This window comes from Microbispora catharanthi (genome assembly GCF_006334915.2).
Taxonomy (GTDB): domain Bacteria; phylum Actinomycetota; class Actinomycetes; order Streptosporangiales; family Streptosporangiaceae; genus Microbispora; species Microbispora catharanthi.
The window spans coordinates 1-55527 of the sequence record NZ_VDMA02000034.1; the positions used below are offsets into that span (position 1 = coordinate 1).

The following is a 55527-nucleotide window of genomic DNA, read 5'->3' on the forward strand; positions in this document are numbered from 1 at the left end:
CGCCATAGCCCTGCTGCTGGCCGTAGTCCTGGGGGCCGGTCTGCTGGCCGTAGCCGCCCTGGGACGTCTGGCCATACTGCTGCTGGCCCTGCTGGGCGCCGTAGCCCTGCTGCGGGCCGGTCTGGCCGTAACCCTGCTGGCCCTGCTGAGCGCCATAGCCCTGCTGCTGGCCGTAGTCCTGGGGGCCGGTCTGCTGGCCGTAGCCGCCCTGGGACGTCTGGCCATACTGCTGCTGGCCCTGCTGGGCGCCGTAGCCCTGCTGCGGGCCGGTCTGGCCATAACCCTGCTGGCCATAACCCTGCTGGGCGTAACCCTGCTGCGGGCCGGTCTGGCCGTAACCCTGCTGACCCTGCTGGGCGCCATAGCCCTGCTGGCCGTACTGCTGCTGCCCGTAGCCCTGCTGCTGGGCGGCCTCCTGGCCATAGCCCTGCTGCGGGCCGGTCTGGCCATAACCCTGCTGGCCGTACTGCTGCTGGCCCTGCTGGGCGCCATAGCCCTGCTGCTGGCCGTAGCCGCCCTGCGCGGGGTCGTGGCCGGGCGGCTGCTGCGGGCCCGTGTGCTGTCCCGAGTGGCGGTAGCTGACGACCGTGACGTCGGGGTCGTAGTCCTGGGGCTGTCTGTCCGTGTTGTACCCGGGGTTCGATGGCGGCGGTGGCGTTCCGTCCGACTCGTCCTGGGGGTACGGCGGCTGTCCGGTGCTCACCGTGTCACCTCGTTTCGAAGACGCATGCGCCGAACGTCTGTAGCACACGCTGATATTGCCAAAAGTAGCGACAGGTGTATCAACAGTCACCTTTGCAGTAGTCGACAACCACCGTCAAGATCATCGATCAATGCTCATCAATCGTGATCAATGACGGTCGAGGTGCAGCAACATCCGGGTGTTCCCCAGCGTGTTCGGCTTGACGTGCTCCAGGTCGAGGAACTCGGCGACACCCTCGTCGTACGACGCGAGGAGTTCCGCGTACACCTCCTGGGAGACCGGGGTGCCCTGGATGGGCCTGAAGCCGTGCCTGGCGAAGAACTCCACCGCGAACGTGAGGCAGAAGACCCTCCGCACGCCGAGGTCCCTGGCGGTCTCGATGAGCGCGCCGACGATCCGATGGCCGATGCCTCCGCGGCGCGCCGCGGGGTCCACCGCGACGGTTCTGATCTCGGCCAGGTCCTCCCACAGCACGTGCAGCGCGCCGCAGCCGACGACCTGCCCGTCCGTCTCGGCCACCCAGAACTCCTGGACGTCCTCGTACAGCGTGACCGTGCTCTTCTTGAGCAGGCGGGGACCGACACCCGAGTACGCGTCGACGAGGCGCCGGATCGCCCGGACGTCCGGCGTCCTGGCCCGGCGCACCGTCACGGCCGTGGCACCCGACTCACTGGATGTCTGCGCGGCGACCTGCTCCATGACCGGCCAGCCTAGCCGGAGCGCGGCCGATCCCACGCGGCCGATCCCACGCGGTCGGCACGGAGTGCCCCCCACGGATAACGGTCATTCCCAAACGCCACACCCGACATGAGGTTTGACCGTCCGTAGCCGTCAGGATACGGACGGATGCCCGCCCGGCCCCTGAGGCGTCCATCCAGGTTCGTCCCACTTTTTCCAGCTGTCCGTGCCGCACATCGAAACTCTCGGATCGCTCCAAACACAGGTGAACGCGGATGTATCACTACCGAGCTCGTGACCCGACCGTGATCATTTGGTTGTCAAACGTAGACGGGTTTCGGAGTTCTGGTTGAGCAAGAACTCGCCGTGCACTATCGTCCAGCGACGATGCCGGTCATCGTGAGCGCTCACGGCGACCGGGCGCCGAATCTTCGAAGCACCGAGTGCGAAGGGGAGCCGGGGACCCAACTGCAGGATCAGGATCGGTTCGATCTCAGATCGTCAAGGGGTGAATCCACCAAGGTAGGGCTACTCCGGCCCGAACCCGTCAGCTAACCCGGTAGGCGCTCAGAAGTGCCCCTCCGTACGGCCCGTCCCGACAACGGGCCCGCCGAGGGGCACACGTGGGAGAGGAGCTCGGTTGCGCACGCGTGGAGGACGGCCGGCGGGCAGGCACGCCCGCGGCCGACGATCCGGATCCGGCACGGCCGGTCCGGGTGCCATCCGCCGTCTGGCGTTCGTCGGCGTCGCGATCAGCGCGATCACGTTCGGCGCCCCGGTGATCCGCGCCACCGCCGACCCCAAGCCGAGCCTCAAGGAACTCACGGCGCAGGTCGAGAACCTCTACACCGAGATCGAAACCCTCAGCGAGCAGTACAACGGCGAGCGCGTACGCCTGAAGGCGGCCGAGCGGTCCGCCGACCTCGCCAAGAAGAACCTCGCCAAGAGCGAGGCCGAGCTCGAGGTCCGCCGGCAGAAGGCGAGCGCTCTCGCGCAGCACTCCTACATGACCAACGGGCTCGGCAACGCGCTCGTGCTCATCGACAGCGACGCCGACCCCCGGCGCTACCTGGACCAGGCCTCCACGACGTACGCGCTGGAGCTGCAGCAGAGCCAGGAGGTCGCCGAGGTCACCAAGGCCATGGACGCCGCCGCACGGGCCAGGGAGAGCGCCTCCGCCCGGCAGGCCGAGGTCAAGAAGCTCCTCAGCGGCCTCGACTCGCGGCGCGACAAGATCACAAAACTGATCAAGAAGACCGAGAGCAGCCTCTACCGGCAGGTCTCCCAGACAATCGGCCGCGAGACGCGGACGAGGACGTCGTTCCCCGTCATCGGTGACGGCAAGGCCGCCCAGGCGGCGCGCTGGGCCCTCAGGCAGCAGCTCAAGCCGTACGTGTGGGGCGCCGAGGGGCCCGGCTCCTTCGACTGCTCCGGCCTGGTCATGGCGGCCTACCAGTCCGTCGGCATCAGCCTGCCCCACTACACGGGCGACCAGTGGACGGCCGGCACGCACATCCCCCGTGACCAGCTCCGCCCCGGCGACCTGGTGTTCTTCTACTCCGACCTACATCACGTGGGCATCTACATCGGCAATGGCTACATGATCCACGCGCCGCAGACGGGAGACGTCGTCCACATCGCGAAGATCGCCGGACGGCCGTTCGCGGGAGCGGTGCGCGTCGCCGACTGAGCCCCTCCTCTACAGAGGGGCGCCCGGCCCTTCCCCCGCAGGGCGAAGGCGGTCAGATGAGGCGGCGGCGTGCCGCCCAGGCGACGGCCTCGATCGCGGTCGCGACGCCGATCCGGTCGCAGATGCACCGCAGCCGACGCCGCACGGTGCGCCCGCTGACGTCGAGACTGCGGCCCACCCGGTCGGCGGTCACGCCCTTGGCCAGCTCCGCGAGAAGAAGTAGATCCTCTTCGGTGAGACCGGCACGATCAAGGTCCGAGGCGAGACTGTCACCTCGGTAGACGACCTCGGGAATACCCATCGTCCGCCTTCCCCACGACGATGCTTCGTCGGCCCACCCTTCAGGGAAGGTAAACGCCTCCCCTGAAGGTCGTCAAGGTTCGGAGTCGGAGCATCGGTCGTACGCCTCCCGGGCCGCCTCGACATCCTCCATGTGGATCTCGGCCCAGCGCTTGATCGCTTCCAGCAGCGGCATGAGGTCCTCGCCCAGGGGCGTGAGCCGGTAATCGACCCGGACCGGCACCGAGGGGGTGACCGCGCGGGAGACCAGGCCGTCGCGTTCCATCGTCCGCAGCGTCTGCGTGAGCATCTTCTGGCTGACGCCGGCGATCGTCCTCGCCAGCTCGCTGTAGCGGAGCGGGCCGCCGGCGAGCGCGGTGAGCGCCAGGCTCACCCACTTGTCGCTGAGCGTGTCGAGCAGCTTCCGCGACGGGCAGGTCGCGACGTAGGCGTTGTAGCGCTGACGCGCGTCCTCACGCCGCTCGGCCGCCGTCTGAGTGGCCATCGTCTTCCCTTCTCCTCCCTTACGCACTTCCAGGTGCCTTCTTACCGGCAGAGAGTAGCTCTTCGTACGCTCCTTGCCATACCCCCAAGGAGGAACTCATGAGAGCACTGGTGGCGCGAGACGGAGCCGTACGGGTCGTCGACGTGGCAGAGCCGGAGCCGGGGCCGGGGCAGGTGCGGATCAGGGTCGAGGCGGCGGCGGTGAACCCCGTCGACCTGGTCACGGCCGCGGGCGCCCTCGCCGACTACAAACTCATGCCGCACCAGGAGACGTACGCACTCGGCTGGGACGTGGCGGGTGTGGTCGATCGGACCGGCCCGGGAGTGACGGGCGTACGTCCGGGGGATCAGGTCATCGGGCTGTCGGACCGGCTGACGGACCCGCTCAAGGCCCAGGCGGACCTGGTGGTGCTGGACGAGACGGCGGTCGCGCCCGCGCCCGCCGGGGTGGCCGCGCCCGAGGCGTCGACGCTGCCGCTGAACGCGCTCACCGCCGTCCAGGCGCTCGACCTCGCCGGGCTCGCCGAGGGCGAGACCCTGCTCGTCACGGGAGCCGCCGGCGGCCTCGGCGGCTATCTCGTGGAGCTGGCCGTGGCGCGGGGGCTCAGGGTCGCGGCGGTCGCGGCGTCCGGCGACGAGCCGCTGGTGCGGGGCTTCGGGGCGGAGTGGTTCGTGCCGAGGGGCGCCGACCTGGCCGCCGCCGTCAGAGCCGTCGTTCCCGGCGGCGTGCACGGCCTGGTGGACGCGGCGGTCGTCGGCCTGCCCGCGCTGGACGCCGTACGCAACGGGGGCGCGTTCGTCGCCGTCGGCGCCGGGCTGGACCCCATCCCGCTGCGCGGCATCCGGGTCTCGACGGTGTTCGTCCGCGCCGACGCGGCCCAACTCCGGGACGTCGCGAAGCTGGCCGAGGCGGGGCGGCTGAGCATGCGGGTGGCCGGCACCTACTCACTGGAGCGGGCGGCCGAGGCACACGAACGCCTGCGGAAGGGCGGCCTGCGCGGCCGGCTGGTCCTGCTGCCCTGAACTCCTCCCTACCCGGAGTTGCCCGCCCTGGCTTGCCCTGGCACACGGCCGCGGGCCGGACGGCCATGCCGTCCGGCCCGCTCGCAGGAGATCGGACGCAGAGATCAGGAACGACCGATCAGGCGCGGCCGAGCAGCTCGCGCACCCGGTCGCGGCCCACGGCCAGCAGCAGCGTGGGCAGCCGCGGGCCGGTGTCGTGGCCGACGAGCAGCCGGTAGAGCAGGGCGAAGAACGCGCGCTGGGCGGCCTTCAGCTCCGGCGTGGCCGCCTTGGCGTCCATGTCGAGCCCGGCCTGCACCTTCGGCACGCCGTAGACGAGCGTGGTCAGCCCGTCGAGCGACCAGTGCTCGTCGAGGCCCTCCGCCAGCAGGCGCAGCGACTCGCGGTCCTGCTCGCCGAGCGTGTCGAGCAGTTCCTTGTCGGGCGTCTCGCGCACCTGCGTGCGCTCCTCCGCGGGCACGTACGTGTTCACCCAGTGCTGGGCACGGTCGAGCCGCGGCCGCAGCTCGTCCAGCCCGCCGATCTCCGGGTCGAACGCGCGCAGGATGCGCAGCGTCTGCTCCTCGTGCCCGGTGGCGATGTCCACGACCGAGGCGAGCGTCCGGTAGGGCAACCGCCGCGGCGTCTCCGGCAGGGCCCGGGAGGCCGTGCTCGACGCGCGGCGGTAGGCCGACTGGTCGGCCGGCAGCGCCGTGCCGTCCTGCACCTTCCTGGTCAGCGTGTCCCACTCGTCGTACATCCGCTGGATCTCCTGGTCGAAGGAGACCTTGAACGACTGGTTGGGACGGCGGCGGGCGTACAGCCAGCGCAGCAGCGCGGGCTCCATGATCGACAAAGCGTCGGCCGGGGTCGGCACGCCGCCCTTCGAGCTGCTCATCTTGGCCATGCCGCTGATGCCGACGAAGGCGTACATCGGCCCGATCGGCTGCGGAGCGCCGAACACCTCACGGACGATCTGGCCGCCGACGACGAACGACGAGCCCGGCGAGCTGTGGTCCACACCCGACGGCTCGAAGACCACGCCCTCGTAGGCCCAGCGCATCGGCCAGTCGACCTTCCACACCAGCTTGCCGCGGGTGTGCTCGGACAGCAGGACGGTCTCACTGTGGCCGCACACGCAGGTGTACGACATCGCGGTGGTCTCGTCGTCGTACGACGTGACCGTGGTCAGGTCGCGGTCGCATACCGAGCAGTAGGGCTTGTAGGGGTAGTAGCCCCCGGCACCGGAGCCGTCGTCCTCGCTCGCGGCCCCCGATCCCTCCAGGGCGGCGGCCTCGTCGGCGTCCACGACCTCCTTGGCCTTGGCCTTCTTGGTGCGGTACTGGTCGAGGATCGCGTCGATCCGCCGCCGCTCGCGCATGGCGAGCAGCACCTGCTCCCGGTAGGCCCCGGAGGTGTACATCTGGGTCTGGCTGATGCCGTGGAACTCCACGCCCAGCTCCGCCAGCGCGGCGATCATCGGCGCCTTGAAGTGCTCGGCCCAGTTCGGGTGATCGCTGCCGGGCGGGGCCGGGACGGAGGTCAGCGGCTTGCCGATGTGCTCGTTCCAGGCGGGGTCGATGCCGACCGGAACCTTGCGGAAGCGGTCGAAGTCGTCCCACGAGATGATGTGCACGCACTCGTAGCCGCGCCGCCTGATCTCGTCGGCCACCAGGTGCGGGGTCATCACCTCGCGCAGGTTGCCCAGGTGGATCGGGCCGGACGGGCTGAGGCCGGACGCGCAGACGACGGGTTTGCCCGGTGCGCGCCGTTCGGCCTCGGCGATGACCTCATCGGCGAAACGCGCCACCCAGTCGGCGTCCATCACGTCAGTCCTCTCTGAACGGGATCCTGCCTTCTATGGTCCCGTACGCGAGGGAGTCGTCAGGACGCGTTCCGGGCGTAGACCAGCCGCAGGCCGATCAGCGTGAGCCAGGGCTCGTGCACGTCGATCGTACGGGCCTCGCCGATGACGAGCGGCGCACCGGTGCCCGTGGCGACCACGGTGACGTCGTCGGGGTCGGAGGCCAGCTCGGCCGTCATGCGGTCCACGATGCCGTCGACCAGGCCCGCGAAGCCGTAGATGATGCCCGACTGGAGCGCCTCCACGGTGTTCTTGGCGATCACCGACCGGGGCCGGACCAGCTCGACCTTGTGAAGCTGGGCCCCGGCCGTGGCCAGCGCGTCCACCGAGATCTCCAGGCCGGGCGCGGTCACCGCCCCGACGTACTCGCCCCGGGCCGAGACGGCGTCGAACGAGGTGGCCGTGCCGAAGTCCACGATCACGCACGGCCCGCCGTACAGGGTGGTGGCGGCGAGCGCGTTCACGATGCGGTCGCTGCCGACCTCCTTCGGGTTGTCCATCCGGACCGGGACGCCGGTGCGGACGCCCGGCTCGACGACCACCGCCGTGACGTCGCCGTAGTAGCGCCTGGACATCTCCCGCATCTCGTTGAGCACCGACGGGACCGTGGAGCAGATCGCGATGCCGCTGATGTCGGCGTCCTTGAGCAGCGGCGACTGCCCGAGCAGACCCTGGAGCACCACCGCGATCTCGTCCGCCGTACGGCGGGGGTCGGTGGCGATCCGCCAGTGCTCGATCACCTCTTCACCCTCGAACAGGCCCAGCACCGTGTGGGTATTGCTGACGTCGATGGTGAGCAGCATTCCCTGATTATGCATCACGAAGATCTAGACCAAGGTCGAGTGCCGGGGCCGAGTGCGTGAGCGCGCCGATGGCCAGGTAGTCGACCCCGGTCTCGGCGACGGCGCGGGCGGCGTCCAGGGTCAGCCCGCCGCTCGACTCCAGCCGCGCCCGGCCGGCCACCAGCCGTACGGCCTCGGTGAGCTGGTCCACGGTGAAGTTGTCGAGCAGGATCTCGTCGGCGCCCTCGGCCAGGACCGGCTCGATCTGGTCGATCCTGTCCACCTCCACCTCGATCGGCAGGCCGGGGAAGGCCTGCCGTACGGCGCGGAACGCCTCGGCAACGCCTCCGGCGGCGACGACGTGGTTGTCCTTGATCAGGGCGGCGTCGTGCAGGCCCATCCGGTGGTTGACCCCGCCGCCGGCCCGGACGGCGTACTTCTCCATGGCGCGCAGCCCCGGCAGCGTCTTGCGGCTGTCGCGGATGCGGGCGCCGGTGCCCTCGACGGCGTCGACCCAGCGGCGGGTCTGGGTGGCGATGCCGGACAGGTGGGTGAGGAAGTTGAGCGCGGTGCGCTCCATCGTGAGCAGGTCCCTGGTCGCGCACCGCACGGTCATCACCACGTCGCCCGGGCGCACGCGGTCGCCGTCGGCGGCGTGCCGCTCGACCTCGACCGGCCCGGAGGCCTGGCGGAAGACGGTCTCGGCCACGGCCAGGCCGGCGACCACGCCCTCCTTGCGGGCCACCACGTCGGCGACGGCCCGCTGATCGGCGGGGATGGTGGCGACCGAGGTCACGTCCTGCCCCCCGGCCAGGTCCTCCTCCAGCGCGGCGCGGACGAGACCGAGCACGGCGTCCGGGTCGAGGCCGGTCTTGTCCAGCTCGGTCCGCAGTTCCTCGTGAGGCGTGTACGTCAAGGTCAGTCCCTCCGCCGTCAGGGCGATGTCGATGTGCGCCCGCCAGTGGGCGTCGTCGCGGTCGGGGTGGTCCTCCCGCCAGTGCGAGCCGCGGGTCTCCTCGCGCACGGCGGCCGCGGCGACCAGAGCGGAGGCCACCGTGAGGAGGTTGGTCGCCTCCCACGACTCGGTGCAGGGCTCGACCGCGACCGGCGTCCAGCGGGCGTCGGAGAGCGCGCGGGTGACCTGCGCGAGGCTCCGGTCGCTGCGCAGCACCCCGGCGCCCCGGCTCATGTGGCTCTGGACCCTCGGCCGCGTACGCGGGTCCACCAGGCCCTCGGGCCGATCGTCGGCCGGGACGGGCTCGCGCGGCGTGAGGTCCCGAGTCAGGTTCCCGGCCGCCAGATCGGCGGCGATGCGCTCGCCGTAGACGAGCCCTTCCAGCAGGGAGTTGGAGGCCAGCCGGTTGGCGCCGTGCACGCCCGTGCAGGCCACCTCTCCGCAGGCGTACAGGCCGGGCACGCTGGTCCTGCCGTGCAGGTCGGTGCGCACGCCGCCGCTCGCGTAGTGGGCGGCGGGGGCGACGGGGATGGGCTCGGTGACGGGGTCGATGCCGTGCTCGCGGCAGACGGCGAGGATCGTGGGGAACCTGGAGCGCCACTTCTCCTCGCCGAAGTGGGTGGCGTCGAGGTAGACGTGGTCGGCGCCGGTCCGCGCCATCTGTCGCATGATCGCCTTGGCGACCACGTCGCGGGGCGCGAGGTCGGCCAGCTCGTGCACACCCTGCATGAAGCGCTCGCCGTTCGAGTCGATCAGCACCGCGCCCTCGCCGCGCACGGCCTCGGAGACGAGGGGCTGCTGGCCGGTCGAGCCCTCCCCCAGCCACAGGACCGTGGGGTGGAACTGCACGAACTCGATGTCCCTGACCACCGCGCCGGCCCGCAGAGCCAGCGCCACGCCGTCTCCGGTGGACACCACGGGGTTGGTGGTGGCCGCGTAGACCTGGCCCATGCCGCCGCTGGCCAGCACCACGGCCCCGGCCCGTACGGCGCCGACGCCGTCGCGGGCGCCCTCCCCCATCACGTGGAGCGTGACCCCGCAGGCGTGGCCCTCGGCGTCGAGGAGGAGGTCGAGGGCGAGGGCGTGCTCGATGACCTCGATGCGGGGCTCGGCCAGCACCGCCTCGGCCAGGGCCCGCTGCACCTCGGCGCCGGTCGCGTCGCCGCCCGCGTGGACGATCCGGTTGCGGTGGTGGCCGCCCTCGCGGGTGAGCTGGAGCTCGCCGTCGGTGTCGCGGTCGAACTCGGCGCCGTGGCTCATCAGCCGCTTCAGCGCGTCGGGGCCCTCGGTGACCAGGACGCGTACGGCCTCCTCGTCGCACAGGCCGACTCCGGCGACGAGCGTGTCCCTCAGGTGCTCGTCGGGGGTGTCCTCGGGGTCGAGCACGGCGGCGATGCCGCCCTGGGCCCATCGGGTGGACCCGGCCGACAACACGTCCTTGGTGACCACGAGCACCCGCGCCCGGGGGTCGAGTTCGACGTGGCGCAGCGCCACGGTGAGGCCGGCGATGCCGGACCCGATAACGACCGCGTCGGCCTCGACGGTCCAGCCGGGTGCGGGGGCGGTGAGTCTGCGTGCGAGCGCCACCATGAGGGGATCCCCTTTCGTCATAATGACGATAACGCCCCCCCGGCGATGGTGCCGCCCCGGCCCCTCCTACGAGGGGCACGCCCCAGGGTCGGTGCAGAGCTGGACGGTCAGAGCGGCGCAGGCCCATTCCTCCCACCTGTCCGGCGACCAGCCGCGGTCCTGGACGAAGAGCAGGTACAGCTGCGGGCTGAGCAGGCAGAACAGCAGGTCCGCCGCCATCGCGACGGAGACGTCCGGCCGGGCGTCGGGTTTGCCTGCCAGCGCCTGGGCCGCGGCCTGCTGCACGATGTAGCGCGGATCGGGGCCGTCGGGCCATTGCGCGGCGATCTGCGGGTCGGCGGCCCCGGCGGACTCGATCATCGGCATGAGCGGGGCGACCCGGCCGAGGATCTCACTTGTGCCGCGGACGTGCGCCCGCAGCTGGCCGGCCGCGGTGGGCTCGGCGCACGCGGCGCGGAACCACTCACGGTCCATGACGGCCACCGGCTCGGCGTCGCCGGCGATGGACGTGTCGACGACGTCCTTGAACAGCGTGCGCTTGTTGCCGAAGACGAAGTAGACCGTCTGAACGGCCACGCCCGCTCGGTCGGCGACCTCCTGCAGGCTCGTCGCCCCGTAGCCCTGCGCGACGAACAGCTCCCGCGCCGCCTGGATGACCTTCTCCCGGGTGCGGCGTGAGCGCTCCGCCCGCTTGTCCGGCCGCTTGACGATGTCCATGGCGCGAGTATATCTCTAGAGTTCGTCACTAGAGTTCAACTCTAAGAACCTGGAGGGGCTATGGACAGGCCGAACACGGGCGCGGACGTTGATCAGGAGGAGGCCGTGCGCCGAGCGCTGGAGAAGTACTACCGGGACGGCAAGCCGCCGTGGGACACCGGCGTGACGCCGCCCGAGCTGGTCGCCCTGGTAGAGGGGCGCGGGGAAGGGCAGGGGGAAGGGCACGGTGCGCTGCCGCCCGGCCGCGCCCTGGAGCTCGGCTGCGGCACCGGAACCAACGCGATATACCTGGCCCGGCACGGCTGGGAGGTCGTGGCCGTCGATCTGGTCGACCGCGCGATCGAGCAGGCCCGGGAGAAGGCCGACGCGGCGGGAGTGGCCGTACGGCTGCTGCACGGAGACGCCACCCGGCTCGACGAGCTGGACGCGCCCGGCCCCTACGACCTGTTCTTCGACCTGAGCTGCTATTGCGGCATCCCGCCGCACCGCCGCGACGCCTACGCCGCCGGGCTCACCCGCCGCGCCGCTCCCGGCGCACTGCTGCTGATGTTCGTGTACGGCCCCGGAACGCTCGGCGACACGTTCGCCGGCGTCACCGCCGACGAGATGCGTGCCAGGTTCGCCGGTTGGGAGCTGATCGACGTCACGCCCGGCACGAACCCGTTCCCCACCTTCTGGTTCACACTGCGGGCCGGGGAAGCCTGAGGCGCCGCGCCCCTACAGGGTCAGGACCACGTTGTCGATGAGGCGGGTGGTGCCCACCTTGGCGGCCACGGCCAGGATCGCCTCGCCGCGGTGGTCGTCGCCGACCGGCGCGAACGTCGCGGGGTCGGCCAGGATCAGGTAGTCGAGCAGCAGCGGCGGGTCGAAGCGGGCGGCCTCCTCCAGCACGGCCCGGGCGGCGTCGAGGATCCCGGCCGGCCCGGCCGTCTGGGCCCGCGCCGCGCCGGCCCGCAGCGCCCGCGACAGCGCGAGCGCGGTGCGGCGGTCGGCCTCGGACAGGTACCTGTTGCGGCTCGACAGCGCGAGGCCGTCCTGCTCCCGCACGGTCGGGGCGCCGACGATCGACACCGGGACGTCGAGGTCGGCCACCATCCGCCGGATCAGCGCGAGCTGCTGGGCGTCCTTCTGCCCGAAGACCGCGACGTCCGGCCGCACCAGGTTGAACAGCTTGAGCACCACGGTCAGCACGCCGTCGAAGTGGCCGGGCCGGAAGGCGCCCTCGACCACCCCGCCCATGCCGCCGGCCGAGACCTCCACCTGGCGGTCCGGCAGGTACATGTCATCGGCCGAGGGCGCGAAGACCACGCCCACGCCCTCCTCCTCGCACACCTGGAGGTCGGCGTCGAACGTACGGGGATAGCGGGAGAAGTCCTCGTTGGGGCCGAACTGCAGGGGATTGACGAACACGCTCACCACGACGTGGTCGGCGTGCTCGCGCGCCAGCCGCATCAGCGACCGATGGCCCTCGTGGAGCGCCCCCATCGTGGGGACCAGGGCGATCCTCCCGGGGCCGAGCACGTCCCTCGCCTTGTCGAGGGCGGCGCGGTCGGCGGCGACGGTCAGGTCCATATGTTCCCTCCCAGGGCGTCCAGAAGGCGTTCGGCCGCCTCCGGCTTGAGCAGGCCCGCCGCGAGCGCCCGGTCGGCGGTGAGCCTCGCGAGGGCGACGTACGCATCCGCGGCCTCGGGGGCGGCCAGGATGAGCGCGTCGACGTGCTTGCGCACGGTGCCCGCGTCGCCGCGCACCACCGGCCCGGTGAGCCCGCTGATGCCGAGACGCAGCACGTTGTCGAGCGCCGCGCTCAGCAGGGGACCGAGCATCCGGCCCGGATGCTCCACGCCGATCTTCGCGAGCAGTTCCTGCGACTCGGCGACGAGCGTCACCATGTGGTTCGCGGCGCCGGCCAGGGCGGCGTGGTAGAGCGGCCGGTCCCGGTCGGCGATCCACACCGGCTCGCCGCCCATCTCGATCACCAGCGCCTCGGCCACCGGCCGCAGCAGGTCGGGCGCCGTGACGCCGAACGAGCAGCCGTTGAGCCGGGTCAGGTCGTCGCTCCTGCCGGTGAACGTCATCACGGGGTGCAGCGCGAGCGGCAGCGCCCCCGCCTCGGCCGCCGGGTCGAGCACGCCCAGGCCGTACGCGCCGCTGGCGTGCACGAGCAGCTTGCCGCGCAGGTCGGCGCCGGTGGCGGCGAGGCCGGAGACGAGACCGGGCAGCACGTCGTCCGGCACGGTCAGCAGCACGAGCTCGGACCGGGCGATCACCTCGTCCGGCCTGCTGAGCGTCAGGCCGAGGCGGTCTGCGGCCCGCCGCGCCGACGCGTCGGACACGCCGCTGGCCGCCACCACCCGATGACCCGCGAGCATGAGCGCGGCTCCGAGCACGGAACCGACCCGTCCCGCGCCGAGCACTCCCACGGCGAGCCGCGCCGGGCGGTCACTTGTCTCCATGACGCCTCCCCTCGGTTCAGCGTAGCGGCGGCGCTCCCGCCGGCCCGGGCGTGGCCCAACGGTCGGATTTTGTCCCGTTTCTCACGGGCCTATGTTGAGCCATAAGTACGAAAGTGACTACTTTTCGTCACGGCATCGGCGTGTCGGTAACCTAAAGCATCGTGGAGGTCACCTGGCGGGAGGCCATGCGACGGGCGCTCTACGGCGCGGAGGGCTTCTACCTGCGGGAGCGCCCCGACCGGCATTTCCGCACGTCGGTGCATGCCTCGCCGGCCTTCGCCGAGGCCGTGCTGCGCCTGCTCCTGCGGGTCGACGCCGCCCTCGGGCGGCCCGACCCGGTCGATCTCGTGGACATGGGCAGCGGCAACGGCCTGCTGGCCGCCCGAGTGCTGGCCGCGGCGCCGCCGGACCTCTCGAAGCGGCTGCGGGTCACCGCCGTCGACCTGTCCCCCCGGCCCGGCGATCTCGACCCGCGCGTCGCCTGGGAGCCGGAGGCGCCGTACGGGGCCGGCGGCCTGGTGATCGCCAACGAGTGGCTGGACAACGTGCCGCTCGACATCGCCGAGATGACGCCGGACGGCCCTCGCCTGGTGCTCGTGGACACCTCGACCGGCGAAGAACGGCTCGGGCCCGCTCCCGGCCCGGAGGACCTCGCCTGGCTGGAGCGCTGGTGGCCGCTGCGCTCACCGGGGGAACGCGCCGAGATCGGCCGCCCCCGCGACGAGGCGTGGGCCTCGGTGATCAGGCGGCTGGCACGCGGCACGGCGGTCGCCGTCGACTACGCCCATCTGGCCGGGCGGCGGCCCCCGCTCGGCACGGTCGCCGGATATCGCGACGGCTCGGCGGTGCCGCCGACACCGGACGGGTCGTGCGACATCACCGCCCACGTCGCGCTGGACGCCTGCGCGGCGGCCGGCGAGCGGGCGGGGGCGGAGGCGACCACACTCACCACGCAGCGGGAGGCGCTGCGGGACCTGGGAGTCACCGGCGCCCGCCCGCCGCTCGCGCTGGCGTCCACCGATCCCGCCGGGTACGTACGCGCGCTCGGCCGGGCCTCCCAGGAGGCGGAGCTGATCGACCCGGCCGGTCTCGGCGGCTTCGGCTGGCTCAGGCAGTCACGACATCGAGAGGAGAGATCTTGATCGCGAGAATCTGGCGCGCGAGCGCGACCCCGGAGGGCGCGGACGGCTACGAGCGGCATTTCACCGCGTCGGTCCTGCCCTCCCTGCGCGACGTGGACGGGCACCGTGGCGCGTACCTGCTGCGGCGGGGCGCCGCCGACGGGCGGGTGGAGATCCAGGTCATGACGCTGCGGGACTCGATGGACGCGATCCGCCGCTTCGCCGGGGACGACCCCGGCACGGCCGTCGTCGAGCCCGCGGCCCGGGCCGTCCTGCTCGGCTATGACACCACGGTCACCCACCACACGGTCGCTCACCACACGGGTGTCGTTTCAGACGGTGACCTTCAGTGACTCCAGGCCGCGCATGATGTAGCTGGGCTTCCAGGCGGGCTCCTCGGCGAGCTCCAGCTTGGGCGCCAACCGCAGCAGGGCGCCGAACGACTCCGCCATCTCGACCCGCGCGAGCGGCGCGCCGAGGCAGAAGTGGATGCCGGCGCCGAACGAGATGTGCGGGTTGTCCGCCCGGCCGATGTCGAGACGGTCCGGATCGGCGAAGACCTCGGGGTCGCGGTTGGCCGAGCCGAACAGCAGCGCGATCTCCACACCCTGGGGGATCGTCAGCCCGCCGATCTCGATGTCCTCCAGCACCCACCGCTCGAACATCTGTGCCGGGGTGTCGTAGCGCAGCAGTTCCTCGACCGCCGTCGGCATCAGGCCGGGGTCGGCGCGCAGCCGCTCCAGCTCGGCCGGGTTGCGGAACAGCGCCCACCACCCGCTGCCGGTGGCGTTGACCGTGGCCTCGTGCCCGGCGTTGAGCAGCAGCACGCAGGTGCCGATCAGCTCGTCCTCGGTCAGCCGGTCGCCGTCGTCGACCACCTGGGCCAGCGCCGAGATCATGTCGTCGCCCGGCCGCTCCCTGCGCGCCCTGGCCAGCTCGCGCAGGTAGGCGGCGAACTCCGACGCCGCGCGTACGGCCGTGTGCTGGACCTCAAGTGAGGGGTTCAGCTCGTACATCCCGCAGATGTCGGCCGACCAGGGGCGCAGCAGGTGGCGGTCGGCCTCGGGCACGCCGAGCATCTCGGCGATCACGGTGACCGGCAGCGGCTCGGCCACCTCCGCGAGCAGGTCGCCGCCGCCGCGCTCGACCAGTCCCTCGGTCAGCTCGGTCGCGATCTTCCGTACGCGGGGACGCAGCGACTCGACCATGCGGGGCGTGAACGCCTTGGACACCAGGCGGCGCAGCCGCGTGTGGACCGGCGGCTCGACGTCGAGCATCCCGGCCCGGATCACCCGCCAGAACGGTTCCTGGAACTCCGGCTCGGGCTCGCGGCCGAACGCCTCGTGCGTCGCCACGTGCAGGTAGGACCGGCCGAGACGCCGGTCGCGCAGCAGCGCGTTCACATCCGCATGGCGGGCGATCAGCCACTGCCCTGTCGGCTCGAAGAAGCTGACCGGATCGTTGTCGCGCAGGTCGCGGTAGGCGTCATAGGGGTACGCGATGAACTCGGAATTCCAGGGATCAAACTTCACAATGGACAACAATACGGATGAAAGGCCTCGCTTGGGAGTACGGGCGTACGGGTCCGTCGTGGCGTAGGTTGGGGCGATGCCGAAGCGCCGCGAACAGCATCGCAGGGAACCCCGCGAACTCGGCGAGTTGCCCTATGCCGACCACCTCGAGCCGTTCGAGGGCCGGCTCACTCAGGGCGGCGACTACGACACGGTCCTGTTCGACGGGCGGGAGTTCGAGGACGCCGACGCGTCCAACGCCCGGTTCATCGAGTCGGCGTTCGCCTCGGTGACGTTCGCCGGCGGCCGATACCGGCGCGCCCGGTTCTCGGACGTGTGGCTGAACGGCGTGCGCTGGGTGGGCGGCGACCTCACCGAGTCCGTCTGGGCGGACGCGGAGATCATCATGAGCGCCCCGGCCGGCACGGCGCTGCCCGGCGCCGAGATGAACCACGTGCTCTTCCACCGGTGCAAGCTCGACTCGGTCAACCTCCGCGCGGCCGACCTGCGGGAGGTCTCGTTCGTCGAGTGCACGCTGCGGGACGTGGATTTCGCGGGCGCCACGCTGACCGGCGTCGACTTCCCCGGCTCCACGCTGGAACGGGTGCGGTTCGACAAGGCGCGCATGTCCCGGGTCGACCTGCGCGGCGCCGTGTCCCTGGGCATCTCCGACGGCTACGACGCGCTGCGCGGCGCGACCATCAGCGGCGTCCAGCTGATGGAACTCGCGCCGATGTTCGCCCACATCCTGGGTGTCGCTGTCGACAACGACTGACTTCGCTCGGGTCGTCCGCACTTGCGGCCGGAGGGCGGTGTCGGGTTATAGTGCCGTCCAGGTCATGAGTGCCAGCGTCAAGCCCCGGCTTGCTGGCCGGCAACCCTCGCGCTCGCGGCGGGGTGCCCCGGGTGAGGACCGGGTCCGGCACGAGGTGTGCCGGGCAAGCGCGGGCTCCGCCTTTCCGATGCCATGGCCGGGGTCCCAACCCCGAGGAGGCATGGCGTTGTCCGCACTCACCTTCGTCCAGCAGGCCGTCAACCGCATCTCCGAGCCCGTACGCCTACCGGCTGTCGTGGGCGCCGACCTGGAGGTGCCGGTCAGGGGCGGCAGGCTCGTGGCGTACGCGAACCTCGATTACGCGGCGAGCGCGCCCTGTCTCGAGCCGGTGAACGCCGCCGTCGCGGCGGCGCTGCCGGCCTACTCCAGCGTCCACCGGGGTGCGGGCTACGCCTCGCAGCTCACGACGGCCAGGTATGAGCAGGCCAGGCACACTGTGCGGGCCTTCGTCGGCGCCCGCCCCGGCGACGCGCTGGTCTTCGTGCGCAACACGACCGACGCCATGAACCTGCTGGCCCGCAGCCTCCCCGAGGGCACCACCGTCGTCGTGTTCGAGACCGAGCACCACGCCTCTCTGCTGCCCTGGCCGAACGCCGTACGGCTCGCGCCGCCCGCCTTCCCCGGCGAGGCGATCCGGGCGGCCGACGAGGCGCTGGCCGCGATCGACGGCCCGGCCCTGCTCGTCGTGACCGCCGCCTCCAACGTGACGGGCGAGCTGTGGCCGATCGCCGGGCTGGCCCACATCGCGCACCGGCACGGCGCGCGGATCGCCGTGGACGCCGCCCAGCTCGTCCCCCACCGCGAGCTCAACCTGGCCGCGCTCGACCTCGACTACGTGGCCTTCTCCGGGCACAAGCTCTACGCCCCCTTCGGCGCCGGGGTGCTCGTGGGCCGCCCCGACTGGCTCGCCGACGCCGATCCGTACCTGCGCGGCGGCGGAGCCGTACGGGCGGTGGGCGAGACCACCGAGTGGAGCGACGACCCCGAGACGCGGCACGAGGCGGGCACCCCCAACGTGCTCGGCGCGATCGCGCTCGCCGCCGCCTGCGACGCGCTGACCGCGACCGGCTGGACCGCGCTGGTGCGGGAGGAGGAGCGGCTGCTCGCCCGCCTGCGCGCCGGGCTCGCCGCGATCCCCGGCGTGCGCGAGCTGTCGCTGTGGGGCCAGGACCACCCGCGTGTCGGCATCGTGTCGTTCACCGTCGAGGGTCGTACGGCCCGCGAGGTGGCCGAGGCGCTGTCGGCCGAGTGGGGCATCGGCGTCAGGGACGGCAAGTTCTGCGCCCACCCGTTCGTCCGCCACCTCCTCGGCGGCGGTGAGGACGGCGGCTGCGCGGACGGCACGTTCAGCGCCGTACGCGCCTCGATCGGCATCGGCACGACCACCGAACACGTCGACCGCCTCGTCGAGGCCCTACGCGAAATCGCCACCGCCTGAAGACGGAAAGTCAGGTTGGGGATCTCGCAAGAGGTCCCCGATCAAGCGGCATCCGTCGACTTCTCGCTGACAGGCAGGCGCAACGTCCGATCGCCGAAGTCGACGACCAGGTCCAAGCGGGCCCCGAGCGCCTCCACATAGCGAGCGATGACCTCGAGGGATGTGACCTCTCCATGCTCGATCTGTGAGATCCGGGCAACGCTCAGACCCATGACAGCCGCGACATCCCTCTGGCCGAGCCCAAGTTGCTTCCGCGCCTCGGCGAGCTGATGACCGCGCGCCTCGGCGAGAAGCTTTCTGGCGCCCTGCTCGATTACGGAAGGGGAGACGCCGGCCTCGTGCAGTTCCCGCTCAAGGTCGGCCCAGTCCCCCGGCACCCTCTTCGACATGTTCACTCCTCTTCGTCGCTGGTGTAGTCGAGGTACAGCTCCATTGCCTTCAGCATGAGACGGTGGTCGAGCTCGCGGGAGGCTTTCGCTCCCACGTGATGAGCGTGAAAGCATGGATGGCATGACGACCGAGCAGGAGGGCGGGCGCCGGGAACGCATCGTGGGGATCGGCGCGGGAGCCGACGCCGTGCAGACGAGGGAGCTGGCCACCGAGGACATGATCCTCAACATCGGCCCGCAGCACCCCTCCACCCACGGCGTGCTGCGGCTGCGGCTCGTCCTCGACGGCGAGCGCATCACGGCCGCCGAGCCGATCGTCGGCTACATGCACCGCGGCGCGGAGAAGCTGTTCGAGGTGCGCGACTACCGGCAGATCATCGTGCTCGCCAACCGGCACGACTGGCTGTCGGCGTTCGCCAACGAGCTGGGCGTCGTGCTCGCGGTCGAGCGCATGCTGGGCATGCAGCCCCCGCCCAGAGCGGTGTGGGCCAGGACGCTGCTGGCCGAGCTCAACCGCGTGCTCAGCCATCTCATGTTCCTCGGCAGCTATCCCCTGGAGCTCGGCGCGATCACGCCGGTCTTCTACGCCTTCCGCGAGCGGGAGACCCTGCAGCACGTCATGGAGGAGATCTCCGGCGGCCGCATGCACTACATGTTCAACCGGGTGGGCGGGCTGAAGGAGGAGCTGCCCCTGGGCTGGCTCGACCGCGTCACGGCCGCCGTCGCGGACGTGCGGCGGCGGCTGCCCGACATCGAGGAACTGATCGCCGGCAACGAGATCTTCCTGGCCCGCACCCGCGGCGTCGGCGTGCTCGACCGCGAGACGATCATGCAGTACGGCGTGAGCGGCCCCATCGCGCGGGCCTCGGGCGTCGACTTCGACCTGCGGCGCGACGAGCCCTACCTGGCGTACGGCGAGCTGCCGGTGAAGGTCGTGACCCGGTCGGCCGGGGACTGCCAGGCCCGGTTCCAGGTGCTGCTCGAACAGGTCAAGGTCTCCCTCGACCTGGCCGACGCCTGCGTCGAGCGCCTGCGGCACCTGCCGCCGGGGCCGATCAACCAGCGGCTGCCGAAGGTGCTGAAGGCGCCCGAGGGCCACACGTACGCCTGGACGGAGAATCCGCTCGGCCTGAACGGCTACTACCTCGTGTCGCGGGGCGAGAAGACGCCGTGGCGGCTCAAGCTGCGCAGCGCCTCCTACAACAACATCCAGGTGCTGCGGGAGATGCTGCCGGGCAACCTGGTCGCCGACATGATCGCGATCCTCGGCTCGATGTTCTTCGTGGTGGGCGACATCGACAAGTAGGGGTCACGCCTCCCCGGAAGGCTTGCCGGGCACCCGGCAGCAGTGCTCGAGGAACAGCGCCGCGCAGATCAGGATCACACAGGCCACGAACGATCCGCCGCCGATCAACGCGTCCTGGCGGGGCTTGTCCAGGTCGAGCAGTTCGAGCACGTGCACCACGAACCCGGCGAAGATGCCGCCGAACGCCGCCCCGACGTACGCCGTGGCCTTGGCCAGCGCCGCCAGGCGGGCGACGGCCAGCGGCTCGACGGGCTTGGTGTGCGGGCGGCGCAGGATCCTCGCCCGGGTCAGCCAGCCCGTGTACGCCTCGCCGACGGCCAGCAGCAGCGTGGTGGGGATCGCGGTCCACGGCAGGGTCGGCACCACGGAGTAGAACTGCCGCAGCAGCCCCCAGGTGAGCAAGGCGAACACGACCACGAGACCGACGAGCACGCCGGGATTGCTGGGCTTCACGCGGGGACTCCTCGTCGATCAGGCCGGGGGTTCGAGCACGAGGTCGGTCCGCAGCCGCACCCCGCTCTGGTCCGTGTCGGCCAGCAGGGCCGCCACCGACCCGCGCCCGGGCAGCACCGCCGCCGGATCGGCCTGCGCCCACGGGACCAGCACGAAAGCCCGCTCGTGCGCCCGGGGATGCGGGAGCGTGAGCTCGGGGTCGTCCGACATGAGATTCCCGACCGTGATGAGGTCGACGTCGAGCGTGCGCGGGCCCCACCGCTCCCTGCGCTCGCGGCCGAACGCGTTCTCGACGCTCTGCGCGCGGTCGAGCAGCGTGCGGGGGTCGAGCATGCTCTCGGCGATCACGACCGCGTTGAGGTAGGGGCCCTGCTCGGGGCCGCCGACCGGATCGGTCTCGTAGACCGGCGACACCGCCACGAACGTGAGCCCGGGGGCGTCGAACAGCGAGTCGACGGCTCCCTGGAGGTTCTCGATGCGGCGGCCGAGGTTGCTGCCGAGCGCGATCACGACCCTCATGCGCGGCCCCTTCTGATTGTCACCACCACGTCGCCGAACGGCAGCGGGATGGGCGCCGCCGGTTTGTGCACGCTGACCTCCGCCTCCTCGACCAGCTCGTGAGCCAGGCAGGCCGCCGCCAGCCGCTCGGCGAGGGTCTCGATGAGGTTGACCGGCTCGCCCTCCACGATGCGGACGAGCTCCGCCGCCAGTGCCCCGTAGTCCACGGTGAGCGTCAGGTCGTCGGCCGCCGCCGCGGGGGCGGTGTCGAACCACAGGGCCACGTCGATCACGAACTCCTGGCCCAGCTCACGCTCGGCGGGCAGGCAGCCGTGCCTGCCGCGGGCCCGCAGACCCGTCAATCGAACGGTGTCACGACCGGTCGCCGCCCGCGCCGTCACTGCTCCTGATCCTCCTCGTCGTCGTCGCTCTGCAGGACCGGTGAGCCGTGGTAGAGCCACAGCCGCCAGTCGGTCCCGGTCCGCACGTAGGTGCTGGAGGCGACGACCCGGCCGGCCGCGAAGCCCGGCTCGTCGGTGTCGGCGGCCGTGAGGATGTTCTCCGCGCAGGTGACCACGGCGACGTCCCCGATCACGTTCGTCTGCACGTCGGTCAGCACGAACTGGATGTACGGCGTGTTGGCCATGATGAGCGCCCAGGAGCGCAGCACCTCCGACCGGCCGGTCAGCATGGGCCAGCCGGGGTGGACGCACATTGCAGGACGTCCCGGGACGTCCTCTATCCAGATCTCCGACATCTTGTCGAGGTCGCCGCTCTCGATGGCGTTGTAGAACGCCTGGTTGAGCTCCTCGATGTCCTTCATCGGCGTCCCTGTCGGCATGTCGTCACCGGCCCTCGTCAGCGTGTCGTACGGCTGCTGCCCTCCACGCGGCGGCCACACGCACCGCGTCGGCGTTCGCCCGCACCCGGTGCACCCGCACGCACCACGCGCCGGCCCGCGCGGCGAGCGCGGTGACGGCGAGTGTGGCGTCGTCGCTGCCGTCGAACGGCCGGGGCTCGCCGTCCGGCCCCGCCAGCAGGCGGCCGAGGAAGCGTTTCCTCGACGCTCCGATCAGCAACGGGCGGCCGAGGCGGTTGAGTTCACCGATGCCGGCCAGCAGGGCCCAGTTGTGCTCGGCGTTCTTGGAGAATCCGAGGCCGGGGTCGAGCACGATCTGCTCCTCCCGCACGCCCTCGGCCAGCACGGAGTCGACCCGCTTGCGCAGCTCCTCCGCCACCTCGGTCACGACGTCGCCGTAGATGGCCCGGCTGTCCATGTCGCGACTGTGCCCGCGCCAGTGCATCACGACGTACGGCACGCCGGTCGCGGCCACCACCCGCGGCATCGCCGGGTCGGCCAGCCCGCCGCTCACGTCGTTGACGAGCTTCGCCCCTGCCGCGACGGCCGCCTCGGCCACCTCCGCGCGCATGGTGTCGACGCTGACCGTCACGCCCTCCTCGGTGAGCGTGCGGATCACCGGCTCGACGCGGCGCAGCTCCTCCTCCAGGGACACCCGCGCCGCACCGGGGCGGGTGGACTCGCCGCCCACGTCGACGATGTCGGCGCCCTCGGCCACCAGGTCGAGGCCGTGCCTGATCGCGACGTCGGCGTCGAACCACTGCCCGCCGTCGGAGAAGGAGTCGGGGGTCACGTTGACCACGCCCATGACCAAGCAGCGCCCAGACTCGGGCATACCGGGCACACTCGCTGCGGTCATGGGGTCAAGACTAGTGCCCCGAGACTCGGTGCCTGTCGGGCAGGAGCGGAGTCCCAATCGGCCGTCGCCCGCGCTCAGCCGCGCAGGATCAGCGACATGGCCTCGGCCCTGGTCGCCTCGCTGGAACGGAAGTCACCCCGGACGGCCGATGTGATCGTCTTGGCACCGGGCTTGCGGACACCGCGCATGGTCATGCACATGTGCTCGGCCTCGATCACCACGATCACGCCGCGCGGCTCCAGCACCTGCATCAGGCCGTCGGCGATCTGGGAGGTCATCCGCTCCTGGACCTGCGGCCTTCGGGCGTAGACGTCCACCAGCCTGGCCAGCTTGGACAGGCCGGTGATGCGTCCCTTGTCGTTCGGGGTGTAGCCGATGTGGGCCACGCCGTGGAACGGGAGCAGATGGTGCTCACAGGTGGACATCACCTCGATGTCCTTGACGAGCACCATCTCGTCGTGGTCCGCGTCGAACATGGTGGTCAGCGCGTCCTCGGGTCGCTGGCCCAGGCCGGCGAACTGCTCCGCGAACGCGCGGGCCACCCGGGCCGGAGTGTCCCGGAGCCCGTCGCGATCGGGGTCCTCCCCGATCGCGAACAGGATCTCCCGGACGGCCTTCTCGATCCGGTCGTGGTCGAAGCCGGGGGGCGGCCCCACCATCGGTTCGGCCATGGTCAGGCCTCGTCCCGCTGCGCCGACTGGTCGTTGACCCACGGGGTGGAGCCGGTGCCGCCGGCGGGCAGCGCCGAGCCGTTGCCGTTGGCGCGCTCCTTGGGCGTGATGACCGGAGGACGGTCGGACGGCAGACGCTTGCCGTAGCCGGCGTAGGAGGGACGCTTCTCCTTGGGCACGACGGGCGAGAAGATCTCGAGGACCTGCTCCCGGGAGAGCGTCTCCTTCTCCATCAGTTCGAGCACGAGGTTGTCGAGCACGTCGCGGTACTGGACGAGGATCTCCCACGCCTGGTCGTGCGCGCTCTCGATGTAGCGGCGGACCTCCTCGTCGATCGCCGAGGCGATCTGCTCGGAGTAGTCGCGCTCGTGGCCCATCTCACGGCCGAGGAAGACCTCGCCGTTGCCGCTGCCGAACTTGCGGGCGCCGAGCCGCTCGCTCATGCCGTACTCGGTGACCATGCGGCGGGCGATCGAGGTCGCCTTCTCGATGTCGTTGGACGCGCCGGTGGTGGGCTCGTGGAAGACGAGCTCCTCCGCGGTGCGGCCGCCGAGCAGCATGGCGAGCTGGTCCAGCATCTCGGACCGGGTCGCGAGGAACTTGTCCTCCATCGGCAGCGTCATCGTGTAACCGAGGGCGCGGCCGCGGGACAGAATCGTGATCTTGTGGACCGGGTCGGAGTTGGGCAGCGCGTGGGCCACCAGGGCGTGACCGCCCTCGTGGTAGGCGATGATCTTCTTCTCCTGGTCCGACATGACCCGGGACTTGCGCTCGGGACCGGCCATCACGCGGTCGATCGACTCCTCGAGCGTGTTCATCGTGATGAGCTTCTGGTCCTGCCGGGCGGTCAGCAGGGCCGCCTCGTTGATCACGTTCGCGAGGTCGGCACCGGTGAATCCGGGGGTCCTGCGGGCGATCACGTCGAGGTCGACGTCCTGCGCGAACGGCTTGCCGCGACCGTGGACGCGCAGGATGCCCTTGCGGCCCTCCAGGTCGGGCCGGTCGATGACGACCTGCCGGTCGAAGCGGCCGGGGCGCAGCAGCGCGGGGTCGAGGATGTCGGGGCGGTTGGTCGCGGCGATGAGGATCACGCCGCCCTTGACGTCGAAGCCGTCCATCTCGACGAGGAGCTGGTTCAGGGTCTGCTCACGCTCGTCGTGGCCGCCGCCGAGGCCCGCGCCGCGGTGCCGGCCGACGGCGTCGATCTCGTCGATGAAGATGATCGCCGGGGCGTTCGCCTTGGCCTGCTCGAACAGGTCGCGGACGCGGGAGGCGCCGACGCCGACGAACATCTCGACGAAGTCGGAACCGGAGATCGAGTAGAACGGCACGCCCGCCTCACCCGCGACGGCGCGGGCGAGCAGGGTCTTGCCGGTGCCGGGCGGGCCATACAGCAGCACGCCCTTGGGGATCTTGGCGCCGATGGCCTGGAACTTGGCCGGGGCCTGCAGGAACTCCTTGATCTCCTGGAGCTCCTCGATGGCCTCGTCGGCCCCCGCGACGTCGGCGAAGGTCGTCTTCGGGGTGTCCTTGGTGATCAGTTTCGCCCGCGACTTGCCGAAGTTCATGACCCGGGAGCCGCCGCCCTGCATCTGGTTCATGATGAACAAGAAGATCAGGACGATGATGATGATCGGCAGGAAGCTGACCAGCAGGCTGACGAGGAAGTTCTCCTTCGCCACATCGACCGTCCAGCCCTGAGTGGGCTTGGCCTGCTCGAGCGCCTGCGTGAGCTGCACGCCCTGACCCTCGACCCACAGGGCCTGGATGCGGTCGGTCGTCTTGCCCCCGACCTCGACGGGCCGGTTCAGCGTCAGCTCGACACGCTGGTCCTTGTCGACCACGGTCGCGCTCTTGACATTGCCCTGCTGGATCTGCTGGACGACCATCGAGGTGTCGGCGGTGGTGTAGTTGCCGCCGCCGCCGAACATCGTGGTGACGAGCAGGAGAAGCAATACGATGCCCAGGATCCACAGCAGTGGGCCACGTGTAAATCGCTTGAGATCCATCCGTTGCGGAACCCCGGCGGGCCCGTCCCTTCCTGACCAAGGCCTGCCCCGGGAAAACCCGGGGTCGCGGCATCCCTTGCCGCTCCTTCTGGCTACCGCGGGGCGGCCGACCGGCCTCCCGCGGATATCCGAAGGTACACCCGGCAGCCGCGTCGGGTAACTGCCCGAGCGGCTCCGGCTTTGCCTTTCCAACGTACGTCAGCCAACCCCGTGTTCCCCGACCTGGCGCCCAATAACGCACGATTCGAGGGTCACTTCGCTAAGGGCTTACTCCCCTCCGTACACATGAGGCGCAAGAGTCCCGATGAACGGCAGGTTGCGGTACCGCTCCGCGTAATCGAGCCCGTACCCGATGACGAACTCGTTGGGGATGTCAAAACCGACGTAACGGACGTCCAACTCGACCTTCACCGCGTCCGGCTTGCGCAGCAGCGTGCAGATCTCCACGGACGCGGGGTTGCGCGACTTCAGGTTGTTCATCAGCCACGAGAGGGTCAGCCCGGAATCGATGATGTCCTCGACCACGAGCACATGCCGGCCGGCGATGTCGGTGTCCAGATCCTTCAGCACCCGCACGACGCCGGACGATATGGTCCCCGCGCCGTACGAGGAAACGGCCATCCAGTCCATCTGCACGGGCACGTGCAGCGCGCGGGCGAGGTCGGCCATAACCATGACCGCTCCCTTGAGCACGCCGACGATCAACAGTTCCCTGCCGGCGTAGTCGGCGTCGATCTGGCCCGCCAGTTCTCTGATCTTCTCCTGTAGCTCCTGCTCGGAGATGAGGACTCTGGAGAGATCCTTGCCCATGTCGGCTGCGTCCACCTGGGGTTTTCCTTACGCGAGCGAGAGATTGTCCACGGCGAAGACAAGGGTGCCACAGCGCCTGACCACCCCCACCCCCCCGGGTAGGTCCACTCCCTTCTGCCCGTGCCAGCCGATCACCAGCCGCTCGACGGCCTCGATGTGCACCGCCGCGAGCGCGGCGGCGTGCGCCCCTGCCTCCACGGCCGCCCGCTGGATGACCCGCCGCCGCACCGCCCCCGGCACGTCCGCGAGCACGGACACGTCCAGCTCCCCGCCGGGGCCGCGCGACTTCGCGTGGACGGCGTCCGCCCACGCGTCCAGGGCGTCGGCGTCGTCCCGGCACAGCCGCGCCGTGCGGGCCAGCGCCTCGGCGATCCCCGGCCCCAGCGCGGCCTCCAGCGCCGGGAGGGCGTCGCGCCGCACCCTGACCCTGGTGTACGCCGGATCGTCGTTGTGCGGGTCGTCCCAGGGGCGCAGGCCGAGGGCGTCACACGCCTGCCTGGTCCGCGTCCGGCCGAGCCCCAGCAGGGGCCGCCGGTAGAACCCCGAGACCTCCGCCATTCCGGACAGGGACCGCGTGCCGCTGCCGCGGGCCAGGCGCAGCAGCACGGTCTCCGCCTGGTCGTCACGCGTGTGGCCGAGCAGGACCGCGGCGGCGCCCAGCCGACCGGCCGCGGCGGACAGGGCGGCGTAGCGGGCCTCCCGCGCCGCGGCCTCGGGGCCCCCGGCCGTGCCGACCGTGACGGTCAGCACCTCGGCCGGGTCGAGACCAAGCGTGGGCGCGAGCCGTACGACGTCGCGGGCTCGGTCGGCCGAGCCCTCCTGCAGCCCGTGGTCGACGGTGAGCAGCCCCGCGCGCAGGCCGAGGCGCGGGGCCGCGAAGCCGGTGGCCGCCGCCAGCGCCAGCGAGTCGGCGCCGCCGCTGCAGGCCACGAGGACGAGCGCGCCGGACGACTCCCCCGCCCTCCGAGGGGCGGCGAGGTCCGCGAGCGACAGCCGTACGGCGCGGCGGACGTCGGCGACGGCGGGATGCGGGCCCATGCGGCCATTCTGGCCGCCCGCGGCGGGCAGGGGAAACGCCCGTCCGGCGGGCCCGGGCGGGTGGGTGAACGTCAGGCGGAGGGCGGGTGGATTTACGTCAGGCGGAGGCCAGGACGCGGGACATCCAGGCGTGCGGGTCGGCGATCTCCCCGCGGTCGGGCAGGGTCTCCGGCGAGGTCCAGACCTTGTTGAACGACTCCATGCCGGCCTCGTCCACGACGGTGCGGACGAAGTGGGAGCCCTCGGCGTACTGCTTCATCTTCAGCTCGATGCCGAGCAGCCGGCGGACGAGCTGGTCGAAGCGCGAGCCGCCCTCGCGGCGGCGCTGGAACTTGGCGCGTATCTCGGCGACCGACGGCACGACGGACGGGCCCACCGCGTCCATGACGTAGTCGCCGTGCCCCTCCACCAGCGTCATCACGGCCGTCACGCGGTCGAGCACGGCCTTCTGCTCGGGTGTCTGGATGGCCTCGATGAGGTTGCCCTCGCCGCCCCTGAAGGCGTCGGCCACGGCGTCGGAGGCGGCGCGCAGGCGCTCCAGCAGGGTCGCCAGGTCCATCTCGGACGCGAGGAGGAACTCGGTCATCTGGCCGCGGACGTACTCCCGGAGCCAGGGGACGCCGGTGAACTGCACCCGGTGGGTCTCCTCGTGCAGGCACACCCACAGGCGGAAGTCGCGGGGATCGACGCCCAGCTCGCGCTCGGCGTGCACGATGTTGGGGGCCACCAGCGTCAGGCGGCCGGTCGGGGCGTTGCCCGAGGGATCGGGCGGGAGGAACAGCTCATACTGCCCGAGCACCCGGGAGGCGAGGAAGGCCAGCACCGCGCCGACCTCGAGCCCGGTGATGCGCGAGCCGACCGCGCCGACGACCGCCGGCATGTTCGACATCTTCTGCGTCAGCGGCTCGAGCACCACGCGGAAGCCGTCCACGTTCGCGCGGATCCACCCGGGACGGTCGACCACGGTCGCCGCCTCGGGCGTCGCCGAATCGATGCGGGTGAACTCCCGCACGTGCCCCTCGGCGTCCCGCGACAGCCGCCGCAGTTCGAGGACCGCCTGCCTGGCCTCCTCGCGGCTCACCTGAGGGCCGGGACGCACAAGGCGCACCCCGGTCGCGACGGCCAGATCCCAGTCGATCACCTGCATACCCACCACCGTACGTTCTCCGACTGCTCGCCGCGCATGCAGCCCTGTGAGGGGCGCGGCCGTGTTCTGGACCGAGGAACGAGCGAGCACGCGCCGAGGAAGTGCCTGATTGCGCGCCTCCGGCACGACCGGCTGATTGCGCGCCTCCGGCACGACCATCGGCCTTGGGCGCCCCGAACCGCGCGAGCGGAGCGAGCGCGATTCACCACAGCTCAGCTCTGGGAGACGATCGTGGCCATCTTGTCGAGGGCGGCGATCGCCTCCGGCGGGTTGGCCACCTGGTCGGCCATGAACGCGAAGGTCAGCAACCGGCCCTCGGATGTGTACGCGATGCCCGCCAGGGTGTTCACCCCGTTCAAAGTGCCCGTCTTCGCGCGTACCAATCCGGCGCCGGCCTTCGATTCGGACTTCTCATAGCGATTGTGCAGAGTTCCGGTGAAATGCGCGATCGGCAGGCCGCTGATCAGCGAGTGGAGCTCCGGATGGGCGGGGGACGCCGCCACGGCCAGGATGTGGGCGAGGGCCGTCGGCGCGATTCTGTTCTTTGTGGACAGCCCGCTGCCGTCGTGGACCTCCACCCCGTCGGCCACGCCGAGGCGGGTGAGCACGCGCCCGACCGCCGTGGGCACGCCCTGGAAGGTGTGCGGGAGGCCCTCCTTGATGGCGGACTGCCGGGCGAGCGCCTCGGCGAGGTCGTTGTCACTGTGGGTGAGCATCCGCTCCACGAGCGCGTAGATCGGGCCGGACTCCACCCGAGCCAGCTCCTGCGCGGTGGGCGCCGCCTTGGCCGAGTCGACCCCCTTGCCCACCCTGATGCCGTTCTTCCTCAGCAGCGTGGCGAACGCGTCGGCGGTGGCCTGCGCCGGGTCCGGGTAGCGGGCGCCGTTGGCCGCCCGGCCCTCGTCCATCATGAGCGCGGACACCGGGGCGACGCTGCCCTCCGGGATGTACGTCGGCTTCCAGCCCGGCGCCGTCCGCGGCCCGTTGAACAGGGAGGCGTCGTACGACAGGTCCACCGAGGTGAGCTTCGCCGCCTTGAGCGCCTTGGCCGTGCTCGAGGCGAGCCGGGCGAGCGACGCGGGCCGCGGGTAGATCTCCTCCTGCTCGGCGGCGCTCGTCCGCGGGCCTGCCAGGGTCGGGTCGCCGCCGCCGACCAGGACGATCGATTTGGCGGAGGCCCCCCGCACGACCCGGGTGGCCAGGCGGGCGTCCGGCCCCACCGTGGCCAGCACCGTCAACGCGGTGACGACCTTGGTGGTCGAGGCCGGGGTGATGGCGGTGCCCGAGCGGCCGTCGAAAATCGGCGTTCCCGTCGCGACGTCGAGCACGATCCCGGCCACACTGCCGCCGAGGGCGGGGTCACCCATCGCAGCGGTGAGCCGGGTGGTCAAAGTACCCTTGGCGGGGAGAGCCCCGTCCCCCGCCGCGGCCAGAACCGGACCCGCGGTCACCAGGGGGATCGGGGTCGGCTTCGGAGACGCGACCGGAGCCGGGGTCCTGTCGGCGTCATGGGTGATCAGATAAGTGCCCGCGAGGACGACGAAGATCTGCAGCAGGGCGAGGGTGGCCACCACCATCCACCGCTCACGTCGCACCACTACACCCTCATTTCGCGCCGACCTTGACCACGCCTACGAGACATTAACGCCAGCCCGGGAGACCGGGGACTCATGCGGAGGAACGAGTGGAGTTCGACGTTGTCGTTGAGATCCCCAAGGGACAACGGAACAAGTACGAGGTTGACCACAAGACCGGCCGCATACGTCTGGATCGCCTGCTCTTCACGTCCACCCAGTACCCCGCCGACTACGGGTTCATCGAGAACACCCTCGGCGAGGACGGGGACCCGCTCGACGCGCTCGTCCTGCTCCAGGAGCCGACCTTTCCCGGTTGCCTGATCCGCTGCCGCGCTGTCGGGATGTTCCGGATGACCGACGAGAAGGGCGGCGACGACAAGGTCCTGTGCGTTCCGGCGACCGATCCGCGGATGGAGCACATCCGCGACATCCACCACGTCGCCGAGTTCGACCGGCTGGAGATCCAGCACTTCTTCGAGGTCTACAAGGACCTGGAGCCCGGCAAGTCGGTCGAGGGCGCCAACTGGGTCGGCCGTGTCGAGGCGGAGGCCGAGATCGTCGCCAGCATCGAGCGCTTCCAGGAGACCGAGCACCACGACGAGGAGCACTGAGTCAGGGAGTGTCCCGCGGATCTTGCCGTGGCGAGGCGCCGGCTGGGCGACCGCGGTAGGCGGAAGATCCATGGGGCGCGCCCCTAGCCTGGCCGGGTGGCGCCGACCAGATCGTGGCGCCAGATGGGCGAGATGCGCACCACGTCCCCCGTCTGGGGGGCGTGGACCATCATGCCGCGCCCGATGTAGATGCCCACGTGATGGATGTCGCCGGGGTTCCGGCTCAACCGGCCGTAGAAGATGAGGTCGCCGGTGCGCAGTTCCTTGAGCGGGACGTGCCGTCCCGACGTCCACTGCGTGCCGGTCCAGTGATCGAGTGACACCCCGGCCCGCTGCCAGGCCCGCATCGTCAGCCCCGAGCAGTCGAACCCCGACGGGCCTGCGGCGGCCCACACGTACGGCTTGCCGATCTGTTTGAGCGCCCACTGGGCGGCCATCTCACCGGGTCCCGACCCGAACCGCCCGGTCCAGGCCGGCACCGCCAGGCTCCTGCGCGCGGGGAGCGCCGCCCCCCTGGCCTTGCTCCTCGCCTGTTTCAGCTCGTCGACGCGGTCGCGGGCGGCCTCCAGCCGTTTGGAGATCTCCGCTTTCTCCTGCTCGATCCGTTTGGTCTGTTCGAGCTGTTCCTCGACGGCCCGCTGTGCCGCGTCCTTCGCCTGTCGCACCTCGTCGGCGCTGCGCGACTGGTCGGAGTAGGCACGGGCCGCCTGTTCTCGGAGGATCTCGAAGACCTGTTGCGCGTCTTTCAGCCGTTCCAGCGAAGCGGTCTGTTCGTCGCCGAGCTGTGTCAGCATGCTGGCTCTTCGCAGGAAGCCGTGCACGTCGCCGATACCGCCGAGCATGGCCGCGGCGGGCGGTGACAGCCGCACCCCGCCGTATCCCTCGGCCACCCTCGCCGCCACCTCGCCGCGCAGCCGGGCGACCTGGTCGGACGCTTGGCGGACCCGCCGCGCCGACTGCTCGTACGCGGCACGCGCCTGCTCGAGCTGGACGAGTTGCCCGTTGTACGACTCCACGAGCCGCTCGGCCTCGGTGTTCAGCGCCTCTCGACGGGCCTGCGCGACCGCGAGGTCGGCCTCGGCTTCGCCCAGTTCCCGTGCGCGTTCCTGCACCTGCTGGCGTGCCTTGGCGACGTCCTTCGCGGACGGTTTCGGATCGGCTCCCGCCGGGGCTCCGAAGGTCAGGACGAGACTTGACCCGAGCCCGGCGACCAGCCCCGACGCTCTGAGGAGTGGCAATTCCTTCCCCTTCCCTGCTCCACTCCCCTCACTTCCCGGCGACTACTCTCCGTACACATCTAAGTTACGCCCTGTAATCAACCTATGTGGTAGGTCGTCCCGTTTAGACAGGGAAAGCGCCTCCGGGCCCTCCGGAGCTTCCGCTCGCGGGGTCGCCGGAAGTGCCACGACGCTCCGTTCCGCGCTCGGAGCCTCCGTCCCGGACTCCTCCGGGTACGCCCGGCAGGGAGCCGTCCCGGCCGGGGCGGCCGGGACCCGGACCGTCGCGGCGCGAGCCGTCGCGGCGCCAGCCGTCCTGGCCGGGGCCGCCGGGACGGGCGTGCCGCGACGGTCCGCCGTCTCCGGCGCCCTGCCCCCTCCAGCCTGAGGCGTCCTGCGGCCTCCCACCGGCTTCGGCGTTCTGCGCCCTCCCGCCGCCTCCGGCGTTCTGTGCCTCGTGCCTGGCGCCGTGTCCGCCGCGCCACGGCGGTAGGGCCGTGGGCCCGCCGTCGTCGCCCGAGGGCTTGCGGGAGGGCGCGGGAGTCGGCGGGCACTCCCTGTGGGGACGGGGATGGTGCTGGTGGTCACGCCAGGGCGGACGGTGTCCCGGCCAGTGCGCCGGAGGCGGTCCGCCCCGGGGCGGCCAGCCCGGGCCGGGGCCGCCGGACCCGTGTCCACCAGAACCGGGCCAGCCGGAACCCGGCCCACCAGAACCCGGCCCCCCGGAGCCGGTGCCGCCGGGGGTGGGCTCCTCGCCCGGCTCGGTGCCGGGGCTGCTGGGGGTGCCGGGGGTGATGGTGGGCGTGGGCGTCGGGCCGGACGGCGAGGTGCCCGGACCCTGCGAGGAGGGGGCGCCTGTAGGGCGCCCGGACGGCTTCCCGTGCGGGGCGGGACGGTGCGGCCGGCCGGCGGAGGGCGGCACGGGTGCGGGCAGGGGCGCCGGGCGCGGCAGGGCGACCGGCCTCGCGGGAACCACGGGCACGACCGGCTCGGCCAGTTCCCGGGAGACCGAAGGCACGGGGGAGCGCCCGCCGACCCCGTCGACCTCGTCCGACGACCCCTCCGGGGAGGCGGTGCCGCCGGACGGGCCGGCCGGAGCCTCCGCCGTGGGGAGCCGGAGCGGGGCGATCGTGTCGGCGGCCCGCTCGCGCAGGTCCCCGGCGAACTGGGCGAACACGAGCGCGATCGTCGCCACCGCCGCCAGGGCGGCCACGGCGCCCGCCACCGCCTGCGCCAGCCTGCCCTCGCGGCGACCGGCCCTCGGGAAGCCCCCGGCGTTTAGCCCGCCGACGCGCTTGGCGACGTACCGCCGATAGGGGACGAGTTCGGGGTCGATGAAGCTGCTGAGCACCCGCACCCGCAGCGTCTCCGGCAGAGCGATCTGAGGGAGCAGACCGAACACCTTGGCCGGGGAGATCTGCCTGACGCGCTGGCGCGCGCAGGTCTCGCACCGCGCGAGGTGCCGGGTGAGCTGGGCCCGCGCCTGCGCGGTGAGCTCTCCCGTGAACCCCGCGAGGATGGCGGACGCCCGCGGGCAGTCGTGGGTCGCACGCCTGGCCAGGATCTCGACGGTCACCGTCTCACGCAGGCGTTCCGTGGCCGCGTCGAGGAGCGCCTCGGCGTACCGCTCGGCCGTGCCGAGCACCCCGGCCAGGTCCTGGCCGGTCATCCCGTGCCGGGCGGCCAGTTCGAGCACCTCCCGATCCTCGGCCGACAGCGCCCCCACGGCGCTGCTCGCGACGAGGCGCAGGTCGGCCTCGGCGCCTTCGGCCGTGACGCCGGGGAAGGGCACGGTCGCGACGGGGACCGGCCCGGTCTCCGGCCCGTCCTCCTCTTCCGGCGTGCGGCGGCGCATGCACTCGCCGCGGGCCAGGGCGTACAGCCAGGGGCGGAACCTGTCCGGGTCGGCCAGCGAGCCGACGAGGGCCTCCGCGGCGATCAGGGTGTCGCGCAGCGCGACCTGGGCGGCGTCGGGCCCGGCCAGCAACGTGCGGCAGTACCGGTAGAGATTGCCCGCATATGTGTCATAAAGGGCGGCCAGCGCTCCCGGATCCCGGGCCCGCAACGCCTCGACCAGGACGCCATCATTCATATAACTGAGAGTAAATGCTCAGTAACTCCCCGCTCCACCCATTCAGGTGAAGTCACGTTCCTACATCGTCGGTTTTTACCTCTGCCATCCAGTTAATTTGCCGGAGTTCGCCGCTTTATTAGGTGACTAATCGCGAAAAATCCGGCCCGCATAGAGGACGCCGTGCACGACGCCGTACGGACGCGCTGTCACTCCCTGACGGCCATTCCCACCTCGGCGCAGCCACGGGTGAGCGCGTCGAGGCCGAAGGCGTCCACGGGTCCCAGGGCACCGGTGCCGTGCACGCCCTCGGCAAGCGCCGTCGTCGCCGCCCAGGCCAGCACGCCGGCCGTGAACTCGTACGGGTCGCCTCCGGTCAGGTGGACGGCGGCCAGCCGGCGGCCTCCCGCGTCGTACGCCTCGGCGACGATGCTCGACGACACGCCCGCCCCGGCCGGCGCGCCGCCCCCGCCCGTACGGAGCACCCGGTCGGCCAGCGCCTCGGTCGCCCGCCGGATCCCCGGCAGCGCGGCGATGGCGGGGGCCGCCTTGGCCAGCACGCCCGCGACCCTGGTCAGCCCGCCCAGCCAGCCGAGGTAGACGTTCACCTCGCGCAGGCCGGGATGCGCGGGCGGCAGCGTGAAGTGCTCGGAGGCGCCGATGGACAGGCCGTGCCGCACGCGGCCGTCCACGAGGAACTTCCGGGTGCGGCCGTGCTCGGGGACGATGCGGCCCTCGCGGAAGCCGTACATCGGCTCGAGGACCATTCCCAGCGCCGAGGCGCGGGTCCCGGCGCTCGCGCGACGCGCCATGCCGCCCTCCACGAAGTAGCCGACGTCCACACGGACGGCCCCCGGCCCGGCCTTGCGCAGGGCCAGGGCCGCGGCGAGGTTGCCGGGCACGTAGTCGTACCCGAAGGCGGTGATCAGGGCCGCGCCCCGGGCCGCCGCGGCGGGGCCGTACCGCTGGAAGATCCGCTTGATGAACGTGGGCTCTCCGGTGGTGTCGAAGTAGACCGCGCCCGCCTCGGTCGCGGCGGCGACCGAGGCCTCTCCCCACCGGACGAACGGGCCGACGGTCGAGATCAGCACGTCGCCCGGCGCGACGATCCTGCGTACGGACTCGGGGCGACCGACGTCGGCGACCGCGGTGGGCAGGTCGCCGCCCAACGCGTCGGCGAGGGCGGTGAGCCTCGTCTGGTCCCGCCCGGCCAGCAGCGGCCGGGCCCCGCGCGCGGCGAGCGCCTCGGCGGTGAGCCTGCCGGTGAAGCCGGTGGCTCCGAACAGCACGATCCTGGGGATGGCCATCCCGCTACGGTAACCCGCCTGTCCTGTCAAGATCGGCAGTGGGCCGCTCACTGGCGCCGGTCGTTGGGCGGTGGATATCCGCGGTCCTTGACGAACGGCTCCGTCGTCGGCGCGACCGTGTGCAGCGGAACGGCTCCGGCCTGGGCCAGGTCCTCGTACGTCTTGGCGGTCGAGCCCCAGGTCGTGGCCTGCACGTCGGTCGCGCCGACCGGCCCCTGCACGCCCTCGACGGTGATGACGAACCTGCTCCTGGCCCCCGGCCGTACGTCGTCCACGAACGACGTCGCCCCGCCGACGAGCTTGCCCGCCGCGTCACGCAACAGGGCCGTGACGGCGAGCCCGCCGGCGGGCTTGCGGAACGGGTCGAGCACGTAGCCGGTGACGAGGTAGGACCCGTTCGTCAGCTTGTCGGTGCGGACGTCCGAGATCGGGAACTTGAGGAACGCCGACGGGACGCGCGGAATGGACCGCCATGAGGCGGGACGGTAGTCGATCTTCACGCGCACCGGCTGGGCGTGGCTCGTGACCTGGCCGCTGAAGGCCAGCGGGCGGCCGGGCGGCACCGCGTCCAGCGGCTGCTCCTGATGGACGACCTCCTTGCCGGCGGCGTCCACGGCCGTGATCACGGCGACGGCGTTCTCCCCGAAATGCCAGCGGTTGGGGTTGCTCAGCACCCCCGCCCAGGTCACCGCGTATCCGGCCCCCGAGCGCACGATCGAGGACACCTGCTCCTTGAGGGCCAGCGGTTGCGGGCCCTCCTGCTTGTCTTCCCTCGCGCACGACGCCATCGCCAGCGCGGCGAGGGCGAGTGCGACGGTCATGTGGCAACGTCGCGTCACTTAGCCGTCATAACCGCTGAATGGGACGCCGCCTCCGGGACACGCGCGCTCCCGCCGGTATCTTTACCGGCGGTCTATCGCGGGCGGACCACGCGTGTCTCGTCCCAGACCGGATCGGGCGACTCGTACACCCGCCCGTCGGAGCCGAAGACCAGGTAGCGGTCGAAGTCGGCCGCGAACCAGCGGTCGTGCGTCACCGCCAGCACGGTGCCCTCGAAGGCGTCCAGGCCCTGCTGCAGGGCCTCGGCGCTGGCCAGGTCGAGGTTGTCGGTCGGCTCGTCAAGCAGCAGCAGCGTGGCGCCGGACAGTTCGAGCAGCAGGATCTGCAGGCGGGCCTGCTGGCCGCCCGACAGCGTCTCGAACCGCTGCTCGGCGACCCGGCCGGCGAGTTCGTAGCGGGCCAGGGCCTTCATCGCCTCGTTCTTCAGCCGGGCGTGCTCGGTCATGACGATCTCGCAGGGCGTACGGCCGAGCAGTTCGGGCCGGGCGTGGGTCTGGGCGAAGTGCCCGGGGACGACCCGTGCGCCGAGCCGCATCGTGCCCGAGTGACGCACGTCCTCCCCCGCCAGCAGCCGCAGAAAGTGCGACTTGCCCGAGCCGTTCGAGCCGAGCACGGCGACCCGCTCGCCATACCAGACCTCCAGGTCGAAGGGCTTCATGAGGCCGGTCAGCTCCAGGCCCTCACACATCACCGCACGCTTGCCGGTGCGTCCGCCGCGCAGCCGCATGCTGATGACCTGGTCCTTCGGCGCGACCTCCGGCGGCCCGGCCTCCTCGAACCGGCGCAGCCGGGTCTGGGCGGCGTGGTAGGCCGGGGCCATGCCGTCGTTGTAGGTGGCCTTCTGTTTGAGCATGACCACCAGGCGTTTGAGCTTGGCGTGCTCCTCGTCCCAGCGCCTGCGCAGCTCGTCGAGCCGCTCGTTGCGCTCCCGCCGCGCCTCTGCGTACGTTGCGAAGCCACCGCCGTGGATCCAGACGTTGCCGGACTCGACCGTGACGATCCGGTCGGCGGCGTTGGCGAGCAGCTGCCGGTCGTGGGAGACCAGCAGCACGGTCTTGGGCGTCTCGCGCAGCGCCGTCTCCAGCCACACCTTGCCCGGCACGTCGAGGTAGTTGTCGGGCTCGTCGAGCAGCAGCACCTGGTCGGGCCCGCGCAGCAGCGCCTCCAGCACCAGCCGCTTCTGCTCGCCGCCGGACAGCGTGGCGACCTCGCGATACTTCACCCTGTCGTACGGCGTGCCGAGGGCGGCCATCGCGCAGGCGTCCCAGAGCACCTCGATGTCGTAGCCCCCGGCGTCGGTGTAGTCGGTGATCGCCTGGGCGTACCGCATCTGGGTCTTCTCGTCGTCGCGCTCCATCATCGCGAGCTCGGCGGCGTCCAACCGTTCCGCCGCCGTCCTGACCCGTTCCGGCGCGACGCTGAGCAGCAGGTCCTGGACCGTACGTCCGTCCCGGATGTTGCCGACGAACTGCCGCATCACGCCGAGACCGCCCGAATGGGCCAGCGTGCCCTCGACCGGCTGGAGATCGCCCGCGATCATCCGGAGCAGGGTCGTCTTGCCCGCGCCGTTCGGGCCGACCAGGGCCGCCTTGACGCCCTCCCCCACTCGGAACGAGACGTCGCTCAGGAGCATCCTGCCGTCCGGCAGCACATGCGTCAGATGCCCGACCTCGACATGCCCCACGTGCCGCCCCTTCCAGATTTCCCGGAGAGGCTACCTGCCGCTCACCACACCGGGCACGCCATTTTTCCGCCGTCACGACGGCCTGCGGGCCCGGAACATCGGCATCGTGAACCATTCCGGAGGCGGCCGGTAATAACGGGTGCAGGACCTGCCCTCCCTCGCACCCCACCCCTCCCACGTCAAGGTGCCCTGCTGACGGTTCGCCCCGCCGCGTGCGGGAACCATGCGGCGGAGACGTGAGGAGGCGGGCGATGCCGCGTGGGGAGCCTTCGGTGGCCGCGTCGGGCGAGTGGCGGGACGAGGACGGCGTACGCAAGCCCGCGGGCGAGGCGCACGCCTGGTGGCCCGGCGCCAACCAGACCGTGTGCGGGCTCGCGCTCAGCCGGTCGCGGCTGCACCGGTTCCACCACGTCCCGTGGCCGGACGCGTTCCCCGAGTCGGGCGGGGCGGCCGACGAGGTGCGGAGGGTCTGTCCCCGCTGCCGGGCCGCGACGGGGAAGGGCCAGAACCAGGGTCGGCTCTGGCAGCGGACCTCGCCCCGGCCCTGAGATCCGGCCCTGAGACCCGGCCCTGGGATCTGGTGTCCGATCTTTTCCACAGTCCCGGAATCTCTTGACCTGGTGGCGAATCGCCCGGAAATAGCCTGGCTTTTCAGGGGATTTCCGAGTCAAAGGGGCCGGATATGTCAACAGATCCGATCCTCGACTGCCCGCTCGACCAGGTCCCGGAGGGCCCGGAGTTCATCGCGGCCGCCATGCGGTGGCACTTCAACCCCGAGACCGGCTCGCCATACTGGCTGGACCGGGCGAAGACGCTCGGCTTCGACCCGCGTGAGGACGTGCGCACCTTCGAGGACCTGCGCCGCTTCCCCAACGTGGCCAACGAGCTGCGCGACGTCCGGGTGGAGGACCTGATCCCCCGGGGGTACGGCGCGGACGCGGACGTGATCGGCGTGTACGAGAGCGGCGGCACGACCGGGCCGCCCAAGCGCGTCGTGCTGCTACGGGACTGGGTGGAACGGCTGATGCACCGGACCGAGCAGGACCTGCGGGCGAGGGGCTACCCCGAGAGCGGCCACTGGCTGTCGCTCGGGCCGACCGGGCCGCACGTCTTCGGCGAACTGGTCCGATGGCAGGCCGCGCGGCGGGGCGGCATCCGGTTCACGGTCGACATGGACCCCCGGTGGGTGAAGAGGTGCATCGCCGAGGGCCGCGCCGACGAGGCCGAGCGCTACGCCGAGCACCTGATCGACCAGAGCACCTACATCCTGGAGACCCAGGACGTAAGGGTCCTGGTGACCACGCCGCCGCTGCTGACCCGGCTGGCCCGCAGGAAGGCGCTCGTCGACCTGATCAACACGAAGGTCGGCGCGATCAGCTGGGGCGGCGCGCACATGGACCCCGACACCCGCTACCTGCTCCGCACCGAGGTCTTCCCGAACGTCAAGCTGTACGGCACGTATGGCAGCACGATGATCCTCGGCGGGCTGGCCGAGCGCGTCGCGCCGCCGGGGGAGGACCTGGTCGTCTTCGACACGTTCTCGCCCTACATCTCGTTCTCGGTGGTGGACCAGGAGACCGGGGAGGCCGTCCGGTACGGCGACCGCGGCCAGGTGGTGATGCACCACGTCAGCAAGAGCTTCCTGCTGCCCAACAACCTCGAACGCGACCTGGCCACCCGCGTGGCGCCGCCGCCGGGGCAGATGGGCGACTCCGTCGCCGACGTCGGCCCGCTTCCCACCTTCGAGAACGAGACGGTCATCGAGGGGGTGTACTGATGGACGAGCTGATCCGGCTCGACGCGCTGGGCGCGGGCGGGCCCTACCACAGCCGCAGCCGACTGACGATCACGGAGCTGACCGGGACGCCGGTCGCCGAGCTGAGCCTGGTGCCGCGGCTGTTCGTCCAGCGGACGATGGCGGCCCTGCGCGAGGCGCGGACCCTGCCGGCCCACGAGCGGGCGGCGGCCCTCGCCCGCGCGGGACGGCTCTTCGCGACCGGCGTGGTGGACGGCATTCCGGCGGAGGAGTACCAGCACATCGTCAGCCGCGTCTCGGGGATGCCGATCATCGTGGTCCGCGCGGCGACCTCGGGCATCGGACGGCGCGCCGGAGAGGCGTACCGCACCACCCGGTACGCACGTCCCGAGGGCGCGGTGGACGACTGGCGCGACCCGCTCACCCGCAACGGCCAGGCGGTCTGGACGCGGCGCGGCGACGTCTTCGCCGTACACGCCGCGGGCAACCACCCGGGCGTGCACACGCTGTGGCTGGAGGCCCTCGCGCTCGGCTACCGGGTCGCGGTGCGCCCCTCGCGGCGCGAGCCGTTCACCCCCCACCGCCTGATCACGGCGCTGCGGGAGTCGGGGTTCGGCGACGACCAGGTGGTGCTCCTGCCGACCGACTACGCGGTGGCCGACGACATCATCCGCGACGCCGACCTCGCCATGGTGTACGGCGGCGAGGAGGTCGTGAACAAGTACGGCAACGACGTCAGGGTGCTGCCGCAGGGCCCGGGACGGTCCAAGATCCTGCTCACCGGGCACGACTGGGAGTCCCACCTGGGCACGATCGTGGAGTCGGTCAGCGCCTTCGGAGGGACGGCCTGCGTGAACACCACCGCCGTCTTCGTGGAGGGCGATCCCGCACCGGTGGCCGAGGCCGTCGCGGAACGGCTCTCGGCGATCCCGAGCCTGCCGCCGGAGGACGACGGCGCGGTGCTGCCCGTCCAGCCGGTCGCGGACGCGCACGCGATCGAGAAGTACCTGCTCGACCACGTGAACGGCGCGACGCCGGTGATCGGAGGCGACGGCGTGGTGGACGACCTGGGCGACGGCAGCGGCGTCCTGCGGCCGGCCGTCTTCCTGGTGGACCGGCCGGACGCGCCCCAGACGGGCATCGAGCTGTCGTTCCCCTGTGTGTGGTTCGCGCCCTGGAGCCGGGCGGACGGCATCGAGCCGCTGCGGAACACGCTCGTGCTGACCGCGATCACGGAGGACGCCGGGCTGGTCGACCATTTGGTGGAGGACCCGTCGATCAGGAACGTCTACCTGGGGGACACTCCCACCTATCTGATGCCGCCGTGGGTTCCGCACGACGCCTACCTCGGTGAGTTCCTCATGCGTACGAAAGGCGTCATCCGCACTTAACCAACGGATAAAGGCCCAGTAGATTCTGGGCCATGCGCTGGACGACACGATGGCGGCGCCGCCTGCTGTGGACGCTCGCCGTCGTCGTGGTGCTCGCGGTGGCCGCCGTCGGCGGCGCGGGCTGGTACTACTCCGGCCTGGTCATCGATCCCGTCCACACCTCCGGATATCCCCTGGAGGTGACGGCCGTCAGCGGCGACCAGGTCACGATCAAGGGCGGCGCCGACACGGCCGCCCCCGGCACGTACGGCCTGACCTGGGCGGACGGCAACGCACTGGTGGGGCAGGTGATCACGACCGGGACCGGCACGGTGACCAGGAAGGTCACCGAGGTCGTCCACGGCGAGTTGCGGCCCGGAGTGCACGCCTACCTCGACCGCTGGCTGTGGGGCCACGCGACCCCGGCCGCCGCCGGCGTGCCGTACACGGACGTGAGGATCCCCTCGCCGCTCGGCGACTTCCCCGGCTGGCGGACCGAGGGCACCTCGACGACCTGGGTGATCGCCGTACACGGCCGCAACGGCGGCCCGGCGGAGGCCCTGCGCGTGCTGCCGGTTTTCCACAGCCTGGGGATGCCGGTGCTGGGCATCACCTACCGCAACGACGAGGACGCCCCGGCGAGCTCCGACGGCAAGTTCCACCTCGGCGCCACCGAGTGGCAGGACGTGGCGGCGGCCATCACGTACGCCAAGAACCAGGGCGCGACCGGAATCGTCCTGTACGGCTGGTCGATGGGCGGGGGCATCGTGCCGATGGCCGTACGCAACCTGCCCGGCGAGCCGATCAAGGCCATGATCCTCGACAGCCCGGTCATCGACTGGCGGGCGCCGATCGCCCTCGGGGCCGAGCAGATGGGTGTGCCCGGCTTCCTCGTGTCGGTGGGCGAATGGGTCATCGAGCGGCGCACCGGCGTGTCCTTCGACGACATCGACCACCTGCGGCACGCCCGCGAGTTCAGGATCCCCACCCTGGTCTTCGTGGACGACGACGACGCGACCGTGCCGATCGGCCCGGCGCTGCGGTTCGCCGAGGCCCGCCCCGACATCGTCAGGCTCGTGCGGACGAGCGGAGGCGGGCACACGGGCTCCTGGAACGCGGACCCCGGGCGTTACGAGCGGGAGGTGAAGGAGTTCACCTCGTCCCTGTGACGGTCAGTCCGGGACGACCACGGTCATCGAGGTGCCGACCAGGGTGAAGCCGAGCCGTTCGTAGACGCGTCTGGCCGGGTTGCCCTCGGACACGACCAGGCCGAGCCGCTCCCATCCGCCTGCCGCCGCCCTGTCCCGTGCGGCGGCCAGCATGCGCGCGCCGAGGCCGGAGGGTGTGCGGGCGGGGTGGCGGAAGACCTCGACCACCCACGGCCGGTCGTGGAAGAGGGTGACCACCGCGCCGCCGGCCACCGCGTCGTCCCGGTCCACGGCGAGCACGCCGCAGGGCAGGATCTCGCCGGTCATCTTCCCCTCCAGCAACGGGGTGAGGATGTCGCGCAGCGCGGCGTCGTCGTCCACGTTCCGGTGGTCGGGGTGACCCGGCGGATAGGCCGCCCGCCACGCCGCGAACACCTCCTCTGGAGACCGGTCGCAGGGCACGAACCGGAAGCCCTCGGGCGCCCCGGTCTCGGCGGGCGGCGCCGTCCGCAGCTCGCAGGTCATCTCGTGGGCGTGCCGCATCACGCGCGCACCGCGCGCGACCAGCGCCTTGCCCAGATCGACCGGCCCCGCCACCGCCCAGCCCGGCAGCTTCGCCATGATCGCATCGACCGCCCCCGGGCCCAGGACCTCGACCAGGTCGGCGCACCGCAGCCCGTAACGCTCGTCCTCGACATAACTGAAGGCCGGGACGCCGTCCGCCCCCGCCAGAATCACTCGCTCCACAGGAGGGAGGCTTCCGCAGCCCGCAAGGGCGGGCAACACCTTTTTCGCCCCGCGAGCGCACAATCAACCGGAGGAAACGGCGGCCGCGGCCCTTTTCCCTCATCCGTACATTTCGATCTTCCTGTGGATAAGGTGCCTCCTGGTTTTGTCGCCCTCGGCCGCGATGGCGAGAAGGCCGCGGACAAGTTCGCGGAGGAGGCCGCCGAGAACGAGGGCACGGCCTTGAGTATCGGCGATGACGTCGACGAGGGCGGAGACGACGGCGGAGATCAGGGCGGGTTCGCCGGGGAGCCCGATTGCGACCCGTGGACCGTGATCCGCCAGTCGTACGGCGACACCGCGCCCCGCGACCGCGAACTCGCCTTCCTCTGCACGGCGCGGGACGTCGCGGGGTACGCTCCGCGGCTCGTGGCGCTGCCCGATCGGGAGCTGCTGTCCTTCGGCCGGGCGTTGTGCGGCGTCGCCGGGCGGCCCTCCTCCGAGCCGCGCGTCCGCACCCTGCTCGACCAGGCCGGGGCGTACGACTGGAGCTACTCGCTCATGGGCGCGCTGGTGTTCCTGTGCCCGGACGCGGTCGCGCGGAAGTGGCCCGACCTCGTGCTGTCGGAGGCCGAGGCGCAGCGGAAGGAGGACGAGTACCAGGCGCGGATGACCGCCCGTTGTGCGGACCCTGCCCGCCGCCTGCGGGCGGTGCGGCAGGCGACCACCGCCCTTCACGTGGGTGAGGGCGGCGGCTATCTGGTCGACGACGGCACGGGCCGGTCCGGCGAGGAGCGGCCGCGCAGACTGGACCGCGCGTTCGACGACGTCATCGACTGGCTGACCACGACCGCCGTCTCGGTCGGCACCGCCGTGGACAACTACCCGATCTGCATGACGGTCAAGGCGCTGCGCCAGGCTCCCCGCCTGGGGCTGAAGGGCTGGGACACGGTCGTCGAGACCGGCGTCGACAGCCCGGACGGCACGCTCGAACTCCTCGGAGAGGAAAGCGCCCCTCTGCCGAACCTCGCCTCCGCCGGGCCCGGCCGCTATCGCGTCCGCGTCTACGTGCGGAAACAGGAGGAGGCCATGACGTACGAGTCCGACGGCCCGGTCGAGGAGCACCTGGTCCTCGTCTTCCCCGGCAGGTCCGGAAAGACCGTCTTCCTCCGGGACTGAGCGGGGCTTGCGCAGCGGGCGCCGGAGATCGGCTTGGAAAAAGATGGCGTGGCCCGGGAACAACGAGTGCGGACACGTGGTTGGATGAAGCGTGGCCGGTGTGCAGGTGTCCCCGGGCCTCACCTAATTTGCCTTCGCGGACTACCGTTCGGCTGGAGCCGCGTTGTGCCTTTCGCCGAGAGGCGACCCGGCACCGGCACCACACGTGCGGGACCCCGGCAGGAGATCCTCCTGCCGGGGTCCTGGCGTCTCCGGAGCCTCTTGGAAGGTGAACGGTTCACCCCCACAGGCCGTCTGACCCCTGCGGACATCACCCGTCTTACCCTTTGCATCCACTTTTGTCGGCTGCGGGTGACAAGATGCGTCCGTGCCTGATCTGAATCCCCAGTCGATCGCCTCCTACTGGGACGCGGAGGCAGACACCTTCGACGACGAAGCCGACCACGGGCTTCGCGACCTCCGGGTCCGCGCGGCCTGGGCGGGACGGCTGCGGTCCTGGATGCCGCGGCCTCCCACCGACGTCCTCGACCTGGGCTGCGGCACCGGGTCGCTGACGCTGCTGCTGGCCGAGCAGGGACACCGGCCGGTGGGCGTGGACCTGTCCCCGAGAATGGCCGAGGCGGCCCGGGGCAAGCTCGCCGCGGCGGGCTTCACCGCGCCCGTCCTCACCGGCGACGCGAGCGACCCGCCGGCCGCCGCCGGAACCTCCTTCGACGTCGTCCTGGCCAGGCATCTGCTGTGGACCCTGCCCGCACCGGAGCGCGCGTTGCGCACCTGGATGAGTCTGCTGCGCCCGCACGGCCGGCTGATCCTCATCGAGGGCAACTGGCAGGCCTCCGGGGACGGCCCGCCGTACGTGCCGGGCGCCGGCTCCCTGCCCTGGCTCGGCGGGGTGAGCGCCGAACCTCTGGTCGAGGTGCTGCGGCCGTACGCCGCGAGCGTGGGGGTGGAGCCGCTGACCGACCCCGTGCTGTGGGGCAAGCCCATCCACGACGAACGGTACGCCGTCATCGCCCACCGCTGAGCCTGCGCTTTCTCCGGAAAACACGCAATGCCGAATCCGTAAACGTCTCGGCAATTAGTCGAAGCGCATTGTCGGCGAAATGCGGAGGCAAAGCGGAGGCCGGTCAACGACGTCGTCGTCGATAGCCACGCCCATTGGCACCTATGGAATGCCACAGCGAACGGCCCGGGAGGGGTCAACTCGCCTGGACGGGCTCCGGCGGCGTGTGCCAACGATTGAGATACGACCCGATCGCTGATCGGAGAGGAGTATCTCTATGCACGGCACTCGATTCTCATTACTGCTGGGTCCGGCAGTCCTGTCCGCGGTTACGCTCTGGCCGGCCATCGCATCGGCCTCCACCGCCGCCCACCCCTCCGGCCTCGCCGCCGCGCTCAGCGCGCCGCGGGCCGAGGAGCCGGGCACCAGCCTCGGCGAACAGTCGGAGGAGGCGGCTCAGCAGAGCGGACGCGCGTACGAGGAGGAGAGCGGGTACGGGCCGGAGAGCGCCCAGGAAGGTTCATCGAGCGAGGAGTCGAGCGGCAGCCAGTCCCAGAGCAACATCGCCTACCACCGCTCGCGGGCCTCGCTGGGCGAGTCGTCGCTGCGTTCGTCGTCGCTGCGTTCGTCGTCACTGCGCGAGTCGTCGCTGCGCTCGTCATTGCTGCGGAGCAGCAGTCCGGCGCTCCGCGAGCAGTCGTCGTACAGCCGTCCGATCAGCTACACGCGGACGATCACCTATCGGCGCCCGGTCACCGAGATGCGTATGGTGACCGAGAGCCGTCCGGTCACGTTCACCCGGCAGGTCACCTTCCGGCGCCCGGTCACCGAGACGCGGATGGTCACCCGGATGCGTCCGGTCACCGAAACGCGTCAGGTGTCCTACCAGCGCCCCGTGACCTACACGCGCATGATCACGGAAAGCCGGCCGGTCACCCGCCAGGTGACCTACCAGCGCCCGGTCACCCAGACGCGGTACGTCACCGAATCGCGTCCGGTGACGCGCTACGTCACCTACCAGCGCCCGGTGGTGAGCTACGTCACCGAGAGCCGACCGGTCACCCACCAGGAGACCTACCAGCGGCCCATCACCGAGACGCGCTACGTCACCGAGTCACGTCCGGTCACCCGGCAGGAAACCTTCCGGCGCCCGGTCACCGAGACGCGCTTCGTCACGGAAAGCCGTCCGGTCAGCTACACCCGGATGGTGCCGGAGACTCGCGAGGTGCAGTCCACGCACTTCGTCAGCGAGAGCCGTCCGGTCAGCTACACGCGCATGATGACCTACCGGCGCCCGGTCAGCGAGACCCGGTACGTCACCGAGTCACGGCAGGTCACCGGCTACAGCCGGCCCATGATGCACTCCTCCAGCGAGGACTGCGACCCGTGAGCCGGGAAGCGAGGTCCTGACATCCAGTAGGGCCACGAGGGGCATGGGCGTTCCCGCCCGTGCCCCTTCCACGTGTCCAGGCACGCTCAGCGTTCCCCGCCTTCGTTCGCGGAGGAGTTTGGCCAGGGCTCGTGCGGTCGTGGATCTGACGGTGCTCTGCCCCACCCCCATGACCAGGGCGATCTCGGAGTCCGCCAGGTCGAGGTAGTAACGCAGCACCAGCGCCTCCCGCTGGCGCCTGGGCAGCCGGGCCAGTGCCCGCAGCACCTGCCTGCGGGACTCGCCGATGAGGACGGCGGTCTCCGCCGAGTCGGCGAGGTCGGTGACCCGCTGCGTGCGGCGCAGCATGACCGCGCGGCGGCGCAGCACCGACCGCGACCCGTTGAGCACACAGGTCCGCAGATAGGCGAGCGTCAGATCCGGGGGCCGCCGCCGGCCGTGCAGCCGGGCGAAGACGTCCTGCACCACGTCCTCCGCCGACTCCAGGTCGCCGACGAGCAGCACCGCGAGCCGCACCAGGCCGACCCGGTGCTCGCGGTACAGCCCCGCCAGATCGGACTCGGGAGGCGGCGCCGGCGATGCGAGCGCCGTCAACCGTAGGGATTCACGATCCATGCAGTGTGAACGCGTAGCCCCGCCGATCCGCTGCTCGCGTGTTTCCGGCCCGGTACGTGCGAAGGCCCCTCCGGATGGTCCGGAAGGGCCTCGCGACTTCGGAACCTCGCGTCACGCCTCACTGGCGTGGGCCGCCAGGACGCGCCAGCCGTACTCGCCGGTGTGCACCCACGTGCGCGTGTAGCGCAACCGGCCGGCGAACGGCTCGCCGTCGAAGGTGCCTTCGAGCGTGCCGAGGAAGCACGTGACTCCGGTCGTCCCCGAGACGACGACGGTGAGGTCCTCCTCGGCCACCTTCGTCATCACCTGCGTACGCGAGCGGTGGTTGTGGAGATCGAGTTGCTTGGCCTCCGTGTGCAGCCGGCCGTCCGGCGGTCCCGTGAAGACGAGCCGCTCGTCGAGCAGCCGGTCGAGCTCCTCCACGTCACCGCCGAGCTGCGCCTTCTGCAGTCGCCGCTCGGCCTCGTACAGCTCGTTAAGGAGCGTGCCTGTCATGTCGGTCCTCTCCGTCGTGGCGCGTCTTCGGCGACACAACGGTAGTCCCGGCGGCTTCCGGTTTCAGCAGGTCACTTCCCGGTGTCCTGCTTGCTCCCGGGCGTGCAGTACGGGCAGAACGGCTCGCGCTGGACGCAGACCTTGACCGTGTCGCTGTCGTTGGCCGGGTCGAGGTCGAGCTCCTTGCCGCCGACGGTGGCGGTGTTGACCGTCTCCCCGATCGCGGTGGCCTTCGCGCGGACGACCAGCGTGGCCGTCGCGCCACTGGCCAGCGTTCCCACGGTCCACGTTCCACCGGCGTACGTGCCGGTCGAGCGCGTGGACGACAGGAAGGCGAGGTTGGCCGGCAGGACGTCCTTGACGGCGACGCCCGTGGCGTCGTTGGGCCCGGCGTTGGCGACCGTGACGCGGTAGGTGACGGTCTCCCCCACGGTGACCTCGGTCTTGTCCGCGGACTTGACCACGCTCAGGTCGACGGCCGGGTTGACCTCGGTGACGGCGTCACCGCTGGTGGAGGTCAACGGCTCGGGCTCGGGGCCGAGCCGGTTCTCGTAGGCGACCGCGCCGCTGTTGACGACCTGCTTGCCCGCGACCGCCCTGCCGACCTTGACCCGGAACTCCACGGTGGTGCCGTCCGGCAGGGTGGTGTCGTTGGCCAGCCGACCCCCCGTCGTGCCCGTGGCGCCGTCTCCCAGCCTGAAGGAGACAGCACCGGTGGCGGCGTCGAACTCGGCCTGGTCGTCGCCGGCCTGGTCGGTCATGGCGCCGCTGCCCGGGCCGCTCACGACGCGGAGCGAGCCGGGCACGTAGGTGGTCCCGGCCGGGACCTTGTCGGTGAGCCGGACGTTCTGCGCGACGTCGCCCCCCTTGTCGACGGCGGTCAGCCGGTAGGTGATCTCGTCGCCGACGTCCACCGGCCCCTGCGGGCTCGCGGACTTGGTGACGACGACGCACGGCGGGGTGCCGAAGAAGACGTCGTCGAGGAAGTTGCCGATCGCCGCGTTGCCCCCGGCGGCGGAGATGGAACGGAAGGCGAACCTGGTGATCGTCTGCCCGGCGGGCACGGTGTAGGTGCCGTGGTAGGCGCCCCACTTAGCGGTGCCGTCGGACATGATCCCCTGCTGGGCGGGACCCGAGGGAGCGCCGATGTCCAGCGCCATCTGGTCGGTGCCGAGACGCCCGCGGTGGGACAGCCGCCAGTACAGCTTCTGGCCCGGAGTGGTCGGACGGTCCTGGTAGAGGGTCGAGACCTGGTTGGCGTTCAGCTCCGCGAACTGCGCGCCCTCGACCGCCGGAACGTTCATCCGGGGGCTCCAGACCTCGATCATGTGATCGGTGGCGGTCGTCCGCCAGCCCGGCACCGCGTTCGGGTTGTTCTGCGAGGCGTCGGGGAACGAAGCCCACGTCCCCGCGACGACGGGCTTCTCGAAGCCGCCGTCGACCAGCGCCACCTGCTCAGGACACGACGCGGGGTTCGGCGCCGCGGCCCGCTGCGCCGCCGTGGCCGCGGCCTCGACACGGGCGGGCGCGGCGTCGGCAGGGACCGCTCCGCACAGCGTCAGGGGGACAGCCGCCGCCACCAGGGCGGCGACGGGGTAACACATCCTGCGGATGTGCCTCATCATGAACGTCCTCTCGTCGTGGCGATTCACCAGGCCGTACGAGCGGCGCTGGCACCGCAGGGAAGATTCGTCCGACGGGGACGAGAGGCGCGGCACGACACGTGCGGCCGTGCCAACAGTTGGCCGGATCTTGTTCTCTGCCGACCCTGTGCAGGGAAGATCTAGATCTAGGTCGAGGCCCCCCGCGGCCAGAACTGGACCAAGAACTGCTCCCGCGGATCCGCTTCGTCATCGGCCCGTGTGTACACCCGTACGTTCCACAGCCGCTCCGGCTCCCCGAGCAGCAGGAACCCGTCCTGCACGCCCGTGTACAGCTCCGCCGCGCAGACTTCTCCGGCCTCCGAGCGGAGGACGCGGGTGACGACATCCGACCACGGCTCGCGCTGATCACCTGGCTCGTCGTCCCACACTTCGAGCGTGAGGCTCACGAGGTCGTCCTCGGCCGAGAGCCTGAGGCCGCCGCGGTCGGACGGCGCGAAGGGGTCCCAGGAGAACGACACATCGACGATGAAAAAGGTCCCGTCGTGGACGTTCACCTCGCAGTCGCTACGGGAGATCAGGGGCACGAGCTCATGTCCTGTCCAGGTCCGGCCGGAACTCGTGCACCACTTCGATGACGCCGGAGATGTGCGCGTTGAACTCGTCCAGCTCCTCGGCGGGCACCCACAGTTCGAGAATCGTCTCCCCGCCGGCCTGCTGGATCGGATAGCGGGCCAGGAAGTCTTCGGGCACGTGAAAGCGGGTCACATAACCGACCCCGTAGCGGGGAGCATTCCAGTCACGGGCGATCCTGATCGCGTAGTCCTCGTTGAGCACGGGATAGAAGATCGGCTGCTCGGGCAGCCGCGGCGGCCACGCCCGCCACCCGGACCGCCGGACCAGTTCCAACTCCTCCGGCCCGGTCGGCCGCCACAAGGTCTTCAACTCGCCCGACATGATCATCTCCTCCCGCGACCCCCAACCTAACCGGCCGGATCACGAGGAGGCATCCGAAATGTTCCGGTGCCGCGAACGGACGGCGGGGACGGCTCAGCGGGCCGCGCGCACGGTCTCCCGCGCCGCGCGGGCGAGCTTCTCGTCGTACGGCCGGCCCAGCTCACGCGCGAGCTCGATGGTCCGGTCGAGCAGCGTCAGCGCCTCGTCATAGCGGCCCGCCGCGCGGCACGTCTCGGCGTAGGCGTGCAGGACATCGATCTCCAGCTGCACCTCGGCCAGCGGTTCCAGCAGCTCGAAGGCCCGCCGGTGGTGTTCGAGCGCCTTCTCGGGTGAGCCCGTGGTCCGCAGCGCGACACCGAGACAGTTGTGGCACCACGCCTGGTTGTGCTGGAGATTGTGCTGTTCGGACAGCGTCAACGCGTCATGCAGCGTTCGCAGCGACTCCGCCGGATCGTCCGGTGCCAGCGCGAGACCGAGGGTGACCAGACCAGTGATCTGTGCGGGCCCGTCTGCCAGGGCGATGGATGTCCGGGCGAGTTCGACGGCTTCGCCGCGCTGCCCGAGGTGAAGTGTCACCCATCCGTCGAAGGCCAGCGCCTGGGACTGTCCCGCGTGGCGCCCGATCTTCTCGAACAGCTCGCGTGCCCGCCGGAAGTGCGCCTGTGCCGCTTCGAGGTCACCGAGATCCCGGCGCACCATGCCGATACGCAGCGCCAGGGCGGCTGCGATGTCGTCGTCCGGCCCTGACTGCTCGGCCAGTTCGTAGGCGGAGAGCGCCTCGGTGAGGCGTCCGGCGGTGGCACGGGCGTACCCGAGGTCCGCGAGCAGCGAAGCCCGCTCCTGGTCGCGGCCGAGACGGGCCGCGGCGGCCGCGGCGGCTTCGAGGAGGCGTGCCTGGTCGTCGGTTCCGCGGTGCCGGAAGAACCAGACCCGCATGGCCTGCGGCAGCTCGGCCACCACCTCGTCCACGCCGAGCCGCACGGCGGCGTCGAAGCAGGCCACCAGGTTGACGTACTCGAGGTCGAACCAGGCCAAGGCCCTCGCCGGATCTCCTGGCGAGGATTCCTTGCGGTGCGGCGAGGGCAGGGTCCGCTCGTGGGCGACGGCCTGCGCCAGATAGTGCATGAGGACCCGGCGCAGGGCGGCTTCGGCCCGCGGCTCCTCGTCGGCGGCGATGTCCGCCGCGTACTGCCGGATCAGATCGTGCATCCGGTAGCGCCCGGGCGAGGGCTCCTGGACCAGGTGGGCGTCGACCAGCTCCTCCAGCGACGCGCCGGCCCGGTCGGGCGGCATGTCGGTGAGCGCGCCCGCCACCGCCGCGTCGAAGTCGGCGCCCGGCAGCACGCCCAGCAGCCGGAACATGCGCCGCTGGACCGCGTCGAGCTGCTGCAGCGACATGCCGAAGGCGGAGCCGAAGCGGCTGGGGGTGGCACGCAGCCGCTCGGCCAGCACGGCCACCGTCCAGCCCGGGCGGTGGCGAAGCCGCGCACCCGCCATCCGCAGCGCCAGCGGAAGTCCGCCGCACTGCCGCAGCACCTGGCCGACCGCTTCCTCTTCGGCGAGCGAGAGCCCCGCCGCCCGGCCGAACAGGTGCACCGCGTCGTCGTCGGTCAGCGGCTCCAGGGACACCGGCGGCACTCCGTCCAGGCTCACCAGCCGGTGACGGCTGGTGACCAGGACCGCGGACTTCCCCGCGCCGGGGAGCAGCGGGCGCACCTGCTCCGCGTCGACCGCGTTGTCGAGCACGACGAGAATCCGCCTGCGGGACAGCTCCGACCGCCAGAGCGCCGCGCGATCGGCGGTGCCGGCCGGGGGGTGCGTGACGTCCAACGCGCCCAGCAACCGGCCCAGCGCGGCGTGCGGCTCCAGTGGCTCCTGCCCCGGGGTGAAGCCCTGCAGGTCGAGATAGAGCCCGCCGTCCGGATACGCGGGGACGAGCCGATGGGCCACATGCACGGCCAGGCTGGTCTTGCCCACGCCGGCCATGCCGTCGACCGCGGCCGCGCCAGTGGTGCGCAGCAGCTCTTCGACCAGCGCGGACTCCGCTTCCCTGCCGGTGAAGTCGAACAGGTCGGCCGGGAGATCGTTGCGGCGCCGGGCGGGCGCCGCGCCGGCGTCTGCCGCCTCGGCCCACAGCGCGCGCAGTGGCCGGGGATCGCGTCCCACAGCGCGGCACAGCGCCACGACGGCCTCCCACGGCGGCACGAGCTGGCCGGTCAGGTACCGCGACAACGACGAGCTGCTCAGATCCGTCTGACGGGCAAGGGCGCGCAGGCTGAGCCCGCTCAGCTCCTTGATCCGGGCGAGCTGAGCCACCAGTCGCTCCTGGGGGCTGGACACGTGCAACACCGTACCCGTCCCGGCCCACGCGGACGGATCGGCGATGCGTTCGCGCTGGTCAACAGGGTTCCGCGTGTCCCACGGTGTCCCACGGACCATGCGGGCCCCGGCGCGCCGATGGTCGTATAGCTCCTGTCGGAAACACCCGCGACGAAGGAGAAGCGATGTCGACCGAGCGCATGCCGAACCCGGCGGCTTTGATCCCCGAGGCGATGGAGGCCCTGGTAGCGGTCAACAGCGCCATCGCGGGTGCCGGAGTGGACGGCAAGCTGCTGGCGCTGAGCCACCTGCGGGCCAGCCAGATCAACGGCTGCGCTCCGTGTGTGGCCGGGGGCGTTCACCAGGCCCAGCGGCACGGCGTGACCGCAGACCAGGTGCACGCCGTCGCCGCGTGGCGGGAGACGCCGTGGTTCAGCGACGAGGAGCGCGCCGCGCTGGCCCTGACCGAGGCCGTGACCCGGCTCGCCGACCAGCCGGACCCGGTGCCGGACCAGGTGTGGGACATGGCCGCCACGCACTTCGACCAGAAGGAGCTGGCCGCACTGCTGCTCAACATCGCGATCACCAACGCCTTCAACCGGCTCAACGTGCCGACCCGCCAGCAGGCGGGCCAGTGGTGACACCGCCCCCGTCCAGCGCCACCCCGAGCCACACTTCACAGAGAGAGGAAGTCGTCATGTCGACCACCACGAAGACCACCACCGCCGAGGGCCAGAAGTACGACGGGTTCACCGAGGAAGAGCGCGACGCGATGAAGCAGCGCGCCAAGGAGCTGAAGACGAGCGCTCGGCGCGGCGCCAAGGCCGACACGGAGAGCGAGGTGCTCGCGAAGATCGCCGAAATGGCGGATTCCGACCGGGTGATCGCCGAGCGGCTGCACGCCCTGATCAAGGCCAGCGCGCCCGAACTCACGGCGAAGCTGTGGTACGGGATGCCCGCGTACGCCCGCGACGGCAAGATGATCTGCTTCTTCCAGGCTGCGGCGAAGTTCAAGGCCCGCTACGCGACGCTCGGCTTCAGCGACGAGGCGAACCTCGACGAAGGCGCCATGTGGCCGGCCTCGTACGCCCTGACCGAGATCACCGCCGACGTCGAGGCGAGGATCGGGGCGCTCCTGAGGCAGGCGCTGAGCTGAGGACCGGGCGCCGGTCAGCCGGGAATCGGGCCCAGCCCGAGAACGGCGCGCAGAGCGTTCTCCAGGTCGGCGGCGCGATCGAAATCGCCCGCATGGCCAGTGAGAAAGGCGAAGGAGTAGCCGGCGGCTCCGGCGTAGTTGCCGCCCAGGCCGCCCATCCCGTAGTCGTCACCGTCGATGCCGAAGCCCAGCCCCCAGGTCGTCTGTGCCCCGAAGACCGCGTCCGTCCCCGAGCACTGGGCGGTGGTGGCCTCGGCGAGCAGGTCGGCTGACAGCAGCCGCGGCAACGCGGAGTAGAACCCGGCGGCTGCACGGGCGGTGCCGTGGCCGTTGACAGCGGGGATCTCGGCGGCCCGCCAGGCGGCGGAGTTGACCACGGCCGGGTCCTGGGCACCGGGCGGATTGCCGATCGCCCGGGGGTAGAGGCCGGGCTTGCCGTCCAGCGCGGCAGCCCGGAAGGCCGGGGTCAATCCGGTCAGCTCGATCGCCCGTGCCTGTTCCTCGGGGCCGAGGCCGATGTGGAAGTCCAGCCCGTGTGGGCCGCAGACCTCCTCGGCGAGAAAGCGGCCGAGCGTCCGTCCGTCGGTGCGCCGGACCAGTTCGCCGACCAGGTGCCCGTAGAACAACGCCGACTCGCCGTGCGCGGTGCCCGGCTCCCACGACGGCTCCTGCGCGGCGAGAAGCGCGCACAGCCGGTCCCAGTCGTAGAAGCTCTCGGTGGGCACCGGTCGGTCCAGCGCCACGACGCCGGCCTGGTGCGACAGGACATGTCGTACGGTCGCCGGCGCGGTGAACTCGGGCCAGTAACGCTGCATCGGGGCGTCCAGCTCCAGCACGCCCCGATCCACGAGGAGCAACGCACAGACCGCCGCGAACGGTTTGGTCACGGAGTACGGCATGACGATGCTGTCGCGTGACCAGCCGGGCCCGCCCCACAGGTCGACGACCCACCGGCCGTCCAGCTGGGCGGCGACCGCCGCCCCCGCTCCGCCGGCCTGCCGCTTCAGCACATCGGCGAAAACGTCCCGTACGTGCTCGAAACCAGGTTCCACCGTTCCGTTGATCACGGCCACAAACCTAGGAACGGAGGTCAGCCGAAGGCAATCTCGGCGCCGCAAGGATCCGGCCGGGCAGGCCGGTGACGTTCCGGCCTGCCCGTGCCGCCCTGCCCGTGTCGCCCCGCCCGTGCGCGCGACGCGCAAGGAGGTTCAGGCGGCGGGCGAGTGCTCCCGGATGTAGCGGATCAGGCCGACGACGTCGTCGGGGACGAGACGGCCGATCGCGCCGCTGGAGTAGACGCTGACGACGACCCGCCCGTCGGGGTCGAGCACGAAGCCGGTCGACTGGACATACCTGGGGTCGTCGTTGACGAAAGCGCCGGTCGCGCGGGCCAGGAGGTCCGGGTCGGCGCTGTGACCGACCGGGAAGTCCAGCCGGAGTGTGGCGGCCAGTTCCCCCGTCGTGGCCTCGTCGTCCACCGACAGGGCCACCACCTTGGCTTCCACGCCGGTGAGGGTGTCCAGCGACCGCTGGAAGGCGCGCAACTGCGCCTTACAGTAGGGGCACCACGAACCCCGGTAGAAGAGGACGACGCCGAAGCTTCCGGCCAGCGCGCCGGGCAGGTGCAGGGTCTCCCCGCCGGGAAGGGCCACGGCCAGGTCGGGAAAGCGGTCGCCGGGGTGAAGCAGTGTCATGTCGATGTTCCTCTCGTGTCGGGACGATGTGCTGACACTGTCTTCGCGTCACCGTCGGCCGAGGTCTTACCTCCTGAGGGCGGTCGAATACCATCGGACGCATGGCGGCGGATCCCGGTCTCGGGGAGAACCAGGCCACCCCCGCCTCGGGCGACGCGGAGTCGGCCGAGTGGCTGCGTACGCTCGGCGGCGCCGGAGTGGAGCGGGAGGCGGCCGTGGAACGGCTGCACGCGATCCTGCTGCGCGTCGCGGGCAACGAGGTGCGCAGGCGCGCCCCGCGATTGCGCCTCGCCGGACCCGAGCTGGACGACGTGGCTCACCAGGCCGCGGCCGACGCCCTGCTGGCCGTGATCGCGAAGCTCGGTGAGTTCCGCGGTGAGAGCCGGTTCACCACCTGGGCCTACAAGTTCGCCGTGCTGGAGGTGTCGGCCAAGCTCGGGCGCCACTTCTGGCGTGACCCGGGGGTGCGGCTGGAGGGTGAGGACTGGGAGCGCCTGCCGGACCGGTTCGGGTTCGACCCGGCCGAACGCTCCGAATGGCACGATCTGCTCGCCACGCTGCGCCGGGCCGTGGACGAGGAACTCACCGAACGGCAGCGCCAGATCTTCGTGGCGATCGTGCTCAAGGGCGTCCCGACGGACGCTCTGGCC

Annotated in this window: 55 protein-coding genes, 1 pseudogene and 2 riboswitches (1 of these 58 only partly in view); of the genes and pseudogenes, 19 read left to right on the forward strand and 37 right to left on the reverse strand. The window is 71.4% G+C overall.

The annotated features are described in order from the left end of the window. A pseudogene (locus FH610_RS39035) lies at positions 1–703 on the reverse strand (hypothetical protein); the annotation flags it as partial. A 147-nt stretch (positions 704–850) separates the two neighbouring features. Beyond that, entirely contained in the window at positions 851–1402 is a 552-nt protein-coding gene (locus FH610_RS39040; RefSeq protein ID WP_139580276.1) for an amino-acid N-acetyltransferase, read from the reverse strand. A gap of 406 nt (positions 1403–1808) precedes the next feature. Next, positions 1809–1962, forward strand: a riboswitch (cyclic di-AMP (ydaO/yuaA leader). Positions 1963–2021: 59 nt separating this feature from the next. Here FH610_RS39040 and FH610_RS39045 point away from each other — a divergent pair. Next, positions 2022–3071 carry a C40 family peptidase gene (locus tag FH610_RS39045; protein WP_240809457.1) on the forward strand — a complete coding sequence of 350 codons (1050 nt, stop codon included), beginning with the start codon at positions 2022–2024 and terminating at the stop codon, positions 3069–3071. 52 nt (positions 3072–3123) lie between these two features. Here the strand turns inward: FH610_RS39045 and FH610_RS39050 are convergent, their stop codons facing one another. Together FH610_RS39050 and FH610_RS39055 are read right to left on the reverse strand one after the other, a co-directional pair. Then, complete coding sequence (locus FH610_RS39050; protein ID WP_139580277.1) at positions 3124–3372, reverse strand: helix-turn-helix domain-containing protein; 249 nt, start codon at positions 3370–3372, stop codon at positions 3124–3126. Positions 3373–3444: 72 nt separating this feature from the next. Further along, positions 3445–3855, reverse strand: coding sequence for a winged helix-turn-helix transcriptional regulator (locus FH610_RS39055; RefSeq protein ID WP_139580278.1), 411 nt, complete (start codon positions 3853–3855; stop codon positions 3445–3447). 98 nt (positions 3856–3953) lie between these two features. Here FH610_RS39055 and FH610_RS39060 point away from each other — a divergent pair, with 98 nt between their 5' ends. After that, positions 3954–4877 carry an NADP-dependent oxidoreductase gene (locus FH610_RS39060; protein WP_139580279.1) on the forward strand — a complete coding sequence of 308 codons (924 nt, stop codon included), beginning with the start codon at positions 3954–3956 and terminating at the stop codon, positions 4875–4877. Between the two features lie 118 nt (positions 4878–4995). Here FH610_RS39060 and lysS read toward each other — a convergent pair whose 3' ends face one another. From lysS to FH610_RS39080, 4 genes are all read right to left on the reverse strand, one after another. Next, positions 4996–6681 carry a lysine--tRNA ligase gene (lysS, locus tag FH610_RS39065; protein ID WP_139580280.1) on the reverse strand — a complete coding sequence of 562 codons (1686 nt, stop codon included), beginning with the start codon at positions 6679–6681 and terminating at the stop codon, positions 4996–4998. Positions 6682–6740: 59 nt separating this feature from the next. Continuing rightward, entirely contained in the window at positions 6741–7523 is a 783-nt protein-coding gene (locus tag FH610_RS39070) for a type III pantothenate kinase (protein ID WP_079319601.1), read from the reverse strand. Between the two features lie 7 nt (positions 7524–7530). Further along, complete coding sequence (locus FH610_RS39075; RefSeq protein WP_139580281.1) at positions 7531–10047, reverse strand: L-aspartate oxidase; 2517 nt, start codon at positions 10045–10047, stop codon at positions 7531–7533. A 66-nt stretch (positions 10048–10113) separates the two neighbouring features. Next, positions 10114–10764 carry a TetR/AcrR family transcriptional regulator gene (locus FH610_RS39080; protein WP_139580282.1) on the reverse strand — a complete coding sequence of 217 codons (651 nt, stop codon included), beginning with the start codon at positions 10762–10764 and terminating at the stop codon, positions 10114–10116. 60 nt (positions 10765–10824) lie between these two features. Between FH610_RS39080 and FH610_RS39085 the strand changes: the two genes are divergently transcribed. Then, positions 10825–11469 (forward strand): class I SAM-dependent methyltransferase, encoded by a 645-nt coding sequence (locus FH610_RS39085; protein ID WP_139580283.1) that lies wholly within the window; start codon positions 10825–10827, stop codon positions 11467–11469. Positions 11470–11481: 12 nt separating this feature from the next. On the opposite strand, the gene panC is transcribed toward FH610_RS39085, so the two are convergent. Both panC and FH610_RS39095 read right to left on the reverse strand, forming a co-directional pair. Further along, positions 11482–12336, reverse strand: coding sequence for a pantoate--beta-alanine ligase (gene panC, locus FH610_RS39090; RefSeq protein WP_139580284.1), 855 nt, complete (start codon positions 12334–12336; stop codon positions 11482–11484). Next, complete coding sequence (locus FH610_RS39095; RefSeq protein WP_139580285.1) at positions 12327–13217, reverse strand: Rossmann-like and DUF2520 domain-containing protein; 891 nt, start codon at positions 13215–13217, stop codon at positions 12327–12329. Before FH610_RS39095 ends, panC begins: the two co-directional genes overlap by 10 nt. A gap of 161 nt (positions 13218–13378) precedes the next feature. On the opposite strand from FH610_RS39095, the gene FH610_RS39100 reads away from it, so the two are divergent. Continuing rightward, complete coding sequence (locus tag FH610_RS39100; protein ID WP_139580286.1) at positions 13379–14359, forward strand: SAM-dependent methyltransferase; 981 nt, start codon at positions 13379–13381, stop codon at positions 14357–14359. Beyond that, positions 14356–14691, forward strand: coding sequence for an antibiotic biosynthesis monooxygenase family protein (locus FH610_RS39105; RefSeq protein WP_139580287.1), 336 nt, complete (start codon positions 14356–14358; stop codon positions 14689–14691). The genes FH610_RS39100 and FH610_RS39105 overlap by 4 nt, the downstream gene beginning before the upstream one ends. Here the strand turns inward: FH610_RS39105 and FH610_RS39110 are convergent. Beyond that, positions 14671–15870: a cytochrome P450 gene (locus tag FH610_RS39110; RefSeq protein ID WP_139580288.1), complete on the reverse strand. Its 1200-nt coding sequence runs from the start codon at positions 15868–15870 to the stop codon at positions 14671–14673. The two genes, FH610_RS39105 and FH610_RS39110, sit on opposite strands and share 21 nt — an antisense overlap. 76 nt (positions 15871–15946) lie before the next feature. On the opposite strand from FH610_RS39110, the gene FH610_RS39115 reads away from it, so the two are divergent. Both FH610_RS39115 and FH610_RS39120 read left to right on the forward strand, forming a co-directional pair. Beyond that, positions 15947–16624, forward strand: coding sequence for a pentapeptide repeat-containing protein (locus FH610_RS39115; protein WP_139580289.1), 678 nt, complete (start codon positions 15947–15949; stop codon positions 16622–16624). Positions 16625–16684: 60 nt separating this feature from the next. Then, a riboswitch (SAM riboswitch) is annotated at positions 16685–16800 on the forward strand. Positions 16801–16850: 50 nt separating this feature from the next. Then, positions 16851–18122 carry an aminotransferase class V-fold PLP-dependent enzyme gene (locus tag FH610_RS39120; protein ID WP_420813771.1) on the forward strand — a complete coding sequence of 424 codons (1272 nt, stop codon included), beginning with the start codon at positions 16851–16853 and terminating at the stop codon, positions 18120–18122. Between the two features lie 41 nt (positions 18123–18163). On the opposite strand, the gene FH610_RS39125 is transcribed toward FH610_RS39120, so the two are convergent. Then, on the reverse strand, positions 18164–18511 hold the full coding sequence (locus FH610_RS39125; RefSeq protein ID WP_139580291.1) for a helix-turn-helix domain-containing protein: 348 nt from the start codon (positions 18509–18511) through the stop codon (positions 18164–18166). 121 nt (positions 18512–18632) lie between these two features. On the opposite strand from FH610_RS39125, the gene FH610_RS39130 reads away from it, so the two are divergent. Then, on the forward strand, positions 18633–19817 hold the full coding sequence (locus tag FH610_RS39130) for an NADH-quinone oxidoreductase subunit D (RefSeq protein ID WP_139580292.1): 1185 nt from the start codon (positions 18633–18635) through the stop codon (positions 19815–19817). Positions 19818–19820: 3 nt separating this feature from the next. Here the strand turns inward: FH610_RS39130 and FH610_RS39135 are convergent, their stop codons facing one another. The 11 genes from FH610_RS39135 to dacB all read right to left on the reverse strand — a co-directional run bounded on the left by FH610_RS39135 (position 19821) and on the right by dacB (position 29759). Further along, positions 19821–20270 (reverse strand): DUF3180 domain-containing protein, encoded by a 450-nt coding sequence (locus tag FH610_RS39135; protein WP_139580293.1) that lies wholly within the window; start codon positions 20268–20270, stop codon positions 19821–19823. An 18-nt stretch (positions 20271–20288) separates the two neighbouring features. Continuing rightward, positions 20289–20789 (reverse strand): 2-amino-4-hydroxy-6-hydroxymethyldihydropteridine diphosphokinase, encoded by a 501-nt coding sequence (folK, locus tag FH610_RS39140; RefSeq protein ID WP_139580294.1) that lies wholly within the window; start codon positions 20787–20789, stop codon positions 20289–20291. Beyond that, positions 20786–21169, reverse strand: a complete 384-nt coding sequence (gene folB, locus FH610_RS39145; RefSeq protein WP_139580295.1) for a dihydroneopterin aldolase — start codon at positions 21167–21169, stop codon at positions 20786–20788. The genes folK and folB overlap by 4 nt, the downstream gene beginning before the upstream one ends. After that, entirely contained in the window at positions 21166–21591 is a 426-nt protein-coding gene (locus FH610_RS39150; RefSeq protein ID WP_182903623.1) for a nuclear transport factor 2 family protein, read from the reverse strand. The genes folB and FH610_RS39150 overlap by 4 nt, the downstream gene beginning before the upstream one ends. A gap of 22 nt (positions 21592–21613) precedes the next feature. Further along, positions 21614–22486 (reverse strand): dihydropteroate synthase, encoded by an 873-nt coding sequence (gene folP, locus FH610_RS39155; protein ID WP_139580297.1) that lies wholly within the window; start codon positions 22484–22486, stop codon positions 21614–21616. 74 nt (positions 22487–22560) lie between these two features. Continuing rightward, complete coding sequence (folE, locus tag FH610_RS39160) at positions 22561–23157, reverse strand: GTP cyclohydrolase I FolE (RefSeq protein WP_079319614.1); 597 nt, start codon at positions 23155–23157, stop codon at positions 22561–22563. A gap of 2 nt (positions 23158–23159) precedes the next feature. Then, positions 23160–25166 (reverse strand): ATP-dependent zinc metalloprotease FtsH, encoded by a 2007-nt coding sequence (ftsH, locus tag FH610_RS39165; RefSeq protein WP_139580298.1) that lies wholly within the window; start codon positions 25164–25166, stop codon positions 23160–23162. A 267-nt stretch (positions 25167–25433) separates the two neighbouring features. Next, positions 25434–25991, reverse strand: a complete 558-nt coding sequence (hpt, locus tag FH610_RS39170; protein ID WP_240809458.1) for a hypoxanthine phosphoribosyltransferase — start codon at positions 25989–25991, stop codon at positions 25434–25436. A gap of 12 nt (positions 25992–26003) precedes the next feature. Next, on the reverse strand, positions 26004–27014 hold the full coding sequence (gene tilS, locus FH610_RS39175) for a tRNA lysidine(34) synthetase TilS (RefSeq protein WP_139580299.1): 1011 nt from the start codon (positions 27012–27014) through the stop codon (positions 26004–26006). Positions 27015–27111: 97 nt separating this feature from the next. Further along, the gene (locus tag FH610_RS39180) at positions 27112–28161 is read right to left on the reverse strand and encodes a zinc-dependent metalloprotease (RefSeq protein WP_182903588.1); all 1050 of its coding nucleotides are present in this window, start codon (positions 28159–28161) and stop codon (positions 27112–27114) included. 212 nt (positions 28162–28373) lie between these two features. Further along, positions 28374–29759, reverse strand: a complete 1386-nt coding sequence (gene dacB / locus FH610_RS39185; protein WP_240809459.1) for a D-alanyl-D-alanine carboxypeptidase/D-alanyl-D-alanine endopeptidase — start codon at positions 29757–29759, stop codon at positions 28374–28376. An 86-nt stretch (positions 29760–29845) separates the two neighbouring features. Here dacB and FH610_RS39190 point away from each other — a divergent pair, with 86 nt between their 5' ends. Next, on the forward strand, positions 29846–30349 hold the full coding sequence (locus FH610_RS39190) for an inorganic diphosphatase (RefSeq protein WP_139580300.1): 504 nt from the start codon (positions 29846–29848) through the stop codon (positions 30347–30349). 83 nt (positions 30350–30432) lie between these two features. Here FH610_RS39190 and FH610_RS39195 read toward each other — a convergent pair whose 3' ends face one another. The 5 genes from FH610_RS39195 to FH610_RS39215 form a co-directional block, all read right to left on the reverse strand. Next, on the reverse strand, positions 30433–31587 hold the full coding sequence (locus FH610_RS39195; RefSeq protein ID WP_205826374.1) for a C40 family peptidase: 1155 nt from the start codon (positions 31585–31587) through the stop codon (positions 30433–30435). Positions 31588–31690: 103 nt separating this feature from the next. Beyond that, a complete protein-coding gene (locus FH610_RS39200) occupies positions 31691–33658 on the reverse strand; it encodes a hypothetical protein (RefSeq protein ID WP_139580301.1) in 1968 nt (655 codons plus the stop codon). A 188-nt stretch (positions 33659–33846) separates the two neighbouring features. Next, positions 33847–34944 (reverse strand): saccharopine dehydrogenase family protein, encoded by a 1098-nt coding sequence (locus tag FH610_RS39205; protein ID WP_205826375.1) that lies wholly within the window; start codon positions 34942–34944, stop codon positions 33847–33849. Between the two features lie 47 nt (positions 34945–34991). Beyond that, on the reverse strand, positions 34992–35765 hold the full coding sequence (locus tag FH610_RS39210; protein WP_139580302.1) for a hypothetical protein: 774 nt from the start codon (positions 35763–35765) through the stop codon (positions 34992–34994). A 92-nt stretch (positions 35766–35857) separates the two neighbouring features. Then, a complete protein-coding gene (locus FH610_RS39215; protein ID WP_139580303.1) occupies positions 35858–37468 on the reverse strand; it encodes an ABC-F family ATP-binding cassette domain-containing protein in 1611 nt (536 codons plus the stop codon). A 251-nt stretch (positions 37469–37719) separates the two neighbouring features. Here FH610_RS39215 and FH610_RS39220 point away from each other — a divergent pair, with 251 nt between their 5' ends. The 4 genes from FH610_RS39220 (at position 37720) to FH610_RS39235 (ending at position 41763) form a co-directional block, all read left to right on the forward strand. Further along, positions 37720–38016 (forward strand): hypothetical protein, encoded by a 297-nt coding sequence (locus tag FH610_RS39220; RefSeq protein WP_139580304.1) that lies wholly within the window; start codon positions 37720–37722, stop codon positions 38014–38016. A gap of 134 nt (positions 38017–38150) precedes the next feature. Further along, entirely contained in the window at positions 38151–39245 is a 1095-nt protein-coding gene (locus FH610_RS39225; RefSeq protein WP_139580305.1) for a phenylacetate--CoA ligase family protein, read from the forward strand. Beyond that, positions 39245–40615, forward strand: a complete 1371-nt coding sequence (locus tag FH610_RS39230) for an aldehyde dehydrogenase family protein (RefSeq protein WP_139580306.1) — start codon at positions 39245–39247, stop codon at positions 40613–40615. Before FH610_RS39225 ends, FH610_RS39230 begins: the two co-directional genes overlap by 1 nt. Positions 40616–40647: 32 nt before the next feature. Continuing rightward, positions 40648–41763, forward strand: a complete 1116-nt coding sequence (locus tag FH610_RS39235) for an alpha/beta hydrolase family protein (protein ID WP_139580307.1) — start codon at positions 40648–40650, stop codon at positions 41761–41763. 3 nt (positions 41764–41766) lie between these two features. On the opposite strand, the gene FH610_RS39240 is transcribed toward FH610_RS39235, so the two are convergent. Next, positions 41767–42489: a GNAT family N-acetyltransferase gene (locus tag FH610_RS39240; RefSeq protein WP_139580308.1), complete on the reverse strand. Its 723-nt coding sequence runs from the start codon at positions 42487–42489 to the stop codon at positions 41767–41769. Between the two features lie 132 nt (positions 42490–42621). Here FH610_RS39240 and FH610_RS39245 point away from each other — a divergent pair, with 132 nt between their 5' ends. From FH610_RS39245 to FH610_RS39255, 3 genes are all read left to right on the forward strand, one after another. Continuing rightward, entirely contained in the window at positions 42622–43647 is a 1026-nt protein-coding gene (locus tag FH610_RS39245) for a hypothetical protein (RefSeq protein ID WP_139580309.1), read from the forward strand. 367 nt (positions 43648–44014) lie between these two features. Continuing rightward, positions 44015–44671, forward strand: a complete 657-nt coding sequence (locus tag FH610_RS39250; protein WP_205826376.1) for a class I SAM-dependent methyltransferase — start codon at positions 44015–44017, stop codon at positions 44669–44671. A gap of 256 nt (positions 44672–44927) precedes the next feature. Further along, on the forward strand, positions 44928–46040 hold the full coding sequence (locus tag FH610_RS39255; protein ID WP_139580310.1) for a hypothetical protein: 1113 nt from the start codon (positions 44928–44930) through the stop codon (positions 46038–46040). On the opposite strand, the gene FH610_RS39260 is transcribed toward FH610_RS39255, so the two are convergent. From FH610_RS39260 to FH610_RS39285, 6 genes are all read right to left on the reverse strand, one after another. Continuing rightward, a complete protein-coding gene (locus FH610_RS39260) occupies positions 45975–46634 on the reverse strand; it encodes a sigma-70 family RNA polymerase sigma factor (protein ID WP_240809460.1) in 660 nt (219 codons plus the stop codon). The two genes, FH610_RS39255 and FH610_RS39260, sit on opposite strands and share 66 nt — an antisense overlap. Before the next feature lie 132 nt (positions 46635–46766). Next, complete coding sequence (locus FH610_RS39265) at positions 46767–47150, reverse strand: nuclear transport factor 2 family protein (protein ID WP_139580312.1); 384 nt, start codon at positions 47148–47150, stop codon at positions 46767–46769. Positions 47151–47221: 71 nt separating this feature from the next. Further along, positions 47222–48775: a DUF7507 domain-containing protein gene (locus FH610_RS39270; protein WP_205826377.1), complete on the reverse strand. Its 1554-nt coding sequence runs from the start codon at positions 48773–48775 to the stop codon at positions 47222–47224. A gap of 164 nt (positions 48776–48939) precedes the next feature. Continuing rightward, a complete protein-coding gene (locus FH610_RS39275) occupies positions 48940–49338 on the reverse strand; it encodes a hypothetical protein (RefSeq protein ID WP_139580313.1) in 399 nt (132 codons plus the stop codon). A gap of 4 nt (positions 49339–49342) precedes the next feature. Next, complete coding sequence (locus FH610_RS39280) at positions 49343–49708, reverse strand: hypothetical protein (RefSeq protein WP_139580314.1); 366 nt, start codon at positions 49706–49708, stop codon at positions 49343–49345. Positions 49709–49801: 93 nt separating this feature from the next. Next, positions 49802–52048, reverse strand: coding sequence for an ATP-binding protein (locus FH610_RS39285; RefSeq protein WP_205826378.1), 2247 nt, complete (start codon positions 52046–52048; stop codon positions 49802–49804). A gap of 164 nt (positions 52049–52212) precedes the next feature. Between FH610_RS39285 and FH610_RS39290 the strand changes: the two genes are divergently transcribed. Together FH610_RS39290 and FH610_RS39295 are read left to right on the forward strand one after the other, a co-directional pair. Further along, the gene (locus tag FH610_RS39290; RefSeq protein ID WP_139580316.1) at positions 52213–52668 is read left to right on the forward strand and encodes a carboxymuconolactone decarboxylase family protein; all 456 of its coding nucleotides are present in this window, start codon (positions 52213–52215) and stop codon (positions 52666–52668) included. A gap of 56 nt (positions 52669–52724) precedes the next feature. Further along, entirely contained in the window at positions 52725–53183 is a 459-nt protein-coding gene (locus FH610_RS39295; RefSeq protein WP_139580317.1) for an iron chaperone, read from the forward strand. A gap of 14 nt (positions 53184–53197) precedes the next feature. Here FH610_RS39295 and FH610_RS39300 read toward each other — a convergent pair whose 3' ends face one another. Next, positions 53198–54250: a serine hydrolase domain-containing protein gene (locus tag FH610_RS39300; RefSeq protein ID WP_205826379.1), complete on the reverse strand. Its 1053-nt coding sequence runs from the start codon at positions 54248–54250 to the stop codon at positions 53198–53200. 141 nt (positions 54251–54391) lie between these two features. Further along, a complete protein-coding gene (locus FH610_RS39305; RefSeq protein ID WP_139580318.1) occupies positions 54392–54877 on the reverse strand; it encodes a peroxiredoxin family protein in 486 nt (161 codons plus the stop codon). A 101-nt stretch (positions 54878–54978) separates the two neighbouring features. Between FH610_RS39305 and FH610_RS39310 the strand changes: the two genes are divergently transcribed. Beyond that, on the forward strand, positions 54979–55527 hold the 5' portion of the coding sequence (locus FH610_RS39310) for an RNA polymerase sigma factor (protein ID WP_139580319.1). Its footprint extends 120 nt past the window's final position; 549 of the gene's 669 nt are visible here — the first part of the coding sequence; it begins with the start codon at positions 54979–54981; its stop codon lies beyond the right edge, outside the window.

What these genes read in the sequence shown, in the direction of transcription:
- FH610_RS39040 (WP_139580276.1), bottom strand. Translation starts at nt 1,402, where the DNA reads ATGGAGCAGGTCGCCGCGCAGACATCCAGTGAGTCGGGTGCCACGGCC.
- FH610_RS39050 (WP_139580277.1), bottom strand. Translation starts at nt 3,372, where the DNA reads ATGGGTATTCCCGAGGTCGTCTACCGAGGTGACAGTCTCGCCTCGGAC.
- FH610_RS39055 (WP_139580278.1), bottom strand. Translation starts at nt 3,855, where the DNA reads ATGGCCACTCAGACGGCGGCCGAGCGGCGTGAGGACGCGCGTCAGCGC.
- FH610_RS39060 (WP_139580279.1), top strand. Translation starts at nt 3,954, where the DNA reads ATGAGAGCACTGGTGGCGCGAGACGGAGCCGTACGGGTCGTCGACGTG.
- lysS (WP_139580280.1), bottom strand. Translation starts at nt 6,681, where the DNA reads ATGGACGCCGACTGGGTGGCGCGTTTCGCCGATGAGGTCATCGCCGAG.
- FH610_RS39070 (WP_079319601.1), bottom strand. Translation starts at nt 7,523, where the DNA reads ATGCTGCTCACCATCGACGTCAGCAATACCCACACGGTGCTGGGCCTG.
- FH610_RS39075 (WP_139580281.1), bottom strand. Translation starts at nt 10,047, where the DNA reads ATGGTGGCGCTCGCACGCAGACTCACCGCCCCCGCACCCGGCTGGACC.
- FH610_RS39080 (WP_139580282.1), bottom strand. Translation starts at nt 10,764, where the DNA reads ATGGACATCGTCAAGCGGCCGGACAAGCGGGCGGAGCGCTCACGCCGC.
- FH610_RS39085 (WP_139580283.1), top strand. Translation starts at nt 10,825, where the DNA reads ATGGACAGGCCGAACACGGGCGCGGACGTTGATCAGGAGGAGGCCGTG.
- panC (WP_139580284.1), bottom strand. Translation starts at nt 12,336, where the DNA reads ATGGACCTGACCGTCGCCGCCGACCGCGCCGCCCTCGACAAGGCGAGG.
- FH610_RS39095 (WP_139580285.1), bottom strand. Translation starts at nt 13,217, where the DNA reads ATGGAGACAAGTGACCGCCCGGCGCGGCTCGCCGTGGGAGTGCTCGGC.
- FH610_RS39115 (WP_139580289.1), top strand. Translation starts at nt 15,947, where the DNA reads ATGCCGAAGCGCCGCGAACAGCATCGCAGGGAACCCCGCGAACTCGGC.
- FH610_RS39125 (WP_139580291.1), bottom strand. Translation starts at nt 18,511, where the DNA reads ATGTCGAAGAGGGTGCCGGGGGACTGGGCCGACCTTGAGCGGGAACTG.
- FH610_RS39130 (WP_139580292.1), top strand. Translation starts at nt 18,633, where the DNA reads ATGACGACCGAGCAGGAGGGCGGGCGCCGGGAACGCATCGTGGGGATC.
- folK (WP_139580294.1), bottom strand. Translation starts at nt 20,789, where the DNA reads ATGAGGGTCGTGATCGCGCTCGGCAGCAACCTCGGCCGCCGCATCGAG.
- FH610_RS39150 (WP_182903623.1), bottom strand. Translation starts at nt 21,591, where the DNA reads ATGAAGGACATCGAGGAGCTCAACCAGGCGTTCTACAACGCCATCGAG.
- folP (WP_139580297.1), bottom strand. Translation starts at nt 22,486, where the DNA reads ATGACCGCAGCGAGTGTGCCCGGTATGCCCGAGTCTGGGCGCTGCTTG.
- folE (WP_079319614.1), bottom strand. Translation starts at nt 23,157, where the DNA reads ATGGCCGAACCGATGGTGGGGCCGCCCCCCGGCTTCGACCACGACCGG.
- ftsH (WP_139580298.1), bottom strand. Translation starts at nt 25,166, where the DNA reads ATGGATCTCAAGCGATTTACACGTGGCCCACTGCTGTGGATCCTGGGC.
- tilS (WP_139580299.1), bottom strand. Translation starts at nt 27,014, where the DNA reads ATGGGCCCGCATCCCGCCGTCGCCGACGTCCGCCGCGCCGTACGGCTG.
- FH610_RS39180 (WP_182903588.1), bottom strand. Translation starts at nt 28,161, where the DNA reads ATGCAGGTGATCGACTGGGATCTGGCCGTCGCGACCGGGGTGCGCCTT.
- FH610_RS39200 (WP_139580301.1), bottom strand. Translation starts at nt 33,658, where the DNA reads ATGAATGATGGCGTCCTGGTCGAGGCGTTGCGGGCCCGGGATCCGGGA.
- FH610_RS39205 (WP_205826375.1), bottom strand. Translation starts at nt 34,944, where the DNA reads ATGGCCATCCCCAGGATCGTGCTGTTCGGAGCCACCGGCTTCACCGGC.
- FH610_RS39210 (WP_139580302.1), bottom strand. Translation starts at nt 35,765, where the DNA reads ATGACCGTCGCACTCGCCCTCGCCGCGCTGGCGATGGCGTCGTGCGCG.
- FH610_RS39220 (WP_139580304.1), top strand. Translation starts at nt 37,720, where the DNA reads ATGCCGCGTGGGGAGCCTTCGGTGGCCGCGTCGGGCGAGTGGCGGGAC.
- FH610_RS39225 (WP_139580305.1), top strand. Translation starts at nt 38,151, where the DNA reads ATGTCAACAGATCCGATCCTCGACTGCCCGCTCGACCAGGTCCCGGAG.
- FH610_RS39230 (WP_139580306.1), top strand. Translation starts at nt 39,245, where the DNA reads ATGGACGAGCTGATCCGGCTCGACGCGCTGGGCGCGGGCGGGCCCTAC.
- FH610_RS39235 (WP_139580307.1), top strand. Translation starts at nt 40,648, where the DNA reads ATGCGCTGGACGACACGATGGCGGCGCCGCCTGCTGTGGACGCTCGCC.
- FH610_RS39255 (WP_139580310.1), top strand. Translation starts at nt 44,928, where the DNA reads ATGCACGGCACTCGATTCTCATTACTGCTGGGTCCGGCAGTCCTGTCC.
- FH610_RS39265 (WP_139580312.1), bottom strand. Translation starts at nt 47,150, where the DNA reads ATGACAGGCACGCTCCTTAACGAGCTGTACGAGGCCGAGCGGCGACTG.
- FH610_RS39270 (WP_205826377.1), bottom strand. Translation starts at nt 48,775, where the DNA reads ATGATGAGGCACATCCGCAGGATGTGTTACCCCGTCGCCGCCCTGGTG.
- FH610_RS39280 (WP_139580314.1), bottom strand. Translation starts at nt 49,708, where the DNA reads ATGTCGGGCGAGTTGAAGACCTTGTGGCGGCCGACCGGGCCGGAGGAG.
- FH610_RS39290 (WP_139580316.1), top strand. Translation starts at nt 52,213, where the DNA reads ATGTCGACCGAGCGCATGCCGAACCCGGCGGCTTTGATCCCCGAGGCG.
- FH610_RS39295 (WP_139580317.1), top strand. Translation starts at nt 52,725, where the DNA reads ATGTCGACCACCACGAAGACCACCACCGCCGAGGGCCAGAAGTACGAC.
- FH610_RS39305 (WP_139580318.1), bottom strand. Translation starts at nt 54,877, where the DNA reads ATGACACTGCTTCACCCCGGCGACCGCTTTCCCGACCTGGCCGTGGCC.